The organism is Xanthomonas hortorum pv. cynarae, assembly GCF_002939985.1.
Classification (GTDB): domain Bacteria; phylum Pseudomonadota; class Gammaproteobacteria; order Xanthomonadales; family Xanthomonadaceae; genus Xanthomonas; species Xanthomonas hortorum_D.
This window is the reverse complement of the sequence record NZ_MDFM01000008.1, coordinates 1-57,225: the sequence shown is the minus strand read 5'-3', so window position 1 is coordinate 57,225 and position 57,225 is coordinate 1. Positions and strand designations below refer to the sequence as shown.

The window sequence follows — 57,225 nt, the reverse complement described above, 5'->3', positions numbered from 1 at the left end:
CCTTCACCCACATGGGCGGCGAAGGCGTGACTTGGTCGGGGCAGGCACCGTTTACCGACACGCCGCACGTGTTCCAGAACCTGGGCGATGGCACGTATTTCCATAGCGGCTCATTGGCGATCCGCCAGTCGGTCGCCACCGGCGTCAACATCACCTACAAGATCCTCTACAACGATGCGGTCGCCATGACCGGCGGCCAGCCGGTGGACGGCACCCTCACCGTGCCGGACATCGCGCATCAACTGCGCGCCGAAGGCATCCACGCCATTGCGGTGGTCAGCGACGACATCGGCAAGTGGACGCGGCGGCGCGATCTGTTCCCCGCCGATGTCGCCTTTCATGACCGTGGCGAACTGGATGCGGTTCAGCAGCAGTTGCGCATGGTCAAGGGTGTGTCGATCCTGATCTTCGATCAGACCTGCGCTACCGAAAAGCGCCGCCGTCGCAAGCGCGGCAAGTTGGTCGACCCACCCAAGCGCGTCATGATCAATTCGCTGGTCTGCGAAGGTTGCGGCGATTGCGGCGAAAAGAGCTTCTGCGTGTCGGTGCTGCCTAAGGAAACCGAATTCGGGCGCAAGCGGCAGATCGATCAATCCAACTGCAACAAGGATTATTCCTGCGTGTCGGGCTTTTGCCCGAGCTTTGTCACCGTGCATGGCGGCAAGCCGCGCAAGGGCAAAAAACGCGATGCCACCGCGCTGTTCGACACGCTGCCCGCGCCGCCACAACGCACCACACTGGAACAACCGTGGAATATCCTGATCACCGGCGTCGGCGGCACCGGCGTGGTGACCATCGGTGCGTTGCTTGGCATGGCCGGGCATCTGGAAGGCAAGGGCGCCACGGTGCTGGATCAGACCGGCCTGGCACAGAAGGGCGGCGCGGTGACCACACATATCCGCATTGCGCGCCAGCCCGGCGATATCCACGCGGTACGCATCGCTGCCGGCGAAGCGGATCTGGTGCTGGGCTGCGACATGGTGGTGGTCAACGATTACTGGGCCTTGTCCAAGGTGCGCGATGGCCGTACCCAGGTGGTGCTCAATACCTACGAAGCCATGCCGGGCAACTTCACCACCCAGCCGGATCTGCAATTCCCCGCCGCCGAGATCATCGCCGGCGTGCGTACCGCATTGGGCGGCCAGGAGCCGTTACTGCTGGATGCCACGCAACTGGCCACCGCGCTGCTGGGCGATGCGATCGCCAGCAACCTGTTCGTGCTCGGCTACGCTTGGCAACACGGGCTGGTGCCGGTGTCGCATGCGGCGCTGATGCGCGCGATCGAGCTCAACGGTGCGGCTGTGGCGATGAATCAGCAGGCGTTCGCGTGGGGGCGATTGGCCGCGGTCGATCTGCCGGCAGTGCGGCGCGCTGCGGGTTTGCCGAGCATGGGCGACTCGGCCATCGCGCATGGCGAGGTGCCGCAAGCGCGTGCGCCCGGCAGTTGGGAAGAGCACGATCTCAGCGGTCAGAGCGCGCCACGTGCGTTGGCGCAAAGCACGGGCAATACGCTGCATGGCGATGTCGATGCGCCGACGCATCCGCTTGACGACGAGCAGCTGGCGCAGTCGCTGGATGAAGCCATCGCGCGCCGCGTCGGCTTTCTGACCGATTATCAGGATGCCGCCTACGCGCAGCGCTATCGCGCCCTGGTCGAACGCGTACGCACGCACGAGGCGCAACGTGCGCCCGGCAGCAGCGCATTGAGCGAAGCGGTCGCGCGTTATGCCTTCAAGCTGATGGCCTACAAGGACGAATACGAAGTGGCGCGGCTGTACACGCGCGGCGACTTCCAGCGCCGGCTGCAACAACAATTCGAAGGCGACTACACGCTGCGCTTCCATCTGGCGCCGCCGTTGCTGGCAAAGAAGGACGCGCACGGCAACCTGATCAAGCGCGAGTACGGGCCGTGGATGTTCAACGCCTTCAAGCTGCTGGCGCGGTTGAAGTTCCTGCGTGGCGGCACGTTCGATGTGTTCGGCTACAGCGCCGAGCGGCGTGGCGAACGCCAACTGATCACCGATTACGTTGCAACGGTAGAGACGCTGCTGGAACGCCTGGATGCCGACAACGTCGGCCTGGCCGCACAGATCGCCAGCATCCCCGAGCACATCCGCGGCTATGGTCATATCAAGCACGCGCATCTACACGAGGCCAAGGCACGCGAAGCCGCGCTGCTGGCGCAGTGGCGCAATCCCAAGGCGCTGCATGTGGTGCAGGCGGCTTGATGTCGCCGAACGGTTACATCGCGAATATGTAACCGAACGAACTTATTCGCCATCACAGCGCGCTCCAGGGGCTTAAGGTGTTGCAAATCCCAAGCCGAATGTAAGCGAACGGCGACATTGAATCCATGTCGCCGATCGCTTACATTCAGACCATGGACACTGTGCGTACCCCTGCCGACATCGGCAATGTTATCCGCGCCACTCGCAAGAGCCGGGGCTGGGATCAGGCACGTCTGGCCAATGAAATCGGCGCGAGTCGGCAGTGGATCGTCGATATCGAGAAAGGCAAGCCACGCGCCGAGCTGCAACTAATCCTGCGCGCGCTGCAGGTGCTGGGCCTTGAGCTGCTGCTTGCCCCGGGTGGCGCCGATGCTCGACATCGTCTTCCACCCGAGCGCGCAGCCATGCCATCGATCAACCTGGATGACATCGTCGAACGCAATCGCACCCAGCGTCCGCTCAGTTCGCTTTACGCGTTGAAGAACGTGGGCAAGCCGAATGCATTCCATGTCCTGGAACCTTCGCAAAGCGCTGGGCTGGTAACTCGTTCTGCCGCGCACGCCGCGCAGCTGGAAGTGCATCCAGCGCGCGATGCCGTGTCGCGCAAATCGCAGCAGCCGTCTGCAGAGGCAGCAGAGACTGATGCGGCGAATTCACAAAACGCTCGTGCACCAGACATCGGTAGCAAGATCACACCTGCCACACCAAAAGCGCAATCAATCAGCAAGAAGAAGACCAAGTGAAGCTGATTGCACTGATGGGCAGCCAAGTGCTCGGCCAGTTGGATGCCGACGCTACTGGCCGTGCGCGATTTGCTTACGACCCTGCCTGGCGAGCGTCGGCGAATGCGATACCGCTTTCGTTGAACCTTCCGCTCAGCCGGGAGCATCACCCAACCGATGCGGTCAACGCGGTGGTCTGGGGCTTGCTGCCCGACAATGAAACCACCTTGCAACGCTGGGCATCCAGATTTCAGGTCTCGCCGCGCAACCCGTTGGCGCTGTTGTCGCATGTTGGCGAGGACTGTGCCGGTGCGGTGCAATTCGTCACTCCAGCCCGGCTTGAGGACGTCATGTCCGGCGCCAACGACAGCATCGAGCCTCTCACCGAGAGCGCGTTGGAAATGCGCCTGCGCAGGCTGCGCCAGGATGTCGGTGCAGCACGCCAGATCGACGACGTCGGTCAATTCAGCCTGGCCGGCGCGCAGGCCAAGATTGCCTTGCTGCACGACGGACAGCAGTGGGCCATCCCGGCCGGACGCATTCCAACCACGCATATCCTCAAACCGCCCAGCGGCGAATACGACGGCTTCGTCGAGAACGAACTGTTTTGCCTGCGCCTTGCGCGCAAGATCGGCCTGTCGACTGCAGCGGGCCAGGCGCTGAGGTTTGGCGATGAGACGGCCATCTGTGTCGAGCGCTATGACCGCATCGCAACCCAGGGCACGCTGCTGCGCATCCATCAGGAAGACTTCTGCCAGGCATTGGGAGTGATGCCGCAGATCAAGTATCAACACCAGGGTGGCCCGGGACCAACCGAGATCGCGCAGCTGCTGTGGATGCATTCCTCGCACGCGCGGCAAGACGTCGAAAGCCTGTTTCAGGCCTTGATCTTCAATTACCTGATCGGCGGCACCGATGCGCATGCGAAGAACTATTCGTTGTTGCTTGGCCAGGCGGGACAAGTGCGACTGGCGCCGCTGTACGACATCTCCAGTGCCCTGCCTTATCCGCATCTGCAACAGCGCAAGATCAAGCTGGCGATGAAGATCGGCGGCCACTATCGCTGGTGGGATGTCCGTTCAAGCGATTGGCAACAGCTTGCGCTGCAGATGCGCCTGGAGGCATCGGCTTGCCTCGCCTGGATGCGCCTGGCTGCCAATCAGCTGCCGGACCACGCGCAGGATCTTGCTGCCGAACTTCGAAGCGAAGGCATCGAGCATCCAATTCTGGACACGCTGGTGGACGCAATCCACGCCGCATGTCAGCGGGCGCTCAAACTGCTGCAATCAGTTTGAGGCACCGACACGGCCACCACGTCGCCAAGCACCGATAACATTCGAGAAAGCAGCCGGTTACAACGGACGCAACAAGCGCAGCCCAAACCAGTCCTTCGCATCGTTCCAGCCGTGCGTGACTTTTAACCCGGCGGCGGCGGCAAGCTCGGCGAAACGGGCGTCGGTGTATTTATAGCTGTATTCGACCTGCATCGCCTCGCCTTCGGCAAAGTTGAAGTCCTTGCCGCCCACGTGCACCTGCTGGGCGCGTTGACTGATCAGAAACGTCTCGATGCGACCGCGTTCGCGTGCATACACCGCATGGTGACGGAAGCCCTCCAGATCGAAATCGCTGCCAATCTCGCGGTTGAGCCGCGCCAGCAGATTCAAGGTGAATTCGGCAGTGACGCCAGCGGCATCGTTATAGGCAGCCTCGATCAGCCCGGCATCCTTGTCGAGATCGATCCCGATCAATGCGCAACCATCGCTGCCCATGGTCTGGCGCATCGCATCCATCAACTCGATGGCGGCGGCGTCGGTGAAATTGCCCAGCGTGGAACCGGGGAAGAACACCAGATGCCGACGCGCCGGACGCTGCGCATCGGGCAACCGCAGCGGTTTGGTGAAGTCGGTGCACACCGGCAGCATCTGGATCTGCGGAAATTGCTGGGCCAGCCGCGCGGTGCTGTCGAGCAAGGCGCTGCGCGAGATTTCCAGCGGGGTATAGGCCACCACATCGCGCAGGCCCTGCAGCAGCAACTCGGTCTTGCGGCCACTGCCGCTGCCGTATTCGACCACATGCACCTCCGGGCCGATCGCCTGCGCGATCGCCGGCATGCTGGCTTCCAGCAGACGCAATTCGGTGCCGGTGAGGTAGTACTCCGGCTGCTGGGTGATGGCTTCGAACAACTGCGAACCGCGCGCGTCGTAAAAGTACTTGGACGGCAGCGTCTTGGGCGTCTGGGCCAGACCCGCCAGCGCATCGGCGGTGATGTCGTCCGGTTGCGGTTGCAGATCGGTCAGCGCGGCGTGGGCGCGTTGGGTGGCGTGAGCGGCGGCGTTCAAGGCAGATCCTTGGCAAGGCGCACGCCGGCAAACTGCCAACGCGCATCGGATGGGAAAAAGTTGCGGTAACTGGCGCGGATATGGCTGGCAGGTGTGGCACAACTGCCACCGCGCAGCACCCATTGCGCATTCATGAATTTGCCGTTGTATTCGCCCAGCGATCCGGGCCACGGCGTAAAGCCTGGATACGGCAAATACGCGCTGCCGGTCCATTCCCAGACATCGCCGAACAACTGCTGCAGGCCGGTATCCACCGCTTCGGCGCCGCGTGGATGCAGCGCGTCGGTATCGACAAAGTTGCCTTGCACCGGCACACCGGTCGCGGCTTGCTCCCACTCGGTTTCGGTGGGCAGACGCGCGCCGGCCCAACGTGCGAAGGCATCGGCTTCGAAGAGACTCAGATGACACACCGGTGCATGCGCATCGCGCACACGCCAGCCATCAAGCGTGAACTCGCGTCCATCTGCATCCCAGTACAACGGACGCTGCCAGCCCTGCGCCTGCACCATCGCCCAGCCATCGCTGAGCCAGGCGCCGACGCTGCGGTAACCACCGGCGTCGATGAATTCCTGAAATTCGGCATTGCTGACCACGCGATGCGCCAGCGCATGCGCGCCGACCAGAACACGGTGACGCGGCGATTCGTTGTCGTAGGCAAACGCTTCGGATTGCGGCCACGCGGCTGCACCGATCTCCACGATCTGCTCGTCGCGCGCATGCCAGCGCAGCGTGCTGGCAATGGCGGCGGGCGGTGTGGGCGCATCGCGATAGGCCGGCTGCAACGGATTGCTCCACAGCGCATGCTTGATGTCGGTGAGCAGCAACTCCTGATGCTGCTGCTCATGCTGGATCCCGAGTTGCACGATGGTGCAGGCCTGGGCGTCTAATTGCCCGTCGCGCAAGCGCTGCTGCATCTGTGCATCGACCGCAGCGCGGTAGTCGCGCACCTGTTGCAACGAGGGCCGCGACAACACACCGCGACGCGCGCGCGCATGCATCGGGCCGACGCTTTGGTAGTAGCTGTTGAACAAGAAATCCCAGGCCGGATCGAACACGCGATACGCAGGATCTGTCTGCAACACGAAGCGTTCGAAGAACCAGGTGGTATGCGCCAGATGCCATTTGCTGGGGCTGGCGTCGGGCATGCTCTGCACCATCGCGTCTTCGGCGCTCAGCGGTGCGGCGAGGCGATCGCTCAACGCGCGGGTCTGCGCGAAGCGTTCCAGCAGGGTCAGCTGCTGTTGCTGGTGGTCGACCAGCACGGGGGAGAGTGCAGACATGGGCATATGCTTGAGGAGCGGCCGTGAACGCGCCGTGTCGGCAGCGTGGCAGCCAGCGGTAAGCTGTGATCATGTCCACGTCTTCCCTGTCCAGCCTGCTCCCCGCCCCCATCGACTGGGCACATCGGCAGCAGGCATTCGCGTTACCTATCGACATCACGTATCTGGATGCCGCCTCGCGCGGACCGCTGTTGCGCGCCGTGCAAACGGTGGCACATCAGGCCCTCGACGCGATGGCCACACCCTGGCAGCTGCCGTTCGATGCGTGGCTGCACGACATCGAATGTTTGCGCGCGCTTGCCGCTGGCTTGTTCGACCACGACACCGATGGCGTGGCGATGCTGCCCTCGGCCGCGCATGGGCTGGCCACTGCCGCACGCAACCTGCCGCTGCAACGCGGCGAAGCGGTGTTGCTGCTGGAGGGACAATTCCCGTCCAACTTGCTGATCTGGCAACGGCGCTGTGTGGAAGTCGGTGCGCATATCGTGGCGGTGCCGACGACCAGCGGCGACGCACTCACCGATGCGGTATTGCAGGCGATTGCCGACACCCCTGCGTTACGCATCGTGACGCTGCCGCATGCGTACTGGCTGGATGGTCGGCAACTGGACCTGGACCGGATCAGCGCAGCGGTGCATGCACGCGGGGCGGCGCTGGTGCTGGATCTGAGCCAGAGCCTGGGCGTGCTGCCGACCGATCTGCCGCGCTGGCAACCGGATTTTGTGGTCAGCGTCGGCCACAAATGGCTGCTCGGGCCGATGGGACTGGCTTGGCTGTGGGTGGCACCGCATTGGCGTGCGCACGGCGTGCCGATCGAAGAACACTGGATCGGCCGCGATGCCGGCAGTAGTTGGGAATTTCCGGTTGCAGAGGCGCCGGACTATCGCAGCGGTGCACGACGGTTCGATGCCGGCGGCGTTGCCGATCCCTTGCGGATCGCGATGGCGACGGTGGCAGTGCAGCAAGTCACCGCATGGCAACCGGCACGCATTGGGCAGGCGCTTGATGCGCTCACTGCGCAGTGGGATGCGGCCTTGCACGCACGTGGTCTGGGCGGCTGGTCCACGCCTGGGCATGCACCGCATCTCACGGCCTTGCAGCCGCCAGCAGATCAGCTGGATGCAGTGGCGGCAACGTTCAGCAAATTTGGGGCGATCTGCACCCGGCGGCACGGGCGTTTGCGTATCGCACCGCACATGAGCGTCACCGAGGATGCGCTTTCACGCTTGATTGCAGCGCTGCCAGATGGATGAGGCGGTACGCCAGCGCTCCTACGCGCTCAACCGCGCTGGCTGAGCCGCAACCCACGCGGCGTGACCCAGCGCTCCAGGCCTTCGAACGCCGCCTGCACCAGCAGTGCAAGCACCGCCGCGGGAATCGCGCCTTCCAGAATCAAGCCGATGTCGTCCAGGCGAATACCGGTGAGGATCGGCTGGCCGTAACCGCCAGCACCGATCAATGCGCCCAGCGTGGCGGTGCCGACATTGATCACCGCTGCGGTCTGGATGCCGGCCACGATCGTGCGACGCGCCAACGGCAACTCCACGCGCCATAAGCGCGTCCACGCCGGCAACCCGATCGCCTGAGCGGTCTGGCGCAGCTCGCGCGGGATCGAGGTCAGCCCGGCGTGGGTGTTGCGCACGATCGGCAGCAGGCTGTAGAGAAACAACGCGGCAATCGCCGGTTTGGCGCCGATGCCGAACAGCGGAATCATGAAGACGAACACCGCCAGCGATGGCAGCGTCTGCAACACGCCGGTCAACGACAGCACCACCTGACCGAGCCGTGGCCGCCGCGCCGCCAGCACACCCAGCGGCAACGCAATCACCAACGCAAAGCCCAACGAGATGCCGACCAGGGCCAGATGTTCGCGCGTGTGCCGCAGCAGGCGCTTAATAAGCGAATCGGCTTCGGATGCAGGCGTGACACCCAGCCATTGCGCGGCCACCGCCGCCTCGGACTGACGCTCCAGCTTCACCTGCGCGTTGAGCCGCTGCATGGTCGCCTCGTCGATGCGGCCTTGCAGCCCCTGCAATGTCTTCAGCATCGCCGGTGCGCGTTGCGCCAGGTCCTTGCGATACAGAAACACGGCCTGGTACTCGGGGAAATACCGGCGGTCGTCGCGCAGCACCTGCAACTGGTAATACGGAATTTCCGCATCGGTGCTGTACAGATCGGTGACTTCGATCGCCCCGCTCTGCAGCGCGCGATAGGCCAGATCGTGATCCAGCCCGGTCGCGGTCTGCGGCAATGCATACGCGGCGCGTATGCCAGGCCAGCCATCGGCGCGTTGCATGAATTCGTTGCTCAGACCGATGGTGAGCGAAGGATGCCGGGCCAGATCCGACATCGTCGCGATACCGAGCGCCTGCGCGCGTTCGGCACGCATGCCGAAGGCATAGGTGTTCTGGAAGCCGAGCGAGTCGGTCATCGCCAGTCCGCGTGCGTCCAGTGCGGCGCGCAGTTCGGCCTGGCTGGCCTTGGGCAACTGCAGCAGCTCCTGCGCCAACGTGCCGGTGTATTCGGCATAGGCATCGATCTGCCCGGTCTCCAGCGCGCGCCACAGGATGCGCGTGCCACCGAGCTGCGCGCGGTGCTGCACGTCCACACCATCGCGCTGGCCGGCCGCAGTGGCAATCTCGCCCAGGATCACTGCCTCGGTGAAGTTCTTCGAGCCGATCGTCACCTGCGCGGCCTGCGCGCCGGCACTGCAGACCAGCAGACACAGTGCGAGTAACACGCGCGCAATCATGCGGCCTCGCCGATGCTGCGTTGCGCAGTGAGAAAGCGTTGCACGAACGGATCGGCCGGATGTTCGAGCAAGCTGCGTGCACTGCCCTGCTGCACCACGCGGCCGGCGCGCATCAGCACCAGGGTGTCGGCCAGATACGCCGCTTCGGCCACGTCATGCGTCACCAGCACCACGGTCTTGCCGAGCTGGGCGAACAGTTCACGCATCTGCGCTTGCAGGTCGTAGCGCACGATGGGGTCGAGTGCGCCGAGCGGTTCGTCCAGCAGCAAGGCAGGTGGATCCAGCATCAAGGCGCGGATCAAGCCCACGCGCTGGCGCTGTCCGCCGGACAGCTCGGCCGGGTAGCGCTTCAATAATTCAGGCGGCAACTGGCACAGCGCGCACAAGATCTCCAGGCGCTCATCGATGCGTTGCCGCGTCCAGCCCAGCGTCTGCGCCAGCAACACCACATTGCTGCGCGCATCCAGATGCGGAAACAACCCGCCTTCCTGGATCACATAACCGATGCGTTGCCGCTGCGCCTGCAGGCTGGCGCGTTGCAGCGGCGTGCCGTCGAAGGCCACCATGCCGCTGTCGGGCCATTCCAGCCCCACCAGCATGCGCAGCACGGTGGACTTGCCCGCGCCACTGGGGCCGATCAAGGCGGTGGTGATCCCGCTGGCGAATGTCAGCGTGACTGCATCGAGGGCAATGGCCTGGCCGTAGCGGCGGCTGACCTGGTCGAGAGTGAACATGTGCGCGAGCTTGCCGGGCCTGGCGTCAGGCGAGCGCGAAGGCAAGCGTGCCGGCGCACATCACCGCGGCGGCGCCAGCAAATCGCGCGCGCTCAGAGAGCCATCGCCGTTGGCATCCTGCCGCGCGAAGCGCTCGATCAGCGTGGCGCGATGGGCCGCGCGGGTGATCGGCTTGCCGCGACGACCCGGCAGTTCATCGCCCTGCAGCACGCCGTCGTGATCCAGGTCGCGCTGATCGAAGGCGTAGCTCATCCAGGCCAGATATTCGTCACGGCTGACACGTCCGTCGCCGTCGGTATCCATGCGCTGCAGATATTGCTGGCTGTCCTGCACCTGGGCCTGCGCCACAACCGCCGGAATGCACACACCACACGCCATCAGCATGCTGCGCACGATCGAACCATGCGATCCACGCGCGCGCGCATCAGCACGCATACCACCGCGCTTAAGAGCCACTCAGCGCATAACCCTTCAGCCGCGCCGCATACGCCTGCAAGGCGGCATTGCCGCTGGCTTCGGCCTCATGACACCACTGCTGCAAGTGCTTGAGCCGTTCGGATGCATCATGGCTGCGCGCTTCCAGCACGGCGGTCAAACGCGCGCGGTACTCGACCAGCGTGCGCATGCGCGGGCGCTCGGCCACCCAGCGCTGCAACTGTTCGCGCGCTTCGGGCTTGAGCCAGCGCCCGTCGTCGACCAGGCCCTTGCGCAGGCGCCGCGGCAGCAACTGCCGCAACTTGGCGCCGGTGGCGGCAGCTTCTTCGCGCAATGCCGGCTTGAGCACGTTGCGATGGTAGTCGGTCTTGGCCTGAAAGCGATGCGACAGCAATGCCTTGAGTGTGTCGGCATCGGGCACGGCGATGTTGGGGCGGATATCCAGCGACGGCGCCACGCGCAGCACCTTGGCCAGGCCCAAGGCCTGCAAACCGCGAATGGCGACCCAGCCGATATCCAGCTCCCAGCGCCGCATCGAAAACCGCGCCGAGCTCGGGAACGCATGATGATTGTTGTGCAGTTCTTCGCCACCGATCCACAGCGCCCACGGCGTGAGGTTGGTGGAAGTGTCGGCGGATTCGAAATTGCGATAGCCCCACCAATGGCCAAGGCCGTTGACCACACCGGCGGCCCAGAACGGGATCCACGCCATCTGGATCGCCCACAACGCAATGCCCGGCAGACCGAACAACACCGCGTTGATGACCAGCAACGCGATCGGGCCGGCATTGGCATGCGGGGTGTACAGGTGACGCTCGATCCAGTCGGTGGGTGCGCCCTTGCCGTACTGCTCGATATCGGCACGCTGCGCGCGCGCTTCGCGGTACAGCTCCACGCCGCGCCAGAACACCTGGCGGATGCCCTTGGTCTGCGGGCTGTGCGGGTCTTCTTCGGTCTCCACCTTGGCGTGATGCTTGCGATGGATCGCCACCCATTCACGGGTGATCATCGAGGTGGTCAGCCAGGTCCAGAAACGGAAGACGTGCGCAACGAGCGGATGAAAATCCACACCCCGGTGCGCCTGGCTGCGATGCAGGTACAAGGTCACCGCAAAGATGGTGAGCTGGGTGAACACCAGCAGCACCGCCAGCATGCCCCACACGCCCAACCCGGCCACGCCGGAGGTCAGGAAGTCGATGATCGGATCGGACAACATCGGCAGTTCCACAGCGGCGCCATCTCTTTGGTCGATGCAGACATGATGGGGGCGATGGCGGCAAACTTCACCCTTCGGATGCGTAGGGTGCGCCCTGCATTCCTAAAGCGGTTCACACGTCTCCTTTCCTCACCTGGTTGATGTCATCCGTATGACTGTTGCTGCCGATTCTGCCGTTGAACATGCCGTCCCGTTAATCGAACTCGACCAGGCCAGCGTGATGCGCGGGCAGGTGCGCGTGCTGCATGCCTTGAGCCTGCGCATCGCGCTCGGGCAGCACACCGCCATCTTGGGGCCCAATGGCTGCGGCAAATCCTCCTTCATCAAACTGATCACGCGCGAGCTGTATCCGCTGGTGCGTGCCGACGGCCAGCCGGCGATGAAAGTGCTGGGCCAGACGCGCTGGCAAGTGGATCGTTTGCGCTCGCAGCTGGGCATCGTCACCGGCGATCTGAGCGTCAACCTGGCCGACATGCCGGGGCTGGATGTGGAAAGCGCGGTGCTGTCCGGCTTCTTCGCCAGCTACGTGGTGCCGCCGCATCGCGACGTCAGCGACGACATGCGTGCGCGGGCACGTGAGGCGCTTGCATTGGCGCGCGCACTGCCGCTGCTGGATCGGCAATTTGCCGAGTTGTCGGCCGGCGAAACCCGCCGCGTGCTGATCGCCCGTGCGCTGGTCAACCGGCCGCAAGCGCTGCTGCTGGACGAGCCGTCCACCGGTCTGGATCTGGTCGCGCGGCAACACCTGCTCGACACCATGCGTCACCTCGCCCAGCAAGGCATCACACTAGTGCTGGTGACCCACCACATCGAAGAAATCGTGCCGGAGATCGCGCGGGTGATCCTGCTACGCGCCGGCAGCGTGGTGGCCGATGGCACGCGCGATGCGCTGCTCGCCGACGCCAGCCTGTCGGCGGTGTTCGACGGCCCGGTGCGGGTGCAGCGCGACGGCGAGCGTTATTGGGCGACGGTTGGGGAAGGCTGAGTTGCGGGCACGTGTGGGCTTGGCTAGGGACATGTATCGGGGAGACGTGCTCGAATCTTCATGAGATCAAGCCCCTCTCCTTGCGGGAGAGGGGTTGGGGAGAGGGTACGGGGCGAAGCCACACTTGGAACGAGATGACACGAGCTTCGCACGTACCCTCATCCGCCCCTGCGGGGCACCTTCTCCCGTGGGGAGAAGGAACAGTCAAGCCCCTCTCCCGTCGGGAGAGGGGTTGGGGTGAGGGTACGGGGCGAAGCCGCACTTGGAACGAGATGGCACGAGGCTTCGCACGTACCCTCATCCGCTCCTGCGGAGCACCTTCTCCCGTCGGGAGAAGGAACAGCGGTTGATCGCGCGACGCGTGTATTCTCCCTCGCCATCCATCCAACATCCCGTCGCCATGACCGCGCTCCGCCGCCCACGCTTTCTCGCCCTGATGTCGTTGCTCGGCCTGCTTTCGGCCTGCGGCGGTGAACCGCGTCCTGCCATGCCGGCACCTGTCGTGCAGGCGCCCTCTGCCAGCACTGCCAAGCCGGTGAAGATCGGCGTGGCGCTCGGTGGCGGTGCGGCCAAGGGCTTTGCGCATATCGGCGTGATCAAGATGCTCGAGGCCAACGGCTTTGCGCCGGTGGTGGTGTCGGGCACCAGCGCCGGCAGCGTGGTCGGCGCGTTGTATGCCAGCGGCATGGATGCGTTCCAGATGCAGGAAAAAGCCGTTGCGCTCGACCAGACCAGCATCCGCGATGTGCGGATCTTCTCCGGCGGCCTGGTGCAGGGCCAGAAGCTGCAGGACTACGTCAACGAGCAGCTCGGCGGCAAGCCGATCGACAAGTTGCGCAAGCCGTTCGCGGCGGTCGCCACGCGGCTGGAAGACGGCGAACGCACCGTGTTCGTGCGCGGCAATGCCGGCCAGGCAGTGCGCGCGTCCAGCAGCATTCCCGGCGTGTTCGAGCCGGTGACCATCGGGCAATACCACTATGTGGACGGCGGCGTGGTCAGCCCGGTGCCGGTGGATGCCGCGCGCCAGCTCGGCGCCGAATTCGTGGTGGCGGTGGACATCTCCAGCAAGGCCAGCGGCAAAAATCCTGGCGATCTGCTGGGCACCGTCAACCAGTCGATCTCGATCATGGGCCAGCGCCTGGGCGAGGCCGAACTCAAGCGTGCCGATGTGGTGATCCGCCCCAAGGTCAGCGACATCGGCTCGGCCGATTTCAACCAGCGTGGCGCGGCCATCCTGGAAGGCGAGCGCGCCGCGATGGCGGCGATGCCGCAGATCCGCGCCAAGATCGCGCAGTTGCAGGCGCAGCGCAGCAGCGCTACCCGGACGGCTGCCGATCAGGCTGCCGCAGCGAAAGCGGAAGCGTATCGGCGTTGTCTGGAAGAGCGCTCGCGTTGGGAGAAATTGCGCGGCAAGGAAGAGGCCTGCGTGGCGCCGTGATGTGGCTGCAGTGAGGCGCGCTGTCGCGTCTGATGTGCGCGCAACCGCGCGTTTTTCGATGCGCGCGTTTCAAAGCTGATGCGTTGGGCGTCTGCGTTGTTAGATGCCTTGTGTTGACGCACTGAGCATGTCCCGGAACGGGGTCGCGGCCGAGGCAGCTCCTACAGCTGCGCAGTGGTTTGGAGAATGCGCTGAAGGCGTGCCGGAGGGGGGCGCAGCCAGGGTCGCTCCTACCACAGCGCGGTGGTTGCGCGGGCGCGCTGAAGGCGTATCAGGACGGCTTCGCGGCCGGGGCCGCTCCTACGACAGCGGGCTGGTTTTCGGGGGCAATGACCAATATCGACAGCTTGGGCAGCCAAGCCGTCCCCCCGTAGGAGCGGCCTTGGCCGCGATGCCGTGTCGATAACAGTGCTGCCGTCCTGGCGCTGTTATCGGAACGCACTTCGCCGCTACCTCAATACCGCCAACGCAACGACACGCTGACAAACCGCGGCTCGCCGTAATTCTGGTAATCCAGATTGGCCCAATAGGTCTTGTCGAAGGCGTTGCGCACCGCCAGCGTGGCGGTCCATTGCTCGCTGATGCGGTAGTTGGCGTTGAAGTGCACCAAGGCGTATGCGTTCTGCACCACGGTGACCGGTGTGGTGGCACCGCTGCCGTCGCCGGTGGGGCGCTCGATATTGAAACCGCGTACCGCGCTCTGCCAGCTGACGCCGCCGCCGATGCTCAGGCGCTCCCAGGCGCCGGGCAGGCGCAACTGCGTGGACAGCTGCAGATAATCCTCGGGCAGGTTGGCGTAGATCGCATCGGTGGGCGGGCGCGTCACCTTGACGTGGGTAAAGCCGGCATTGACGGTCCAGCCGGGCAGGATCTCGCCGTTGATATCCATTTCCCAACCACGGCTCTTGGTGCCGTTGATGCCGATGTAGGCCGAATTGCCGTCCGGCAGCGAGGATTCCGGCTGGGTCATGTCGCGCACGGCGAAGTTGTCCTGCTTGGCCTCGAATACGGCGGCGGTGGCCATCGCATGGCCGTCGAGCAATTGCGCCTTGATGCCGGCTTCCAGGTTGGAGCCTTCCACCGGCGCGAGCAGGTTGTTGTCCTTGTCGCGGTAGTTCTGCGGATTGAAGATTTCGGTGTAGCTGGCGTACACCGACACGTCCGGCATGATGTCGTAGACCAGGCCCACGTACGGGGTGACTTCGTCGCTTACTTCATAGCGGCCACTGGTGCCGGTGTAGGTGCCGCTGGTGTCGAAGGCCTGGGTGCGGGTTTCCCAGGAACTCAGGCGTGCGCCGGCGATCAACGACAGCGGATCGGCCAGACGAAACCGTGTGGAGGCATACACGCCGCGCTGGGTGGTGCGCGCTTCGCTGCGCCGGCCGGTGCGCGCATAGGTCACTTCGGACGCATTGCCATCCCAGTTGCGGATGTTGGGAATGAAATAGCAGCGCTCGGGTGGGCCAAAGTCGTTGGGGCAGGTCGCCCAGTCGTCGGGATAGGTCTGCGCCACGTCATACGAGGTCGATTGCAGATCCTGCCAGCTGCCGCCGACCACCACGTCGTGCTGCCGGCCGAACAGCGAGAAACCACCGGACAGATACACATCCACGCTGTCGCGGGTGTCTTCGGTCTCGCCGGCAGCGGTGCGTAGAAACATGCCGCTGCCATCGGCGGCCGGATAGCCGGTGCCGTACACGCGCAGGCTCTGCACATTGCCCTTGGTGTGCGCGGTGTTGACGCGCAACAGCCAGTCCTCGCCGAAGCGTTGTTCCAGGTTGGCGAACGCGGTGCTGGTTTCGCGCTGCCAGCGGGTCCACTCCGGCGCCAGGTTGGTGGAGCGCGACAGGTTGGCCAGCGAGCCATCGGCAGCGAAGAACGGCACCGTGCCCCAGGTCGAACCGACCGGGCTGTTGTCCTGGCGCTGGTAACCGACGGTGAGCGTGGTGCTGCCGGTCAGATCGCCTTCCAGCACCGCCATGCCCGACATCTTGTTGTCGTGGTAACGGTCGTAGTAGTAATCGCGGTCCTGCCAGGCCGCCACCACGCGGCTGCGCCAGCGCCCGTCTTCGGTCAGCGGTGCGTTGACGTCGGCCTGCATGCGGCGGAAATCCCAGGTGCCCGCGCTCACCGCGAACGAGGCATCGAACTCCTTGCCGGGCCGCTTGCGCAGCAGATTGACCGTGGCCGAGGGAATGCCCGCGCCGGTGAGCAGGCCATTGGCGCCGCGGATCACTTCGATGCGGTCGTAAAAGACCGTGTCGTATTCCTGGTTGGTGGAACCGCTGTAGGTGGGCAAGCCATCGACCTGGAAGTCGGTGATCTGGAAGCCGCGCGCGAAATACAGCGGCCGCTGGGTGTCGTAGAACGACACGTTGACGCCGGTGACATTGCGCATCACATCGTCGATGCTGAAAAGCGATTCGTCTTCCAGCCGCTGCAGCCCGATCACGCTCACCGACTGCGGCGTTTCCTGCAAGGTCAGCGGCAGCCGCGTGGTGGTGGCCGGCTGCGCGCGGCTCACCGTGCCGTTGACGCTGACCCGGTCCAGCGTCTTGGCGCTGGTGGCATCGGCAGCGTGGGCAGTGGACGTCGTCATCGCCAGCGCGCACAGCAAGGCGGCGGACAGCGTGGCCAGAGGGGCGGAAATCGCGGGCATTGGAGGTCTCGTCGATCGGTGCGGGCAGCAAAGGTCCGCGTGAGAAAGCTGCAGGCACGCGTCAGCGTCCAACTCGGGCGACGGGCTGGCTGGCCCTATCGGGCTGGCGGATCGACGGAAGAAGACATGGCCGGACGCGGCCTGATGTTGCGCAAATGTAAATCGTTATCATTTGTTGATCAAGCGCACAGTGCGACGCGTGGCTTAACGGTGGGGGGTGGAACGCCCCGGGTTGAACAACACACCCTCAGTCTGCCGATACCCCGTTGCTCTACGGAGTGGTCCTGCAAGGTCCGCAACCGGCTCAAGCCAGATGCGACAACGGCAGGCCCTCCGGTGCCTTCACCGTACGCAATACGAAACTGGAATTGACGTCGGACACGCCGGTGGCATTGAGCAGGCGGTCGAGCAGAAACCGTGAGAAATGCTCCAGGTCGCGCACCTGGACCTGCAGCAGGTAATCCATGTCGCCGGTGAGCGCCCAGCAGGCCACCACCTCGTCCCAGCCGCGCACGCCATCGGCGAAATGCTCAATATCGGCCTGGCCGTGCTGCTCCAACTGCACGCGCACAAACGCCTGCAATCCCAGTCCCAACGCCCTGGCATCCAGGCGCGCGCCGTAGCCGGCGATGATGCCGGCCGCCTCCAACCGTTGGGTACGGCGCAGGCAGGCCGATGCCGACAGATTGACCTGCACCGCCAACTCCGTATTGCTGCTGCGCCCCTGCGTCTGCAGCAGGGCGAGCAGGCGCAGATCGGTGCGGTCCAGGGCGATGGGCTGATCCATATATTGCGCAGCAGCAGAAGATGACGCACGAATCTTGCGCTTTGAAGGGTTGATCGCGCAAGATTCGCAATCCCGTTGCGCGACCATCGGGCTAAGGTGAGCGCTGATCATCGGGAATTGCCGCCGCATGAACATCGCACCGCAACGCGTCGAGAATCAGCTCACCGACAAGGGCTATGTGCCGGTCTACACCACCGCCGTGGTCGAGCAGCCGTGGGACGGCTACAGTGCCGACGACCACGCCACCTGGGGCACCCTGTATCGCCGCCAGCGCGCGCTGCTGGTCGGGCGCGCCTGCGACGAATTCCTGCAGGCGCAGGATGCGATGGGCATGGGCGATACCCACATCCCGCGGTTCGATGCGCTCAACGCCGTGCTGCAGGCGGCTACCGGCTGGACCCTGGTCGGCGTGCAAGGCCTGCTGCCGGAGCTCGACTTTTTCGAACATCTTGCTAATAAGCGCTTCCCGGTGACGTGGTGGATCCGCCGCCCCGAGCAGATCGATTACATCGCCGAACCGGATTTGTTCCATGACCTGTTCGGGCACGTGCCGCTGCTGATGAACCCGCTGTTTGCCGACTTCATGCAGGCCTACGGCCGTGGCGGAGTCAAGGCGCACGGCATCGGCGCGGACGCGCTGCAGAACCTCACACGGTTGTATTGGTACACGGTGGAATTCGGCCTGATCGCCACACCGCAGGGGTTGCGTATCTTTGGGGCCGGCATCGTGTCGTCGAAGGGCGAATCGCTGCATTCGCTGGAATCGTCGGCACCCAACCGGATCGGCTTCGACCTGCAACGCATCATGCGCACGCGCTACCGCATCGACAGCTTTCAAAAGACCTATTTCGTCATCGACAGCTTCGCGCAGTTGATGGACGCTACCGCGCCGGACTTCACCCCGATCTATGCCGATCTTGCGCAGCAAGCGCAGGTGCCGGCCGGCGATGTACTGGTCACAGATCGGGTGCTTCAGCGCGGCACTGGCGAGGGTTGGAGTTGCGAGGGCGATGTGTGAGCGGTGCCGGGGTGGCGCGAGATCGCTGCACCGACTCGACAGCACTGCCCACGCGGACTAAGGTCAAACCTCCCCACACCGCCTTCGCTCAATGGACCTGACGCAGCTACGCATCCGGCGCTTGGAGCTGGACGACACCCGCCTGCTGTTCACCCTGGCCAATGGCATCCGTATCGATGAGCCCATCAAGGCGCATCGGCTGTTGTTCAAGGCGGCGCCGCCGCAGCGCGCGCAGTGGCAGCTCACCGAAGACGGTTTTGGGGTGAACTGGCCCGCCGTCGCGCCGCCTACCCCGGAGGGCCTGCTCAACATGCCCGAGCTGTTGTGGCGCCGCCGCAGTGCGCGCGCGCAGACCAAACTGACCACGCTGCGTGGCCACCTGGATGCGCTGACCCCCGGCGAGCGCGAGCTGGTTGCACTGGCACGGCTGGACGCGGACATGGTCGAAAGCGGCTACGCGCGCTATTTCGACCGCTGGGACGCCAGCACGCGCACTTACGCGCTGCAGGCGCTGACGGCGATGGGTGCGGCGCAGACACGCCAGGCGATCGAAGGCCTGGGCGCTGTGTTCGAACGCCTGGAAGAAGACCCGAATCTGCTCAGCATCGAAGACATCCTCGACGCCATGAACGAGACCGACCGCCAGCGCGTGGATGGCTGGGAAGAAGTCTATTACCGCCGCTCCGGCGAACTGGCGCGATTGGGGCTGACCCACTACGGGGTGGATAAGGCCTGAGGGGGTGCAGGTACGAGCGCTTACGACAAGGCATAAAACCGTAACAAGCAGACCAGCCGAATACAAAATTAAGTTGCTTTTACGAGGCTAAAGAGTAATTTAATTTGGTATGGCTAAGCGTATTCCTCCTACTATGCCGCGTGCTCAGCGCCAGATCGAGACGCTGGGAGAACGCCTGCGCGCCGCCCGACTGCGTCGCGAGATGACCCAGCGCGAGCTGGCCACCCGCGTGGGCGTCAGCGTGCCAACCCTGGCCAAGCTGGAAAACGGCGATCCATCGACCAGTCTGGCGACCGTTCTCCGTGTACTGACCGTGCTTGGTCTGGACAAGGACATCGATCTGCTGGCGCAGACCGATCCGCTGGGGAGGCAGCTGCAGGACAGCCGGCTGCGTCGCCCGGGGCCCTCCTCCATCAGGAGCGAGCCATGAGTTCGGCTCCCTTGGCGCATGACATCAACAAGGTCGAGGTGTGGCTAGAGGATCAATCATTGGGCGGCAGCTCCCTGGTTGGATATTTGACACGCCAATACAGCCGCCGTAGCGAGACACTGCAGTTCGAGTATGCCGCCGGCTGGCTGGCCAACGAGACACCTGTTCGCGCGTTCGCGCTCGACCCGCAACTGCCGCTCTATGCAGGCGCATCGATTGCACGCGCCGGAGCGTCCGAGTTGACCGGAGCCTTTCTGGATTGTTCGCCGGATCGCTGGGGCAAACTGCTGATGAGGCGCAGAGAAGTGATCATGGCGCGCGAACAAGGCCGAAAGGTTCGTGCACTGCGGCCCTGGGATTATCTGATCGGCGTCAACGATGCGTCCCGCATGGGCGCGCTGAGGTTGCGCGACAGCACGCCCGGCCGATACCTCGACGACCATGCATTGAGCGCACCGCCCATGACGCAATTGCGCGAGTTGGAAGCGATTGCTCGGCGCCTTGAGCGCGATGACATGGATGACAGCGACATGGATCTCACGTGGGTCAAGCAACTGATCGCGCCCGGCGCTTCGCTTGGTGGCGCCAGGCCCAAGGCAAGTGTCCAAGAGTCGGACGATTCTCTCTGGCTGGCGAAATTTCCTTCCGCTGACGACCTCTACGACGTGGGGCGATGGGAATACATCACCTACCGTCTGTCACTGGCTGCGGGCATCAGCATGCCTGCCGCCAAACCACTGGAACTGTCCAATCAAGGCACCACGTTCGCGGTGCAGCGCTTTGATCGCACTGCGCATAGCCGCCGTGCATATGCCTCGGCATTTACGCTGCTGGATGTGGAACACAGCGAAGCGTCGTCTTACGTCGATATTGCGCATGCCATCGAAGTCGTCGGCGCAACACACGCGATTCCATATGACCTGCACCAGTTATTCCGCCGCGTCGCCTTCAACATACTGGTCGGCAATCGCGACGATCACTTACGCAATCATGGATTCCTGCGTGAGCACGACGGCTGGCGTTTGGCACCTGCGTTCGACGTCAATCCAAACCAGGACAAAGACGTGCACGTGCTGGCCATCAGTCTTGACGACACCACACCCGATACGGCGCTATTGATGGAAACGCACGATTATTATCGGCTGACCAGAGCGCAGGCATTGGCCATCATCGAAGAAGTACGCGCGGCGGTTGCGCGGTGGCAACAGGAAGCTGTGCGATGCAACGCCAGCCGCGCCGAGATAGTGGCGATGGAATCGGTGATTGATCCGACGCGATAGGCGCGGTCTTCGAGGTTTGATAGCTGGACTTTTCTAGCTGCCGCAACTCTTCTTGCATCGTTCCTTGCCGAGACAATCGCAGGCAGCATGCGTTGGGGATTACAACCGGGAGATCGATCCTGCGCACGAGCGAGGTGTGGCTTATATCTTGGGAGCCGCTGTATACGCCAGTAACAGCACCAACGGTTCTTCTCCGGTTTGCTGTAATGCGTGCGTACTTCCCGGCCGCGTCAACAGCGCATCGCCCGCGCTGACTTCATATTGCTTGCCATCCAATGCATACACCCCGCGGCCGCTGACGATGTAATAGATCTCGTCCTTGTCGTGCAGGTGCAGGCCGATGCCGGCGCCCTTGTGCAGCACGCGTTTGCGCAGCACGAATTTGAGATCCGGTGCGTCGGCAAAGAAGGGGTACGCCGTGGTGGGTCCGGCGCCGCCGTGCGGGCCGGGTTGCTCGCGGGCGAGGTCGCGTTCGTGCACCACCAGCGAGGGATGCGCCTGCGCGGCGCGGTGTGCGGCGGTGTCGGGGGCTGCGCCGCAGTCGGCGTCGCGACGGAGCTGTGCTTTGAGGTCGGACTGCAGTTGCACCCAGCCATGCACAACCAGGCAGGCGATTGCGGTGGCACCGGCGCGGCTGAAGTGGGTGCCATCGGCTTTACCTTGTTCGGGGACGAACAGGAAATACGGTTTGGCTGCCTGTTCGCCGAGTGCGCGGATCCAGTCGCTGGAGCTGGCGTTGAGATCGATGAGGCCAACGTGTTCTTGCGCTGCGAGTTGCTGCATGGCCAGCGTATCGCGGCCGTGGGTGTCGAGCAGCGCGCCGAAGTCGTAGAGCAAACGCGCGGCGGGCGTGATCAGGATCGCCGTGGCGCCCTTGTCGCGCGCGACGGCGATATAGCGGCGCAGGAACTGCTGATAGTCGCTGTGCGCGTCGGTGTAGCGGGTCGGGTCTTCGTGTTTGGCGTCGTTGTGGCCGAACTGGATCAGCAGGATGTCGCCGCGTTGCAATTGGTTGGCGATGGCCTCCAGGCGCCCTTCTGCGATGAAACTACGCGTGCTGCGGCCGCCCTTGGCGTGGTTGTGGACCTGCCATTGCGCAGGGTCGAACCAGTCTTGCAGCAGTTGGCCCCAGCCGGCTTGCGGCGCGCGCTCCGGACCGTATTCGGCGGCGGTGGAATCACCGGCGATGAAGATGCGGTGTGGTTCGGCGCGGGCGAGGTTTGCGGAGAGCAGCAGCAACGATGCGAAGAAAAGCAGACGCATGGTGGCTCCGGGGAAGAGTGTTTAGGACAGCGCGGTGTCCCTTCTCCCATCGGGAGAAGGTGCCCGAAGGGCGGATGAGGGTGCGGCGGCATCGGAAATGTTGGACGGCCGTACTGTCGTCTCAAGCCTTTCAAGCCTTTTCCGTTTAGGCCAGCTGTCTTCCGCCGTACCCTCACCCCAACCCCTCTCCCGGCGGGAGAGGGGCTAAAACGCATTGGCTAATTACGCAGCTGCGGCAGCAGCGGCTTCCGGCTTGCCCAATACGCCAGCGACGAAGGCGCGGATCTCGGCGTCCTGGGCGTTGTCGAAGAAGCACTGCTGGAAGCGCTCGCCGCCGACGGCCTGCTTGATCAGTTCCGGGTCGATGGCGCGCAGGCCATCGAGATAGGACTTGGCGGTGGCCTGCTTGAGCTGGGTCAGGATGCCGGCGTTGGCGGCCTGCGATTCGCGACGCTCGGCCGGGTAGCCCAGGCCACGCTCGCCGCTGAAGGCCTTTTCGAAGATGTAGCGCACGTTGATTTCCGCGCCCCAGCCGTAACCCTTGGCGAATGCCAGCGACAGCGCGTTGCCGTTGTTGACCTGGGCGAACAGGTAGGCGTCGGTCGGCTCGATGCAATAGCCGCAGAACACGCCCGGGTGTGCGTTGAGCGACATCATCGCGCCCTGGCCGGTGCCGCAACCGGCGACGACGAAGTCCACGGCCTTGGAGTTCAACAGCAGGCTGGCGACGATGCCCAGGTGGATGTAGGTCAGGCGGTGGTCGTTGTCGCCGTCCATGCCGACGTTGAACACGCTGTGGCCCTGCTCGCTGGCGACGTCATTGAGCTGCTGCAGGATCACCGGGTTCCTGCCGGCCTGACTGAACTCATTCATGAGTGCGATTTTCATGGGATGCTCCGATTGGGTTTGGGGAAGTTGTTTGGATGTGGAATGTGTGCGCTTTGGTGCTGTGTCTTGATCCGCTTTTCCGGTGCCTTGTCCGTGCAGGATTAAGGCTCTGATCGAGAACGGAAGAGGTATGCCGGCATGCAGCGCGCGTCTGGTTGATGTACGTGCATGCCGGCCCTCATCCGCCCTTCGGGCACGTTCTCCCGGAGGGAGAAGGAAACGACGCGGTTTTCTCAGCGTGCCAGCCAGCCGCCGTCGACCGGGATGATGGCGCCGTTGACGTAATCCGAGGCGCTGCTGGCCAGGAATACCGCCGTGCCACCGAGGTCGGCCGGTACGCCCCAGCGCGCGGCCGGGATGCGGTCCAGGATGGACTTGTTGCGGTCCTGGTCGGCACGCAGCTGGGCGGTGTTGTCGGTGGCCATGTAGCCGGGCGCGATGGCGTTGGTGGTCACGCCCTTGCTGCCCCACTCGTTGGCCAGCAAACGGGTGATGCCGGCAATACCAGACTTGCTGGCGGTGTACGACGGCACGCGGATGCCGCCCTGGAACGACAGCATCGAGGCGATGTTGATGATCTTGCCGCTGCCCTGGGCGATGAAATGGCGGCCGGCCGCCTGGGCCATGAAGAAGGCCGATTTCAGATTGACGTTCATCACGTCGTCCCAATCCTGCTCGCTGAAATCCACCGCGTCGGTGCGGCGGATCAGGCCGGCGTTGTTGACCAGGATGTCCAGGCGGCCCAGGCCGTCCAGGGTTTCCTTGAGGATGCGCTCGACTGGCTCGAGGCTGATCAGGTTGGCCTGGATGGCGATGAAGCGGCGGCCCAGGCCCTTGACCAGTTCTTCGGTCTCGGTCGGCGCCTGGATGCCGGCGGCGGCGATGTCGGCGCCGGCCTGCGCCAGTGCCAACGCGATGCCCTGGCCCAGGCCAGTGTTGGCACCGGTGACCAGTGCGACCTTGCCTTCGAGACTGAACGGATTGCTCATTACCTTATCGCTCCTGCTGGGTGATGCCACGTTGGATGAGTGAAGTGCGTCCGCGCGCTGCGCGGCCACGCATTGATGGAGCCATCGCATTAACTTGGCTGGTGAATCGCATTAACCGAGTTATTGCGTGGATTAAGTATTGCCTTGCAAGCGCCAGCGTCATTTGAGCTGGCAGATGTCCAACACGTGCATGTCGGTGTAATCCAGGTTTTCTCCGCCCATCGCCCAGATGAAGGCGTAATTGCTGGTGCCGGCGCCCATGTGGATCGACCACGGCGGCGACACCACCGCTTCGTTGTTCTGGATCACGATGTGGCGCTGCGCGTCCGGCTCGCCCATGAAGTGATAGACGCGGTCGTTGGCGCCAAGATCGAAGTAGAAATACACCTCGCTGCGGCGGTCGTGCAGATGCGGTGGCATGGTGTTCCAGACGCTGCCCGGCTTGAGCACGGTCAGGCCCAGCAGCAACTGCGAGGACTGGCAGGTGGCCGGCACGATGTACTGGTAGATGGTGCGCTCGTTGCTGGTTTCCAGCGCGCCACGCTCCAGTGCCACCGCGTCCTTGATCGAGAGTTGCTTGGTCTCGAAGCGCGCGTGCGCCGGCGTGGAGGCCAGGTAGAACTTGGCCGGATTGGCAGCGTCTGCGGACGCGAAGGTGACCTCGGTGCTGCCCATCGCCACGTACAGGCCGTCCTTTGGCCCGAGCGTGTAGGCGGTGCCGTCCACTGTGACGGTGCCAGGACCGGCGCCGACGTTGAGGATGCCCAGCTCACGGCGCTCCAGGAACGGATGGCCGGCAGCGGAAGCAGGTTCGGTCTGCCTGGGCAGCTCCAGCGTTTTACCAAGCGGTGCCGCGCCACCGAGCACAAAGCGCTCGTAGTGGGTGTATTTGAGGGTCACCGCATCGTCGATAAACAAGCCATCGAGCAGATAAAGCTCGCGCAGGTCGTCGTTGCTGGCGCCCTTGATGGCATCGGGATGGGTGGCGTAGTGGGTCTTGCAGTACAGGGACATGCGCGATCTCCGGTGCCAAGCGCGGGGGATTGGCTTGTACCAGGCCATTCTACCGGCACTGGTTAACCGGTGTCATTGCGCAGTGCACGATAGTGCCATCGGTAGGCCGGCGGACAAAGCATCGGGCAGGACTGTCGGGGCGCTGTATCCAAACCCGACAAGGTGGGATGCCACCCCGCGCGGGGCTCAGCGCAGCGCGATCAGCTCCAGCGTCGCGCTGATGATCCTGTGCGCCTGGGCCGTGCTTTCGGGAACGGCAACACCGAACTCGGTAGCGATCCGTTTGGCCCGGGCAAGCAGGTCGGCGTTGGCTGTCAATGTGAGCCTTGCGCGAACGCGGGCGGCAAAGGCGTCGCTGAGCACGGGTTGTTCGGACCAATGACCTCCAAGACCTAATGGCAGCAGCGCATCATCAATGACAGCGGCAAGACGTGCGGTCCAGGTCGTACTCTGCCGGACACGTCGCTGGGTTTCGGCGGGTCCCTTAGCGCGCAACTCCAAGATGAGATCGTTGGTTGCGACGCGGGCCTCGCGTCCGGTGGCCGCATCGAGTTGCACCTGACTCTCCACCTGCCCGCGGTTGGCTGCGAAACGCGAATCGGGCGCCAACACGGCCGGGCCCTTGGCCCACCCGTCCATCACGATGGTGCTTGCGCCGCTGACATCGTCGGCCGGTACACGCGCCTCTGCCCAGGCATGGCCATGGCCGGCGCTGGTTACGTAATGCACCGTCTCCCCGGCATCCAGCCTGCTGCTATGGCGGATGCTCGTGACGGACGTATATTCGCCGCAATTGCCCGAGCCAAGGACCGTGGCCGCTGTGGTCGAATGCTGCATCTGCTCCGCATACGCCACGAACCGCCCGCCACCGCGCATGTAGAGCTCGGCCTTTAACTGGCGAGCGGCTTTGGTCCGGAAACGGCTTTCGTTGCCCGTTGCGCGCAGATCGGTGCCGACATTTCCACGCCCGAACTTCAGCACACGCCGTGTATTGCCGACGCTCTCGTTGGCCTTGCGCAGGCGGTCCATCTCCGGCTGGAACACGCGTCGCCCATCGATGTCGCGCGCCAGCAGATACGCCGCAAGCGCGAGATCGTCGCTGCTGAGCGATGGGTGAGGTGCGGCAACGGCCGATGTCGACGAAGAACGCGTCCGTCTCGGGCGAGACTGGCGCAACGCGTCCGGCAGGCTTGAACCGACGGCATCTGCCGGCCGCTCTTGGTGATCGCTGCGTTGCGCAGCTGACTGACTCGATGGTTCCGGTGTCGCTGCCGGGGCGATACCCGGCGTGCCGGCAATCAGTTTGGGGAGCATACATAACTCCGGTTTGAAGACGCGCGTTGCGACGCGCTCAACGCTGCCAAGCGCGATTCCGCGCAGGAGTGCGACGGATGCATCGCAGAAGCCAACGACCTCGGCTGGGCCGACAATGGCGCTTTGCCTCGTCTGTATGACGATGCCCGCAATTAATTATCGGCGCGCGATCTTTCCCGCGGCGCTGCAATACGAACATCGTGCGCGCGCTTGCGAAGCAGCGCTGCGGCGAGCAGGCCTTGCACACTCTGCCGATGGCACGCGAGGCACGGCGGGCGGCAGACGCGCGATGCCGCGATCAATCTTCCGGCGGTTGGCAGGAATCGCGCACGATCAGGTGCGGGCGCACGCTGGCGGTGGGGAGTTGCGGGGCGTTGTCGGGCTGGATCAGCATCGCGGCGGCGGTGCGGCCGGTGTCGCGGGTGTGGCGGCGCACCGAGGTCAGCGGCGGCCATAGCCGCGAGGCCAGCGAGCTGTCGTCGTAGCCGATCACCGAAAGCTGGCGCGGGATGTTGATGCCGGCGCGCAGCGCGACCTTGTAGATACCGGCAGCCATTTCGTCGTTACCGGTGAAGATGGCGGTGGGGCGCTTCTTGCCCAGCAGCAGCTTTTCGGCGGCGGCCACGCCCGATTCGAAGGTATAGCCGGCTTCCACAATCCGCTCGGGCCGCAGTTCGATGCCGCGCCGGGTCAGCGCGTCGGCAAAGCCCGAGGTGCGCTCCACCGAGGAGCGGTAGGCGCTGGGGCCGGTGACCAGGGCGATGTCGCGGTGGCCGAGCGAGAGCAGGTAGTCGGCGGCCTCGGCGGCGCCGTCGCGGTCGTGGGTGATCACCGTCTGCGAGGTGGCGTCCAGCGCGACCGAGGCGATGCGGGTGTAGCGGCAGCCGATCTCGGCCAGCATGTCGGCCAGCGCCTGGTCCTCGGAGGCGCGTGGCACCAGGATCACCCCGTGCAGCTTCTGCGCCTGGGCAAAGCGGCGCACGCCTTCGATATAGCCGGGGCTGCGGCTGTCGCAGGGGTGCACCACCAGCTCGAAACTGGAGCCGCGTAGCGCGTCCAGCGCGCCGTACTGCATGTCCACGATGTACTGCGCGGTGGGGTTGTCGTAGACCATGCCGATCAGAAACGAACGCCGGAACGCCAGCCCGCGCGCGAGCGGGTCGGGCGAGTAGCCGACCTCGCGCATCAGTGCTTCGACCTTCTCGCGGGTGTCCTGGCGGACCAGCGGCGAATTGTTGATGATCCGCGAGACGGTCTTCTTGGACACCCCGGACATCCGGGCGATGTCGTTGATCGTGGCTACCTTGCCCTTCGGCAGGCCGGGCATTCCCTCTTCAGGCATCTTGCGGGCGGGCATAGCGGTCAACCATTGAAGTTGATTGGATTCTACCGGCCAGCGGGCCGGCAAGCCTTCGCAGACTTGCCGATGTCCCGAATCCGCCATGACCGGAGCGCCGTTGCGTGATGCGCGACGGCATGCCCGGCAGTGCAGAACGGTCAGTCCAGGGCGCGGTAGCGGAAGTTGCGGAATTCCACCTGGCCTTGGCCGGACGCATACAGCGCCGGTTTCAGTGCCAGGAACTTGCCGGCCACGTTGTGGTGGTAGCCGGACACTTCCATCTGCACCGGGTACTTGGTCCAGGTGGTGCCGTCGGTGCTGCTGTGGATGGTGACGATGTGGCGGTTGTTGGTGACGCGCAGCCATAGCGCGCCGCCCTTGCCGCTGGGCGCCAGCTTGGCCGGGCGTTCTTCGCCATAGCGGTGCATGACGAAGTTCTCGCCGTTGCTCCCCACCCCGGCGTAGAGCTTGTCGCTGTAGAACAGCAGCGCCCCGCCCTGCCCGCCCGGTGCCACGGTCATCTGCACCTCGAACTGATAGGCCTGGTCGGGCGCGATCAGGGTCAGCGGCGAGGCGTCGCGCGGGGCGCTGCCCTTGCCCTGCAGGCGCAACACGCCATCGCCTACTTGCAGACGCTTGGCTTCGTCGGCGGCCGGGTTGAAGAACGACCACTGCGGGCCGAGCGTGTTGGCGCGGAAGTCGTCCGACAACCTCAGGCCATGCGGCAAGGCCTGCCCGCTGGGCTTTTTCAACGGCGTGCCCAGGTCGCCACCCTTGGCGACGAACCAGCCGTCCGCGGTCCACTCGATCGGGTCGAGCAAGGCCTGCCGGCCCAGCGTCCAGTAGCCGTGTTCGTAACCGTGGTAGAGCATCCACCAGCGCTGGTCGGTGCCTTCTACCAAGGTGGCGTGGCCGCGCGACCACCATGGCTCGTCGGCGCTCTTGGTGCGGGTGATCGGGTTGTTGGGCGCGTTCTGCCAGGGGCCGTGGATCGAACGCGAGCGCGCGGTGATCACCATGTGCCCGGTCGGCGGGCCGGCGGTGCCGCCCACGGCGGTGGTCATGTAGTACCAGCCGTTGTGGCGGGTGATCTTGGGGCCTTCCTGGGCGTAGCCTTCCACGTCCCAGCTTTCCGGGTACTTCCAGCCGTCGTAGACGTGCTTGGGCGTGCCCACCACCTTGAAGCCGTCGTCGGAGAGTTGCACGTAATCGCCGCCGCTCAGAAACAGATAGCGCTTGCCGTCTTCGCCCACTGCATGGCCAGGGTCGATGTACTTGCCCAGGCCGATGTCGATCGGCGCGCTCCACGGGCCCTTGATGTCGTCGGCCCACACCACGAAGTTGCTGCGCTCGCCCTGGTCGCCGCGACGCGCGGGGAAATAGATGTAATAGCGCTTGCCGTGCTTGATCAGATCCGGCGCCCAGATCGCGCCGACGTTCTGCGTGATCGCATGGCCCAGTGGTTGCCAGTTGACCAGATCGCGCGAATGCCAGATCGGCAGACCCGGATACGCATCAAACGAGGACAGCGTGAGGTAGTAGTCGTCGCCGTCCTTGAGCACCGACGGGTCGGGGTGATCGCCGGCCAGCACCGGATTGAGGAAGGTGCCGTTGCCCTGGTCGGCAATGCGCTGGTGTTCGATGCCGCGCTTCCAGTCGGCCGCAGCGCTTAGCCCGGCACACAGCAGCAGGCCGCTGGCCAGCAGCCAACGCAAACAGGGTGAAGTGTTACGCATACGCATGCTCTCTCCTTGACCCCCAACCTGCGGGGCGATGCGGCGGCCGACGCCTTAGATCGTCGGCCGCGGGGATGACGGCGGAAACTCCCGCCAGCAGCGGCGCTGCGAAGTGCTCATGCAGCGTCGCCAAGCGACTGTCGGATGGGGTGGCCGGGGCGGTTGAATCGCACGTGGTAGACGCCGATTCGTTCGCCCCGACCGCGCCCTGCCGACGGATACGCAGTGGATGGAGTGGCGCCCTTACGCGCGCAGTGCCCTCGGCAACCACAGCGACAGTTCGGGGAAAAACGCCACGATCAGCAGCACGCATAACGCCGCCAACCAGAATGGCCAAATGGTGCGCATGCTCTGGGCGATGGTGATCTGGCCGATCGAGGTGCCGATAAACAACACCGAGCCGATCGGCGGGGTGATCAAGCCGATGCCGCCGGCCAGCACCATCACCAGACCGAAGTGGATCGGGTCGATGCCGTAAGCCTTGACCACCGGCAGGAAGATCGGCGTGCAGATCAGGATCTTTGGTGCCAGGTCCATGAACATGCCCAGCAGCAACAGCATCACCACGATCATCAGCAGCACGGTGTTCTTGCTGTCGGCGATGGCCTGCAGGAACTTCACTGCGGCCGCCGGCACCTGCAAGTACGCAAGCAACCAACCGAACACCGCAGCCGTGGCGATCACGAACAGGATCACGCCAGTGGTGCGCGCGGCATGCGTGACCGCCGCGAAGAACTCGGCCCAACGCAACTGGCGATACAGCAGCGCGGTGACGATCAACGCATACACCACTGCAATCGCGGCGCTCTCCACTGCGGTGAAGATGCCGGCGCGAATACCGATGAAGATCAGCGCCACCAACCCCAGGCCCGGCAATGCGCCGAATAGGCGCAGCGCCACCGCGCGCCAGCCGGGGAACGGCTCGGTGCCGTAGCCGCGATGGCGCGCCACCGCATAGCCGGTGACCATCATCGCTGCGGTCATCAGCAGCGCGGGGAAGATGCCGGCGGCGAACAGATCGGCGATCGAGATACCGCCGCCCGCCGCTGCGGAGAACAGGATCAGGTTATGCGAGGGCGGCACCAGCAAAGCCACCAGCGCGGCGGTCATGCTCACATTCACCGCGTAATCGCGGTCGTAACCGCGCTTGATCATCTGCGGAATCATGGTGCCGCCGACCGCCGAGACGTCGGCAATCGCCGAGCCGGACACGCCGCCGAAGAACAGCGACGACAGCACGCTGACCTGGCCCAGGCCGCCACGCACGCGCCCCACCAGCGACGAGGCCAAGGCGATCAAGCGTTCGGAAATACCACCGCGCAGCATCAACTCGCCAGCGAAGATAAACAGCGGAATGGCGATCAACGAGGCCGAGCCGCTACCGGCGGAAATCTGCTGCACCAGCACCACCGTGGGCAGGTCCAGATACAGCAGCGTGGCCAGTGCGGCCGCGCCCAGCGCATAGGCCACCGGCACGCCGATCAGCAGCAGCACCACGAAGGTTCCCAACAACATGGCGATGCCCATCAGCGCACTCCTCCGGTGTGGATCGGGCGCAGCACACGCCACAGCTTGTACAAGGCGAACACCACCATCAGCGCACCGCCGATCGACAGCGGCAGATAGTTGATGCTCTGCGGCATCTGCGCGCCGGCCATCTTGATGTCCAGCCCATCCAGCAGCAGCGCCGCACTCCAGCGTGCCAGCACCGCGCCAATGGCGATGATCATCAGCGGGCGGATCAGATCGAACACCTTGCGCACCAGCGGCGGCACGTGTTCGCCCAGCAGATAGAAGCCGAAATGGCGGTTGGTGTGCACGCCGGCGGCCGCGCCCAGGCTCAGCGCGGTGCTCAGCAACAGCAGCGTCACCGGCTCGGTCCAGCTGGGCGAGTCGTTGAGCACGTAGCGGGTGAACACCTGCCAGCCCTGCACGACCACCAGGCCCAGCAAGGCCAGCGATGCCACGCCAACGGCAGTGTCGGAAACGCGGTCCAGCGCGCGCTGCAACGGCGCGACCGGGACGGCGAGAGTCTCGGGTTCGGTCATTGGATTACCTCTATGCGAAATCGCGGATGCGGCGGTACAACGCTTCGATCTCCGGCTGCTTGCGGTATTCGGCCAGCAGCGGGGCGGAGGCGGCGCGGAACGCCGGCATGTCGACCTGATTGAGCTTGACGCCGTAGTCGATCACCTGCTTGCGCGCGATCACTTCCGAGGCATCCCACAGGTTGCGCATCACCGGCACCGAGGCGCGCGCCAGTTCCACCACCAGGCCGCGGTCGGCCGGGCTCAGCGATTCGAAACTCTTGCGCGACATCACCAGGATGTCCGGCGCGTAGGAATGCTCGCTCTGCGACCAGTAACGCGCGGCTTCGAAATGGCGGCTGGACTGGAAGCTGCGCATGTTGTTTTCCGCACCGTCGATCATGTGCGTTTCCATCGCCGAGAACGTCTCGCCCAGCGACATCGGGGTGGGATTGGCGCCCAGCATGCGCATCAGCTTGAGGAAGATGTCCGACGAGGCCACGCGCAATTTCAGGCCCTTGAGATCTTCCGGGCGGTGCAGCGGGTGCTTGGTGTTGTAGAAGCAACGCGCGCCCGAATCGTAGATCGCCAGGCCCACCAGATCGCGCTGCTCGAAGCTGCGCAGCACGCTGTCGCCGACATGCCCGTCGATGGCGCGGCGCAGATGCGGCACCGAATCGAACACGTACGGCAGGCACAGCGCCTGAGTAAGCGGAAAAGTGTTGTTCAACGCGCCCGAATACACCCGGGTGATGTCGATGGCACCGAAGCGCGCCATATCGATCGCCTCCGACTCGCGGCCCAGCTGGCCGGAGTGGTACTGGCGCAGCTTGAGCCGGCCATTGGTGCGTGCTTCGAGCTGCTTGCCGAACCACCGCACCGCTTCCACGGTGGGGTAGTCGCCGATATGCACATCGGTGGCGGTCAACAACTGCCCGCCGGGGATCGGCGTGGTGGCACCGGCGCCCAACCAGGGGCCGGCCGCGGCGGCACCGAGTCCGGCACCGAGGAAATGTCTGCGTGTGATCATTGGCGCCCTCCCAAGCGTCTGGTCACTGGGTCCGCATCAGCTAGCGGACACAGCCGTACAGGAAATGTCGCCGATGCCGGCGAAACGAATCAGCGCACGCTGTCCCACTTCGATGTCATGGATACCGGTGGCATTGCCCGTGGCAATGAGATCACCGCGCTTGAGCGGACGCCCGCGCTGGGCCGAACGACTGAGCGCAAAGGCGTAGGCGGCGCGCAATCCACCCGGCAACGTGGTGGCTCCACCGGTACCGACAACCTGGTCGTCGATCAGCGTTTCGGCAGTCAGCGCGGACTCGTCGCGTGCCAGCCAGTCGGTCACTTCCGGGCCTAAAATCAGGCCGTTATTGTTGCCGAAGTCGGAAATCACCACGCGCGGGCCCAGCTTGTTGATGGTCGCCAACGGGCTGCTGGCGATCTCCACGCCGATGAACAACGTGGCCGGCAGCTGCGCGGCCTGCTCCGGGGTGAAATGGGTCTGCTCGGCGGGAGCGTCCGCTTCCAGGCGCAGTACATACTCGGCCTCTACCGCACCGAAGCCGCCCTGGTAGATCGGGAACTGCGTTGTTCCACCGGTAGCATTCCAGAGTTTGTGCGAGAAGATCGGGCCCAGCAGGCGGTCGTCGCCGGAGGCGTCGCGGCGCTCGGCGGCGATATAACCCACCTTCCAGCCGACCACCTGGTCGTCCCACTGGCTGATGGCGATGTCCTGCACCTGATAAGCAGTGACCAGATCCTCAGGGATTTGCCCGGGAAAGTCGGGCAGCGATGCCCCTGCACGGCGTGCCTCCACAAACTGCTGGGCGATCTGCGACAGCATGGATGTGGACGATGGCGGGGTGGCGGCGTCGTTGCTCAAGGGTGTCTCCCTGCTAGTGTTTTTGTTGCACTGCCAATCGACAGTGGCACGGTGTGCTGTATATGGTAAACCGGTGTCATTGGCAATGTGCAGTGCGGCAAAACTGGCCGCAGCAACGAAGCGACCCTGGGAGGGGCGGATGGAAAAGAAACGCCAAACACGCGGTTTTGCTGCGTTTTCGGGTGCTGCGCGGCGATGCCTGCCGCTGGTGGTGTTGGCGACCTCGCTGCTGATCGGGCCGCCGGTGGTTGCGGCTGAAGTGTCCAGTGCCGATACAGCCGCCGAACAGGCCAGCCGGATCGGGCTATGGCCCAAGCGATTGGCACCGGGAGACAAGACGTTGCCGCAGTCGCAGCGCATTGTCGAGCGCAGCGCCGACCCTGCCCTGCCTGATCGCTACATCCAGCAGATCAGTACGCCGTACCTGGTGGTCTACCGACCCAAGCGACCCAACGGCACCGCCCTGCTGGTCACCCCCGGCGGCGGCTACCAGCGCATCGTGCTGGACAACGAAGGCAGCGCGCTGGTACCCAGCTTCGTCGACCAGGCCGGGATCACGCTGTTCGTGTTGCGCTACCGCCTGCCCGGCGAAGGCCATCCGAACGGTGCCGACGTGCCGCTGGCCGATGCGCAGCGCGCGCTGCGCCTGATCCGCGCCAATGCCGCCCGCTACGGAATCGATGCGCAGCGCGTCGGGGTGATGGGGTTCTCGGCCGGCGGGCACGTCGCCGCCAGCCTGGGCACCCGCTATGCCGCACAGGTCTACCCAAAGGTGGATGCCGCCGATGCACTGAGCGCGCGGCCGGATTTCGAGCTGCTGATCTACCCGGTCATCGACATGGACAGCGCCAACGCGCACGCGGGCTCGCGCGAGCGCCTGCTCGGCAGCAGTCCGAGCGATGCGCAGGTGCGTGCGTATTCGCCGCAACTGCATGTGGATGCGCGCACCCCGCCCAGCTTTCTGCTGCATGCGCAGGACGACACGGTGGTGTCGGTGCGTAACAGTCTGTTGATGCATGACGCGCTGCTGCGTGCCGACGTGCCGAGCGAGCTGCATGTGTTTCCGCAGGGCGGCCATGGTTTTGGTACGGCCAGCGGCACCGGGCTGACCGTGGCGGCGTGGCCGCAGCTGGCGCAGGCCTGGATTGCGCATGTCAGCAAGGCGCAAACGCCCTCGACTGCGACGACTGCGAATGCATCTGTCGCTGCACCTGCACCCACCTCTGTACCCACCTCTGTACCGGCGCAGGACGCCGCGCAATGACGTCACCATCCACGCCCGACGCGCGGCGGCGCACGCTGCTGCGTGGTGGCTTGTTAGCGACCGCTGCAGCCGCGCTGCCGAGCTTCGCAGGTGCGGTCGCAACAGCGCCTGCACCTGCGCGCGACGACAGTACGCCGCTGGCACAGGTGCGTGGCGGCGCACTGCGCGGTTATCGCGACCAGGGCATCTGCGTGTTCAAGGGCATCCCCTACGGCGGCGACACCGCAATGCGGCGCTTCCAGCCGCCGGTGCATGAAACGCCGTGGCAGGACGTGCGCGATGCCAGCGCGTTCGGTGCTTCCGCGCCACAGCCCAAAGCCAGCGAACCCACCAGCGAGGAGTGCCTGTTCCTCAACGTGTGGACGCCGGGCCTGCGTGATGGCAGCAAGCGGCCGATCCTGTTCTATATCCACGGCGGCGGCTACACCACCGGTTCCGGCAGCGACCCGCTCTACGACGGCGTGCGTCTGTGCAAGCGCGGCGATGTGGTGGTGATCACCGTCAATCACCGGCTCAACCTGTTCGGCTATCTGTCGCTGGCGCAGCTGGGCGATGCGCGTTTTGCCGACTCCGGCAATGCCGGGCAGCTGGATCTGATCCAGGCACTGCAGTGGGTGCGCCAGCACGCGGCAGAATTCGGCGGCGATGCCGGCAATGTCACCGTGTTCGGCCAGTCCGGTGGCGGCGCCAAGATCGCCACCTTGATGGCGATGCCCGCCGCACGCGGCCTGTTCCAGCGCGCATGGACCATGAGCGGGCAGCAGGTCACCGTGGCCGGCCCGCGTGCGGCCACCCAGCGCGCGCAACTGCTGCTGGATGCATTGAAACTTGCGCCCGGCGCGCTTGCGCGCATCCGCACGCTACCAAGTGAGCAGCTGCTGGCTGCCGCGCAAGTGCGCGATCCCTCGCGGGTGGAAAACAGCGCGTTGTATTTCGGCCCGGTGCTGGATGCGCGCAATGTGCCGGTGCATCCATTCTGGCCGACCGCCCCGCTGCAATCGGCAAAGATTCCGCTGGTGATCGGCAATACCCGCGATGAAACGCGCGCGTTTCTCGGCAACGATGCGAAGAACTTCGCGCTGAGCTGGGACGAGCTGCCGGCCAGGCTGGAAACCCAGCAATACGTGGATCTGCTGCCGCAGATGGTGATTGCCGAATACCGCCGGCTGTATCCGCAGTATTCGCCATCGGACGTGTTCTTCGCAGCCACCACCGCAGGGCGCTCGTGGCGCGGCGCGGTCGAAGAAGCCGAGGCACGCGCACGTCAAGGCGCACCCACCTGGGTCTATCAACTGGATTGGGGCTCGCCACTGGATGGCGGCAAGTTCGGCGCCTTCCACACACTGGATATTCCGCTGGTCTTCGACACCATTGCGCAACCGGGTTCGCGCACCGGCGATGGCGCCGATGCGCAGCGCATGGCCGAGCAGATGAGCGAGGCGTTGATTGCATTTGCGCGCAGCGGCGACCCGAATCATCGTGGTCTGCCGCGTTGGCGACAGTATTCGTTGCAGCAGCGCGAGACGCTGCTGTTCGATACACCCAGCCGGCTCGGCCACGATCCGCGCGGTGGCGAGCGCAAGCTGTATCAGCAAGCGCCTTTCATTCAACGCGGTACGTTTTGACTGACTTTCGTGGTCAAGGTCGACGTCGAGCGTGGTCGGATTGCACTCCGCGGCGGCACGGCGTGGCGTGCGTGTAGGCGCCCATCAGCGCGCGGCTCGGATCATCGTGCTTGCGCTCTTCTGCCTGCCTGCGGTCTTCTGATCACCTTTCGCCTTCTGACTACCTTGCGTTTTCCGATTGCTTTTCCTCATTGGTGATTCATGCGTTTTTCGTCTCTTGTACCGTTGGTTTTGCTGGCAGCAATTGCTGCACCTGTTGCGTACGCTGCAGATGCCTCACCGGTTGATGCGTCAACTGCAAGCGTCCCAGCGTCTAACGTGGCCGCTTGCGGCAAGCACTTTGCCGCCAGCAAGATCGTGCTGGTCGGCGACTCCACCACGGCTGTGCAAGGTGGCTGGGGGCCGAGCTTTTGCGCGCAGCATGTGACCTCGTTCCTGAGCTGCCTCAATCTGGCGCGCGGTGGCCGCAGCACCTCCAACTATCGCGCCGAAGGCTCGTGGGAGATCGCACTGAAGGAGCTGCGCAGCGGCGGCTATCGACAGGTGGTTGTGTTGATCCAGTTCGGGCACAACGATCAACCCGGCAAACCGGGGCGTTCCACCGAGTTGGCGAACGAATTCCCGGCGAATCTTCGCCGTTATGTCGCCGACGCACGTGCCGCCGGTGCGATCCCCGTGTTGGTCACGCCATTGACGCGGCGGCAATTCGAACGCGGCCAATTAATCGACGACTTGGCGCCGTGGGCGGAGACAACACGCGCAGTTGCGCGCGAGTTACAGGTGCCGTTGATCGACCTGCATGCGCGCAGCCGTGCGATGGTGCAGGGCATGGGCCCAGTGTTGGCGATGCGGCTGGCGCAGCGGCCTGCCGATCCGGAACAAGTGATTGCCGCGCAATCGGGCACGACGATTGGCAAGACACCGGCGCAGGCATTGCATGTGCCGGTGTCGGCGTCGTCAAAGATCGCGGCAGCGGGCAGCGTGCCCGCCGCTGCACAGGACAATGCCAGCGCCGAGCCGATGGGCCAGGCCAAACTCGCATTCGACTACACGCATCTTGGTGCGGACGGCGCGGATCTGTTCGCGGCGATTGTCGCCGACGAGTTGGCAAAGCAGGTGCCTGCGTTGCGGCCGCTGTTGATTCCTTGATGCGTCACTCTATTTGATCAACTAGAGCGGCTAACAAAACTACTTCACGTCAGGCTACTGCAGGCCGGCTGATCTGCGGCTTGGCTGCAGGGTCCTTGCCCGCCCACCATCGCGGGACACGCTGCAAGTACGTCCTTGTAAGCTCTTACGCGGCATCCATGCCGCGTAAGGTCCCGCGACGGTGGGCGGGCAAGGACCAGTGGAGATGATCGGTGTGCATGGTGCAAGCAATGTCTTACGTGGGTTGCTTAGATAACGGCACGCCTGATTCATCTTCTCAATGCAAGCCGAGCGATGGACAAGCTTTAAGAAAGCAACCGACAAACTCTCCGGTGCGGCGTCCTCACCGCTTGCGGGACCGTGTGGCGGCATGGATGCCGCCACCGAGCCTACATGGACGTACTTGCGGCGTGCCCCGCGAGCGGTGAGGGCACCGCGCATTCAACCACCTCAGTGTCTGATCTGGACTTCTGACTGCATCCATCAAGATGCGGCCGGCAAAACCACTGCACTCACTGACAGGCGCTCGCTCGCTAGGTTTTGTCAGCCGCTCTTAGCTGCATCAGCTCACAACAGGCACTGGCGCATCCGATTCGATCACTTGCTCGCGCTTAAGTTCATCCCACACAGCTGCCGGAATCGCCACGCGCATCGAGGCCGCATTCGCGTGCGCCTGCTCGGCCGTACGCGCGCCCGGGATTACCGCCGACACCACTTGCGGTGCAGAGGCAAACTGCAGCGAGACGGTGCGCAGATCCACGCCGTGGCGGTCACAGATGGCCAGCGCTTTCTGTCGCATGGCCGGCGCCCATTCCGGCACGCTACCGTCATAGAGATAACGCTTTCGCCCGGCCAGATAACCCGCCAACAGCGGCGCGCCAACGACGACCGAGGCGCCATGCTTGGCGATCTTCGGGAAGGTGTCATGCAGTGCACGCGCGTGATCGAGCAGCGAGTATTGGCAGGCCAGCAAGAAGATGTCGGGGTCGGCTTCTTCGATCGCACGCAAGGCCGGTTCCGGGCGATTGACGCCGAAGCCCCAGGCCTTGATCAGGCCTTCCTTGCGCATCTTGGTCAGCTCGGGCATGGCGCCTTTCACCGCTTCGGCGAAGCGCTGTTCCCATGGCATGCCGAGATCTTTTTCGTTCTCCGGCGACAGATCGTGGATGTAGGCGATATCGATCTGCGACACACCCAGGCGCTGCAGGCTGTCTTCGATCGAGCGGCGCACGCCGGAGGCGCTGTAGTCGTAGCGATAGTCGAAGGGCGAGGGCTGCTGCCACATCGTCTGGGGCGGTTTGTCGGTCGCGGTGAGCAGGCGCCCGACCTTGGTCGACAGCACGTATTCGTCTGCGGCGTGATTGTGCAGATGATGACCGGTGCGACGCTCCGACAACCCCAACCCGTACCACGGCGAGGTATCGAAATAGCGCACGCCCGACTCCCACACCGCCGCCAGGGTCGCTTCGCTCTGCGCATCGCTGGTGGCTGCGAAGCCATTGCCGATCGCCACGCCACCAAAGCCCAGACGGCTCGCAGGGCGATACCGCGCACCCTTGGTCGCTGCGTTGGCAGGCAGCTTCGATACGGTGGTTTTGCCGCGCGTCGGCATCACGCTGCCAGGCGCGGACGACTGGGCCAACAACGGCGCAGCGGCCAACGCAGCGGTGCCGGCAGCGGCGGCGGAGAGGAATTGGCGACGTGTATTCATGAGGACTCCTTTGCGACGACTTGAGGCACAAGGGTGGCCCCACATGCGTGCAGACAGGGTCAGCGCATGGGTTTCAAACGTGCACAAGCGTTCAACAGATAGCCCGGGCGCGTGCCTATATGCCGCGTAAGTTCGGCGAACTCATGCGTTGCCAATAGCTTCCGCTCGTGACGTCAGTGCAAGCTGGATCGAGCGTATTGAAGTCAGATGCACGTCGTCGAACCGCGTCACCTGGATCGTGGCTCACCGCGTATTGCAGGCATCTGCCCTGGATCAACGCAGCTGTAGCACTTGCAGTTCCGCACGCGGCGGGCCATCGCCCAACCACAAGGTGCCCACACTGATCGGCAAGCTGAAGCGACGTGGGCCGGCGCTGCCCGGATTGACGTACAGCACGCCGTCGCGCATGTGCACCAATGGCTTGTGCGAATGACCGCTGACGATCACATCTGCAGCGACCTCCGGCGCCAGTGTTTTCAGATCGTGCAACACATGGATGCGTACGCCTGCGATCAGCAGATCCAGGGTCTCGGGTAGCTTGGCTGCCCATGGCGTGTTGTCGATGTTTCCGGCAATCACGTGCAAGGGTGCCAGCGCCTGCAGCGCGGTGAGGATCTCCGGCTTGCCCACATCGCCGGCATGGATGATTGCAGCACACCCCTGCAACGCGACGACCGCCTCCGGCCGCAGCAGGCCGTGCGTGTCGGAGATCAGGCCAATGCGTAGTGGTGTGGACATTTCAACGCACACAAACGAACGTCAGCAGCGATCAGAGGCCAAGGATCGTACGTGACATGCATGTCGTCACACGTGAGTTGAGCTCAACCGAGCCCAGATCCTCGGTCCGCAACACGCGCGTTGTACAGGCAGCGCTGCAATGCACTACAGCGCGCAGGCACAGCGACCGCTCACGGAGCGGCGCGATCTCCCCACGCCCAGACGCTGTTCGGATCGCCCTGCACTCCGCGCCGTTTGCTCGCGCGTGCCAGCTGCCAGTACGTCCATGCCAAGGCCAGCGCAATCAGGTCGACACCGAGCACCGTTGCGTCCTGCCACGGCAGCACCACACCGCGCGCGGAAAAACAGCTGGCAACCGGAATCAACGCCGTCAGTACCGCGCACGCCAGCAACACCTCGTAGGCGCCGCGTGCAGTGGGACGCAGCAAGGCCCACATCACCATGAGCGCGAAGACCGCGTAGTAGACATAACGCTCCTGTCCCTGTGGCAGAAACCGCGCCGCGATAAACAACGCCGAGATGCCGGCGACGCTGCCCAGGCACACACCCACCGTGAGGCGCGCCATGGCATGCGTGCGGCGCGGTTGGTCGACCAGGCGGCGCTTGCGGCGTGTTTCGATCCATAACAGGTTGCCGCTGTAGAACAGGAACGCACCGCCCAGCCCCAGCAGGAAGTACAGCCACTGCAACGGCGCATGCCCGAAATTGCCGAAATGCAGCCCCTGCAACCCGCGCAGTGCAGCGGTGCCGGCCGACATCGTCCTGGGCTCTAGCACCCGCAAGACATTGCCGGTTGCCGCTTCCAGTGCCACGCCGCCGAGCGTGTTGAGCTGACGCTGATCGTGGTGGCCATAGACTTCCGCACGCGCATTGGCATCGCCGGCATCGTGAAACCCGATGTTTTCCGGCACAAACCCCGGGCTGGCTGCGCGCGCCTTGTCCAGCAACACCGCGACCGGCAGTAACGGGGCGGCACGCTTGGCCGGTGCCACATGCGGGGTGAGCTCGAACTCCGGCTCCAGGATCTGCATCAACTTGCCGTCGAACACCAGAAACTGAAACGGCGCCAGCAACAGCACGCCCAGGCACAACACCGCACCGGACCAGGCGAAGATCACATGGAACGGCAGCGACAACATGCCGACCACGTTGTGCGCGTCCTGCCACAGGCGCTTGAGGTTGTGGCCCAGCCGCAGCGCGAACAGATCCTTGAAGAACACCGGCGCGTACAGCACTACCCCGCTGACCAGGGCCAGCCCGTACAGCACGCTCACCACGCCGAACAGATAGGTGCCGAACACGCGCGGCAGGCCCGCGGTGAAATGCAGGTCGTAGAGAAAATCGGCAAAGCCCACGCGCTGCGGCAACTCCTGCAGCGTGCCATCGGCGGCGTGTTGGTATTGGCGCATGCCGCCACTGGCATCGGCCTGCGCGCCATACCAGTACAGCCGTGGAATCGGCCCATGTTCGCCGGGCAGCAGCACCAGAAACGATTCGGCCACCTGCGGATGCTTGGCGATCACCCCGTCCAGCAAGGCCTGCGCTGCGGCGACCGGATCGGCTGGCGCCTTTTGCGTGACCTGTGGCGTGGCCTGCCAGTCGCTCAACGCATGCGTAAACACGGTGAGGGCACCGGCATAGAAGGCGATAAACAAGGCCATGCCGGCCAGCAAACCCATCCAGCTATGCACGGAGAGAAACGCGCGCAAGGTCGATGCTTTCATGCGCTCAACTCCGTCCAGCCCAATACCTTGATGCCCGCAAGCACGACATAGCACAGCACGGTCAGCCCGCCGAGAACCACCCAGGCGCGTACTGCGCTACGAAACACGAACGGCAGCGCCATTGCACCGATCCACACCGGAAACATCAGCAACAGCCACGCCAGCGTGTAGCTTTGCTGCGGCCCCGGCAGCAACAACGCGCACAAGCCGACCATGCCAACCGCAAGCGGCAGGCCCAGCACCACGGCAGCCAACCATCTAGCCCACATGACGCACCTGCCTGCGTTGCGCACGCGCCTGTTGCCAGACATCCAGATACGGCAGCGCCACCGCCGCCAGCATCAGCGCAGTCACTGCGGCGAAGACGCCCGCCCACACACCCAGCGCACGGATGGCGCAGGCCAGCGACAACACCAACAACACGCTGCCACCGCTGCGCAACAGGCGCGCAGACAATCGGCGCCGCAGCACAAGACGTTGATGCGTGGTTGCCAGATAAAACGCAAAAGCCGAGGCGGCAGCGGTGAGCAGATACAAAAGCGTCATCAGGCTACTCATGCGCAAGCCTGCGTCGAGGTGGGCTCAGGCAGCGCACCAAACCGGGCAGGACATCGGTAGCCACGTAGCGCGGTCGCACGCAGTGGCTGTGCCCTGCACACCGCTGCATGCGCGCAGCCACTGTTGCGCGCAGCGCAGAAAGCGGCCTCAACAAGCCAAACAACACTCACAGCAATCAAAACGCCCACGCACAACGCTCCCGCAAAGACGGTCGACGGAAGGCATGGCGGCGGCTGTGCCCGGCAGCCCTCCCCGGGCTGCCTAAGAAGCGGCTGACAAAACTGCCGCGCGCCAGTGAAGGCGTTCGCGGTGTTTCGTTTACCACTCTACGGCGCGCAATCTAACAGGTGCCGCACCGCCGGACCAGCTGCCCGGCGGTGTATGCGATGCATCAGCCGTGCGGCGTCAGCACGATGACGCCCAGCGGCGGCAACAGCAGCGGCAGCGATTGTGTCTGGCCGTGCATGGACTGCTGCTCTGCAGTGACCACACCGCCATTGCCCAGATTGGCACCGCCGTAGATGCCGGCGTCGCTATTGAACACTTCGCGCCACTGACCGCTCTGCGGCACGCCGATGCGATAGCCGTGCTGCACCAGCGGGGTGAAGTTGATCACCACCAGCACCGGTGCATCGCCGCGTTTGCCCTTGCGCAGGAACGCAACCACGCTATTGGCCGCATCATCGCCCACCACCCACGCAAACCCGGACGGATCGTCGTCGTAGGCGTGCAGCGCGGGATATTCGACATACAGTCGATTCAGATCGCGCACCAGGGTCTGCACACCACGATGGCGTGGGTCGTCGAGCAGGTGCCAGGGGATGCCACCGTCGTGGTTCCACTCGGTCGGTTGGCCGAACTCGCAGCCCATGAACAGCAACTTGCGCCCGGGGTGGGTGAACATGAAACCCAGGTACGCACGCAAATTGGCGAAGCGCTGCCAATCGTCGCCAGGCATACGGCCCAGCAGCGAGCCCTTGCCGTGCACCACTTCGTCGTGCGAGATCGGCAGCACGAAGCGCTCCGAATACGCATAGACCATGCTGAAGGTCAGCTCGCCATGGTGATAACGGCGGTAGATCGGATCGAGCGCGGCGTAGTGCAAGGTGTCGTGCATCCAGCCCATGTTCCACTTGTAGTGGAAGCCCAACCCGCCATGCGCCACATCGGCGGTCACACCGGGGAACGCGGTGGATTCCTCGGCGATCATCACCGCACCGGGCGCATGCTCACGCACCACCTCGTTGAGCCGGCGCAGGAACGCGATGGTTTCGTAGTTCTCGCGCCCACCGTGGATGTTGGGCACCCACTCGCCGGCATTGCGGCTGTAATCGCGGTACAGCATCGAGGCCACCGCATCCACGCGCAGGCCGTCGACGTGGAAGCGCTGCAGGAACTCCAGCGCGCTGGCGATCAAAAACCCGGACACCTCGCGGCGCCCGTGGTTGTAGATCAGCGTATTCCAGTCGCGGTGGAAGCCTTCGCGCGGGTCTGCATGCTCGTACAGCGCCGTGCCGTCGAAATGCGCCAACCCATGTGCATCGGTGGGGAAATGCGCCGGCACCCAATCGACGATCACACCGATCCCGTCGCGATGGCAGCGCTCGACGAAGCGGGCGAAGCCATCCGGCGAGCCGAAGCGCGCGGTGGGCGCAAACAGCCCCAACGGTTGATAGCCCCACGAGCCACCGAACGGATGTTCGGTCACCGGCATCAGCTCGACGTGCGTGAAGCCCATATCGGCCACATACGGAATCAGGCGATCGGCAAGCCCGTCCCAGTCCAGGTCCACGCCTTCTTCGCGCAGCCAGGAGCCGGCGTGGATCTCGTAGATGCTCATCGGTGCGTCGTGCGCCTGACGGCGTGCGCGTGTGGCCATCCAGCCGTCGTCGTTCCACTGGTGCGGCGTGGGGTCGGCCACGATCGAAGCGGTGCCCGGAGCAAGCTCCGCACGCCGCGCTACCGGGTCGGCCTTGGCCGGCAATTCGTTTCCATGCGGGCCGCGCAGCTGGTACTTGTAATGCGCCCCAGGGCCGACATCGGGCACGAACAACTCCCACACGCCGGACTGATGCCGCAGCCGCATCGGATGCCGGCGCGCGTCCCAGCTATTGAAGTCGCCCACCACCGCCACACGTGTGGCATTGGGCGCCCACACCGCGAAACGCGTGCCGCGCACGCCATCGACCTCGATCGCATTGGCGCCGAGTGCATCGGCCAACTGCAGATGATGGCCTTCGCTGATCAGGTGCAGATCGAAGTCGCTGAGTTGCGGGCCGAACGCAAACGGGTCGGCGGTGTCCTGCTCGCCGCCGGGCCAACCGATGCGCAGGCGATAAGCGCCTTGCGCCGGCAACTCGCCAGCAAACAGGCCCGGCTCCGGGCCTGCCTCCAGTGCGATGACCTGCCCGTCGTCGAGCACTGCGTTGACGTAGTTGGCGCCCGGTTGGTAAGTGCGCAGCACCCGTCCGCTGTCGGTCGGGTGCGCGCCAAGGATGGCGAATGCATCGCCATGGCGTGCCTCGGCCAGGGCGCGGGTCGCGCCGGGGTCCCATCGATTGGTCACTGCTGTCATCACTCCACTCATCATGTGTCTCCTGCATCAGCGCGCGCGCGTTGCAGGATGCGTCGCAAGCCTTCTACCGGCACCATCAACCAGCCCGGCCGGTTGGCGGCTTCGTAGCGCACTTCGTAGCAGGCCTTTTCCACCAGGAACAACAAGGTTGCTGCATTGAACGCTGCCGGCGCGATCCACGGATGCGTACTGGCATCGAGCACGGCATGGTACGCGTCCAGAAATGCCTGCGTGGAGCGGCGACGGAACTGCACCAGGAATTCATCCAGATGCGTATCCACCCCCACGCCCGCACGTGCGGCAGCGCCCTCTTCGCCACGTGCAGAGACTTCGCTGGCGTAATCGAGCGAGCGCAGGAAACCGGCCACATCGCGTAGCGGGCTGGCCTTGGCGCGGCGCTCGGACAGTGGCTTGGCCGGCTCGCCTTCGAAGTCGATCAGGATCACATCGTCGAACGCCACCAGGATCTGGCCCAGATGGAAGTCGCCGTGCACGCGGGTCAACAACGACTCGGCGAGCACGCCCGGTGCCTTGGCCAGCAAGGCCTCCAGCTGCGAGCGTTCGGCCAGCACCGCTTCCAGTGCGTCGCGTTCGATCGCATCGTCGCTGCTGGCCAGGCGTGCGTTGACTGTGTCCCACATCTGTTCGACCTGGCGCGCGACGCCAGCCACCACATCATTGGCAGCGGGCAGATCGATCCGCTGCGGGACGAAATCGGCATCGTCGGTGTCGCGCGACAAGGCTTCGTGCAGCTCGGCCAGGCGCTTGCCGACCACGGCAGCGAACGCGTCGTAACCGGCCACGGCTTCGGCGCGCGATTCGTCGGTCTGCGCGGTGGCGTACTCGTCGAAACTGCGTGCCAGATGGTCCAGCGTCCAACGCCAGGCATCGCCCTGATTGCGGATAAAGCCCTGCAGCAACGCAATGGTGGTGATGGTGCCCTGCGCGTCGATGCGACTGACGCTGCCCAGCAGGGGCGCGGCGTTGGCATAGCCCATCTCGGTCAGGCGACGGCCGATCTCGATCTCCGGATTGGCGCCATTGGCCACATGCCGCAGCAGCTTGAACACCGCCTTGTCGGCGACCACCAGCGAGCTGTTGCTTTGTTCGGCCGACAACCAACGGATGTCCGGATCCTGCGGAATATCCAGCTTGGCCAACGCCGGCGTCGCTTCGAAACGCACCTGTCCCTGCTGCGAGGCATCGTCGCCATCGCGGAACTCCAGCGTGGAATTCTCGCGCAGCGCGTCGATCACTCCGCGCACCATCGGCTTGAGGGCGAACGCATCGGTGAGGTAACCCACCTCGCGGCCCTGACGCACACGCGCCAGTGCCAACTGCTCGGCCAGGGTGCTGGGGTGGTCGCGCTCCCACACGATGCCGATCGGCAGCATGTAGCTCTCGTGGCGGCCATCTTCCAGCTCCACTTCCAGCTCCAGCAGGCTCATCGGCTCATCGCCGGGCAACGGCGTGCGACGCGAGATACGCACGTGTTTCAGCACCTGATCCTTGGCCGAGAACCAGCGCCGCGCCGACAGCCAGGCCGGCAGGATTTCGCTTTCCAATGTGGAAAGATGCGGCAGCAGCGCGTTGCCTTCGTCGGTATCGCTACGCAACACCAGCGTACGGTAATCCGGCAGCGGCACCGGAGTGGGCACATGCCAATCCGGCAAGGTCCCCTCGCTGACCAGCTGGAACGCATAGAAGCCGAACGGCGGCACCGTGAGCAGATAAGTCAGGCGGCCGACCGGCGGGAAGCTGCCGCCACCGATGATGTCCACCGGCACGCGGCCTTCGAACTCGGATAGATCCAGTTCCACCGCCTGCAGCGTATGCGACAGATTGGCAACGCACAGCACCGTCTCGTCCTGATAGCAACGCAGGTAGGCCAGCATGCGGCGGTTACCGGGATACAAAAAGCGCAGCGTGCCGCGGCCGAAGGCCTGGTAGCGCTTGCGCACGCTGAGCACACGGCGGGTCCAGGTCAGCAGCGAATGCTGGTCGCGGATCTGCGCTTCCACATTCACTGCCTGGAAGCCGTACAGCGGGTCCATCACCGGCGGCAACACCAGCTGCGCCGGGTCGGCACGCGAGAAACCGCCATTGCGGTCGATCGACCACTGCATCGGCGTACGCACACCATCGCGGTCGCCCAGATGGATGTTGTCGCCCATGCCGATCTCATCGCCGTAATACAGCACCGGCGTGCCGGGCATGGTCAGCAACAGGGAGGTCATCAATTCGATGCGGCGGCGGTCGCGCTCCAGCAGCGGCGCCAGACGGCGACGGATGCCTAAGTTGATGCGCGCGCGGCGATCGGAGGCGTAGGTCTGCCATAGATAATCGCGCTCCGAATCGGTGACCATTTCCAGCGTCAACTCGTCGTGGTTGCGCAGGAAGATCGCCCACTGGCAGCTCTCCGGAATCTCCGGGGTCTGGCGCATGATGTCGGTGATGGGGAAGCGGTCTTCGCGCGCGATCGCCATGTACATGCGCGGCATCAGCGGGAAGTGGAACGCCATATGGCATTCGTCGGCGTTCTGGCCGAAGTATTGCTGGGTGTCTTCCGGCCACATGTTGGCTTCGGCCAGCAGCATGCGGTCCGGGTATTCGGCATCCAGCGTGGCGCGGATCTTGCGCAGGATCGCGTGGGTTTCCGGCAGATTTTCGTTGGAGGTGCCGGAGCGCTCGATCAGGTACGGCACCGCATCCAGACGCAAGCCATCCACGCCGCGATCCAGCCAGAAGCGCATTACTTCCAACACCGCTTCCAGCACGGCGGGGTTGTCGAAGTTGAGGTCCGGCTGATGCGAATAGAAGCGGTGCCAGAAGTACTGCCCGGCCACCGGGTCCCAGGTCCAGTTGGACTTTTCGGTATCGCAGAAGATGATCCGCGTGCCTTCGTATTCCTGGTCGGTGTCCGACCATACATAGAAGTCGCGCTCCGGCGAGCCAGCCGGCGCATTGCGCGCACGCTGAAACCAGGAATGCTGATCGGAGGTGTGGTTGATCACCAGCTCGGTCACGACGCGGATGCCGCGCGCATGCGCCTGCGCCACCAGCTGCTCGAAGTCGGCAATGGTGCCGTAGTCCGGATGCACCGCCATGTATTCGGCAATGTCGTAGCCGTCGTCGCGGCGCGGGCTGGGGTAGAACGGCAGCAGCCAGATGGTGTCCACGCCGAGTTCGGCGATGTAATCCAGTTTGGAAATCAGGCCGGGAAAATCGCCGATGCCATCGTCGTTGGAGTCGAAGAACGACTTGACGTGCACTTGATAAATGATCGCGTCTTTGTACCAAAGCTGATCTGCAACCACCGCAGATTGTTCTGCGTCGGCTTGTAACGATGGGACTGCATTCATGCGACCTCTCCTGCGCGGATGCGCCATAAAGCGAACGGCCGCGTCGCCTCTAACCGGATGTGTTGTTGCTTGCCTTGCCATGTGAAGCGATGGCCGTCCCACAGATCGTCCACTGCCACGCTGGCGTGATCGGGCAGGCCCAACTCCCACAATGGAATTTCGATAGCGGCATCCTGTGCGGCGTTGGGGTCCAGATTGATTGCCACCAACACCATGCTGCGGCTGCGCGAGAGGTAACCGGCATCCAGGAACTTGCCGAAATACAGCACCTGCTCGTTGTGCGCCTGATAGAACCGCGTGCCCAGGTGCGATTGCAGCTCGGGGTGCATGCGGCGCAGCTGGTTGAAGCGGGTGATCTCATCGACGATGTCGCCGGGCGCACGTTCGGGCCAGGCGCGCAGCTGGAATTTCTCCGAGTCCAGATACTCTTCCTTGCCCGGCGCCAGTGGCGTGGCTTCGCACAACTCGAAGCCCTGATACATGCCCCACAGCCCCGACAAGGTCGTGGCCAACGCGGTGCGGATCAAATGCCCATTGCGCCCACTGGTCTGCAGGAACTGCGGATTGATGTCCGGCGTATTGACGAAGAAATGCGGGCGGAAGCATTCGCGCGGCACGCCTTCGTTCAACTCTTCCACGTACTCCTGCAGCTCGTGCTTGTGGTTGCGCCAGGTGAAGTAGGTGTAGGACTGCGAGAAGCCGCACTTGGCCAGGCGATACATCATCTTCGGGCGAGTGAAGGCCTCGGACAGGAACACCACGTCCGGGCGGCGCCCACGCACATCGGCAATCAACCACTCCCAGAACGGGAACGGCTTGGTATGCGGGTTGTCCACGCGGAACAGCGTGACGCCCTCGTCGACCCAGAACAGCACCGCATCGCGCAGCGTGTTCCACAGATCCGGCACCGCACCGCTGGCGTAGAAATCGACGTTGACGATGTCCTGGTATTTCTTCGGCGGGTTCTCCGCGTATGGAATCGAGCCATCCGCGCGCCAGGTGAACCAGTCCTTGTGATCCTTCAACCATGGGTGATCCGGCGCGCACTGGATGGCGAAGTCCAGCGCCACTTCCAGCCCGTGCGCACGTGCGGCCTGGATCAGGCGGCGGAAGCCATCGAGCCCGCCGAGTTCGGCGTGCACTTCGGTATGCCCGCCATCGCTGGCGCCGATCGCATACGGGCTACCCGGCTCGCCGTCGACCGCAGTGACCGTGTTGTTGCGGCCCTTGCGGTTCTTCGCGCCGATGGGATGGATCGGCGGCATGTACAACACGTCGAAGTTCATCGCACGGATATGCGCCAACCGCTCGATCACATCGTCGAAGGTGCCGTGGCGCTGCGCATCGCCGCTCTGCGAGCGCGGGAACAATTCGTACCAACTGGCAAAGTGCGCCGCGCGGCGCTCCGACTCCACCCGGAAGGTCACCGGCGTCTCGGAGCGGAACGGCTTGTCGTCGGCCAACGCCATCGCCTGTGCGGTGTCCGGCTCCAGCACGATGGCCAGCTGCTGCAATGGCTCGCTCTGCGCACCGATGCGGGTGAGGACGGCCTGCAAACGCTCGGCCAATGCACCTTTGCTGCGCGCGTGCGCGGCCTGCACCACCGCCACCGCCTCCTGCACATCCACCGGCAGCACCGTGTTGGCGGCGCGCTTCTTTTCCAGATCCGCATGCAAGGTGGCGAACACATCGCGCCAGCCTTCCACACGGAACTCATAGGTACCGATGCGCTCCAGCGGAAACTCCGCACGCCAACGGTCGTTGCCCAAGGCGCGCATCGGCGCGCTGGCCCAGGTCTTTGCATCGGCCGGGCGCCACAGCACGGCGACTGCAATGCGGTCGTGCCCATCGCAGAACGCATCGGCCTCCACGCAAATGCGGTCGCCCACCGTGCGCTTGACCGGGAAGCGGCCGTTATCCACCGAGGGTGTCACCGACTCGATACACACGCGTGGCCACGCGGCCGCCGTCTGCGCACGCGGGCGCATCCGCGGCACTGCCAGCACATGCCGCGCCGGCACACTGCGATACACGCGCACCTCGCCCGGCTCCAGCGCCTCCAGCGTCGCACCGGACAAGGTGCTGCCGTCTTCGCCCACCAACGCTTCGGCATCGCCTAACAGACGCAGAAGGTCCGGTGCCGGCACCGGCACTACATGTGCGGCATCGCCATTGATCAACAGCAACGACGGCAAGCCACCGAGCGGCTCCACCGCCACGGCAGTGAGCCCGGTGGCTTCGCGCAATAGCGGGCGCAGCCGCAGGCCGGCATTGCCGGTCGGCGCACCATCAGCGGCACGTGTGCTCGATGGCACTGCGTTCAACTGCGCCGCGTCCAACAACCACGCACCGCCCAAGGCCTGCGCAAGTTGCCAATGCTGCTCGGGACTTGCCGCACGTTTGCCATCGGGCGCATCGAGTACCGCAACCACCTGGGTAGCGAGTGCGCGCAACGCGGTGTCTTCATCGAAGAACCAACTGCTGCGCCCATCCCACCACGCGAGCGAAGAGAACGCCGCATCGAACCCGGCACCGGCCAACTGCTGCAAGGCTTCAGTGCCCAGGCCTGGCGTCCACGCTGCAAACACCACTTCCGGCGCCTGCGCATGGACGCGTGCGATCAACTCGCGCCAGCGCTGCGCCGGCACCTGTTGCGGCTGCAGCAAGCGAAAGCCGGCCACGCCTTGCGATACCCAGTCAAGCAAACGCGCGCTCCACCACTCCACCAGCGCCGCACCTTCCTGCGCATAGGCAAAACGTGCCTCGGCCACTTCCGGCGTCGTGCGCGGCTGGCGCGGGTCCGGCACCGCCGTGCTGCGTGCACGAAACCACTGCGGGTTCTCGCGCACCACCGCGCTGGCGCCGCCTACTTCGTCCAGGCGCACGTCGAGCAGCAGCTTCACGCCAGCGCGCTGCGCCGCCTGCACAAGCTCACCCAGGCGCGCTGCGTCGGCCTCGCTGCCGCTGGCGACTTCGCTGAGCCGGCCTTCTGCATCGCGCTCGAACGGCGGCGGCGCCACCACGTAGTCGCAGCCCGCCTCGCGCGCAGACACGCAACGCTGCTCCAGCCCGGCTTGCTCATTGGTTGTTTCGTTGAGTACACAAATCCGCATGGCGCCTCCTCAGCAGGACGCGGCGCAAACACGCGCCGTGACGACAATGGGAGCAACGCGGCGCGAACCACCCAGCAGATCCACAGGCGCTCGCTCACGACGCACCAGTCCAACTCCCGTCCAGATCGCCCCTTGGCTGACCGCCTCGCCGACCTTTCCACCTGTGACTGCACTCATGCGCAACTCCGCAACGATTCTTGACCCATGCAGTCAAACACCCTCACTGCGAATTTCATGTGTCGGTCGAATTGACGAAAATCAAACAAGCGCGGCTGTGGTGCGGGCTCAGGCAGCATTGGCCAACTCCCCAAGCGTTGTAAGGCTATGAACTTAAGCTGCAGGGAGAGCAAGGATGCGGAGCTACGTCATGGCGGCACTGCTCACCATCGCCACAGTTGCAGCGGCAAAGGATCAGAGGCTGAGCCCGAGCCGTGCCGGAGAGCAGGATGCGACGCTTGAGTTAAGCCCACCTGCCAAGCGCAAGCTGCCTGGACGAATTGTCAGGCACCCGTGGACCGGGAGAAAGGAATGTCCAGCTGATGTTCGCCCAGTACTGAGGTGTAATGGGCCAGCATACCGAGCAGCTTGCTGTGCACATCTTGTAGCTCATCAGAAGAGTCGGGACCACCAGCTAGCGCGTCGGCGACCTGGGCACATAGCGCATGGAGTGTATCTCCTTGCAGCAAAACTCCTGGAGACTTTCGCCCAGCCATTGCAACGTTGCGATGACACTGGGTACTGACGCAATCACGTTCAATGCATGCGCAAGAGGAGATCACGTTGATAAAGCACCCCAGCTGGGGCAACATTCCAGATCGTAGCGATGTGAAGGTATGAGCATTCAAACAAGAACCAATAATGCATTCGCAATCCGCTCTTTCCTATCGCTTGTTGGTGGAGTGGTCTTGTTTCAAGCCGGAAATGCGCTGGGCAAGGGCTCCTTCTATCAGATCAACTGGTACTTCATTGCCCTTTGTGCTGTTTATGCATTAGGTCCGATCGCCATTCTTCGAGCCATTCAGCGTCGCCCCAGTTTTCCCAGGCGTCTGTATTCTATAATTCTTAGCGTGTTGGCGCTGTTGGGGGTTGTGGGAGGAATCGCCTTTTCCCTGATCCCCCTTCCAGGTCCCTAAGCTCGAAAACGACGACGTCGCGCTCACCCGCCGCTTGCAGACCAGGCGTGGCAGACCGGCGATCTGCCACACCCACGCTCACATCGTCTTCTTGATCTCTTCCGCCTTCGCCAGGTGCTGCTCGACGTGCGTCTTGGTCTCGGTCAGGTGCTGCTTGACCGGCTCGGTCGACGCCACTGTCATCATCTGCGTCTCGATCAACTGCAGCGCGTCCTTGTGCCCGGCGATCATTGCATCGATGTAGGCCGCTGCGTAGTCGTTGCCGGACGTCTGCCCCAGCGTGGACAGGTCCTGCTCGCCCTTGCTCTCCAGCTTCTTGACGTCCGGGGTTTCGGCCAGCGTCCCCAGCGCCTTGGTCTTTTCCAGGTTCTCGGTGTGCTCTTTCTCCATCATCTTCGCGTACTCCAGCACCGCGCCGGTGACCTTCTTGTCCTGCGCCTGCTTCGCTGCGGCGATCTCGTGGTTATCCACCGCCCCGAGCAAGCCCAGGGCGATATCGTCTCCGGAACTCGCGCGCGCCGCGCCTTCCGGCGCCGGGCTGGCTTCGCCGACAGGCGGTGTGGTCGGGGTCGCCGCGCCACCGGTCGGCGTCGGCTCGGTGGACGCGGCAGGCGCTGCGGCCTCCTTGTCGGCATCCGGCTTGCAGCCAGCGAGCGCCAGCGCCGCGACGATGGACAGGACCAACAGTGATTGTTTCATGCTCCACTCCCTCTCGATTGGAGACAGCAGCATCGCCCTCCCCAGGTGAAGAGAGCTCATACACTTCCACTGAGTTAATCAGACACAAGCATGGGCTGCGGAGCGAAGACACAACGCCGCACCATGCACGCACCGCACGCGGCGGCGCGCGCTTGCGCGCGGGCGTGGAACTGGACGTGGGTCAGCACGGCTGTGGTACGCATGGCGTGTGGTGACACTTTCCTGCTGAAAGACGGCCCGGTTTGCCGCACAGTACCGCGCCACATTTGGAGTGATTGCCATGCATAAGGCCTGGATGCTTGCCCTGTTGGGCGTTTCGCCGTTGGTCCACGCCGCGCCAGCCACCGACGATGCCACCTGCCGCAATGGGTTGTTCACCAGCGCGCAGGTGGCGTTCTCCCTCGGCAAGGTCATCCCGCCGCGCCTGCATCTGCTCAAGGACACCGATGGCTGTCCGGACAAGGGCGGGGCCGCATGCCAGGGACGCGCCTACGTGGTCAAGAACGATATCGTCCTGACGGCGCAGCGCCGCAATGCGTATGTCTGCGTGCTCTATCCCAACAAGGGAGGCGGCAATGCTGGTTGGGTCGCACAGTCCAGCCTGCAGATGCAACCAAGCGCGGCCACGCCCACACCGCAGGCGTGGAACGGCCACTGGCACTACGGCGACAACATGCTGCAATTGACCCCCAACGCAGACGGCAGCATCACCGTCAACGGCGATGCGTACTGGCCCAGCGCCTATCCCGACCCGGAACAGACGCCGGGCGGTCCGCACACCGGCTCGGTCACCGCGCGCGGCTATCCAGAAGGCAACCGCGTCGAGGTCAACGAGAACACGTGCAAGGTGCGCCTGCAATTGCTGGGCGACATGCTGCTGGTCGACGACAACCTGGAATGCGGCGGAATGAACGTTTCCTTCGGTGGTGTGTATCGAAAGAAGCAATAGCAAGCGCAGGCACCCTGTGCGCAGCACTCCTGCAGAGGAAGGCGCACACGTGGTTGCGCGACCTCCAATCACTGGCCCATCCCAACGCAGCCCCCACATGCGCCCGCCCAACGGAAGCAGGCACGCCATCAGCCACCGCGCGGCATGAAAGCAGATGCGAAGCGGCGCAGTGCGGTTTCCGGTGGCCTGCACCGACCAGAACGGATTCGGCTCGCTCGATCCCGCAATCGGCCCAATGGACGGTAGCAGCAGGACGCGCCAGATCACCTGGCCATGGGTGACGCACCACGTGGACCGACGTCATTTATCATGGCCGATTGCTGTTTTGAAGGAATTGCGTTGAGACGTTCCGCCCCACGCCCGATGCGCGCACTACTGTGGTTTTCCGTTGCGTTGCTTGCCGCTTGCAGCACCACCAACACCACTCACAAGCCGCTGCCGCCATCGGCGGACACTACTGGCAACACAAGTTACTGCATCGGGCGGCTTGCCGTTACGGGCAATATGCCCTTGCATTTTCTGGGGAGTTCCGCGCAGTTTTATTGGGGCGATGTCGATACCTACCGCGAAGACGCAGCCAGCTATGCGCAGCGCTTGCTGGCCGCGCAAGCATCGGCCAGTGATGGCCGGGTGCGCCAACTGGTCAAGCCAGTAGAAATGCTGGCGCAGGACGATGGCAGGGTGATCGTCGCACGCGAGGAAGAAGCATTGCCGCTCGATCCAAATGTGGTACAGGTCACCGGCTTCGTCCATCGCGATGGCACGACCTTCCGCTTCCAGAAGAGTGCCATCAGCCGCCTGCAGGACATCACCGAGCGGCGCACCAAGGAAATCCTGGCCCCCATCACCAGCAGCGCATCGCCCTTCCCGCCGGCGGCGCAGTCGCAGCAGGGATTCTGCGTCATGCACGGCACTGTCAATTTGGCACCCGGACATGACTGGCACGAAGCATCCAGGGTCGAGGGAGAATTCAGCCTGCAGGAAACGCGCTACCGTTTCAGTCTGCGTTCGCGCTACCTGCGCTCGCTGTCGTTGAACGAACAGGAAGTGACAAACCAGCGCGACCTGCTGCTGGCACTTGCGGGTGCCATACCGGATTCCCGCCTGGTGCCGATCAGTGAACTACCGGTCGCCGCCAGCACCCCATCGCAAGCCAGTGCCAGCCTGCTCGAGATGACGACAGCCGACGGCAAGCAACAGGTCTATGAGTGGCACATGCCAGCTGCCAGTACAGCGCCCGGTACGCCGGCAACTTTTCTGTATATCTGGCCAGCGTTCGGGCAAGCCTCAGCCCAGGACCAAGCCAATTTCACGCGCTGGATTGTTGCCCATCCGCAGCAGGCGACACCGCTGTTGCAGATAAAGCACATGGCCAGCGGCGGCGGACAGCAACAGGCAACGCCGGCAGCGGAAGAGAGCAGGCTCGTCTACCGGATGCAGCTGCATTACCCGGGCAACCAGTCTGCCGGCGGGCGCCATTATGTGATCTACAAGGATGGCCAGAAAGTCGATGAGGGATTCAGCGATGCCCATGGATTTACCAAGGCGCACAATGCCGATTACGACCAGATCTGGGGAACCACGGTGCTCAACAAATGAACATCTGCCTCAAACCGGCGCACCTAGTTTTTTACAGGATTCAGGCTGGAGAAGTTCGGTAAGCATCCAGGCAATCTGTCTTCCCGAGGCCGTTGCTTAGGTAGGCGTCTAGTCAAGATTCCCAGCCTCAACACATCCACACGAGACAGGCAATGAAGTTAATCGCTGCGCAAATCCCTTCTATACCTGGCGAGATCGGAAAAAACATCAGTAAGCACCTCGATGTCATCCGCCTGGCTGCGAGCAAAGATGCCGACGTACTGGTCTTTCCCGAGCTTTCCCTTACCGGTTATGAACCAGGTCTGGCGGAGTCTCTGGCGGTGCACCCGACTGATCGGCGCTTTGATGAGTTTCAGGCATTAAGCGACCGATATGGCATGCTCATCGCCGTTGGTGCGCCGACGAAGGGGACGAAAGGCACCGAAATCAGCATGATTTGCTTCCAACCAGGGCTGGCGCGCAGTACCTATTCCAAGCAGCATCTACACGTCGACGAATACCCTTTTTTCACCCTCGGCACTGAACAGCTCGTGCTCAGACAGGCAGACCATATCCTGGCACCCGCCATTTGCTACGAGTCACTGCAGGCAAGCCATGCAGAACACGCCGCAAAGTTAGGCGCTCATGTATATCTGGCAAGCGTGGCCAAGTCTGAGAGAGGCGTCGCATCGGCCTACAGTCATTATCCGATGATGGCAAAACCCCATTCCATGACTGTGATGATGGCGAACTGTATCGGCGCCGCCGATAATTTTATAGGAGCAGGTCTGTCCGCTATCTGGAGCAGTGCCGGTGAACTCGTTTGCAGCGCTGACGCCTTTCGAGAGGCATTAGTGGTGTACGACATACGGACTGGAGAAGCGGGCGTCTTCAGATTGGATTGAGGTCAGGCCAAGGCCAAATGAAACGCGGACACAATCACCCCTATCGGCCAGGATCGCAAGGCATGTACGCCGGCCCCTCAAGAAGATCATGAAGATCCTCGGGCCCAGGCGAGATAATTGAGGTTGAACCATTGCATGTGGCCGTCAGTCTGAACTCAGACTTGGCTGGCTGATCTTCAATAACGCGTACACCGTCGATAACGCATAAAACGCCGAACAGTGTTGCATCGGCCGCTATTCGCAATGCGGCGGCAACGTGAGCTTGGTCTGCAGGATCAAGACCACGATACCAAACTGACAAACTGACCAGAGATTGAGCGGGCCTGCGGCCCGGTGGAGCTTTTAGAAGTTCCAAGCAATCATGAACTGCGGCATCCGCGCATTCGGTCTTTAGCGCATTAACAAAGTCGTTTTGAGTCATCTTTAGTCCTTGCCGTTGAAGAGCTCGCCATCTTCCATTTTAGAGCGTGTTATGAACTTTGCCCTTGTCACGACCTGATTAGCCCCGACTCTCAGCCATGAAAATTGCTCGCTGCACGTAAAACCGGCTCTGGGCATAGTGTGGATTGCATCATGGCCGTGGCAAGTCGTGGCAGCATCTCGCGCAAGCGGAATCGACGATTAAAACGATAGGCCGCTTCTCCC

46 protein-coding genes and 1 pseudogene (1 of these 47 only partly in view) are annotated in these 57,225 nt (G+C 64.1%); 17 read left to right on the top strand and 30 right to left on the bottom strand.

Going from position 1 to position 57,225, the window contains the following annotated elements; all coding sequences use genetic code 11:
- The 3 genes from XcyCFBP4188_RS07420 to XcyCFBP4188_RS07410 form a co-directional block, all read left to right on the top strand.
- On the top strand, positions 1-2,228 hold the 3' portion of the coding sequence (locus tag XcyCFBP4188_RS07420) for an indolepyruvate ferredoxin oxidoreductase family protein (protein WP_104591869.1). The gene continues 1,480 nt to the left of window position 1, outside the view; only the last 2,228 of its 3,708 coding nucleotides appear in the window; the start codon falls outside the window, past its left edge; it ends in the stop codon at positions 2,226-2,228.
- A gap of 125 nt (positions 2,229-2,353) precedes the next feature.
- Positions 2,354-2,971: a type II toxin-antitoxin system Y4mF family antitoxin gene (locus XcyCFBP4188_RS07415; RefSeq protein WP_052303540.1), complete on the top strand. Its 618-nt coding sequence runs from the start codon at positions 2,354-2,356 to the stop codon at positions 2,969-2,971.
- A 14-nt stretch (positions 2,972-2,985) separates the two neighbouring features.
- Positions 2,986-4,245, top strand: a complete 1,260-nt coding sequence (locus tag XcyCFBP4188_RS07410) for a type II toxin-antitoxin system HipA family toxin (RefSeq protein WP_233397276.1) — start codon at positions 2,986-2,988, stop codon at positions 4,243-4,245.
- Between the two features lie 57 nt (positions 4,246-4,302).
- On the opposite strand, the gene egtD is transcribed toward XcyCFBP4188_RS07410, so the two are convergent.
- Entirely contained in the window at positions 4,303-5,289 is a 987-nt protein-coding gene (gene egtD / locus XcyCFBP4188_RS07405; protein WP_104591867.1) for an L-histidine N(alpha)-methyltransferase, read from the bottom strand.
- A complete protein-coding gene (egtB, locus tag XcyCFBP4188_RS07400) occupies positions 5,286-6,575 on the bottom strand; it encodes an ergothioneine biosynthesis protein EgtB (RefSeq protein ID WP_167393512.1) in 1,290 nt (429 codons plus the stop codon). Before egtB ends, egtD begins: the two co-directional genes overlap by 4 nt.
- Positions 6,576-6,640: 65 nt before the next feature.
- Between egtB and XcyCFBP4188_RS07395 the strand changes: the two genes are divergently transcribed.
- Positions 6,641-7,822 (top strand): aminotransferase class V-fold PLP-dependent enzyme, encoded by a 1,182-nt coding sequence (locus XcyCFBP4188_RS07395; RefSeq protein WP_006453192.1) that lies wholly within the window; start codon positions 6,641-6,643, stop codon positions 7,820-7,822.
- 26 nt (positions 7,823-7,848) lie between these two features.
- Here XcyCFBP4188_RS07395 and XcyCFBP4188_RS07390 read toward each other — a convergent pair whose 3' ends face one another.
- The 4 genes from XcyCFBP4188_RS07390 to XcyCFBP4188_RS07375 all read right to left on the bottom strand — a co-directional run bounded on the left by XcyCFBP4188_RS07390 (position 7,849) and on the right by XcyCFBP4188_RS07375 (position 11,706).
- Positions 7,849-9,321, bottom strand: coding sequence for an ABC transporter permease/substrate-binding protein (locus XcyCFBP4188_RS07390; protein ID WP_046932428.1), 1,473 nt, complete (start codon positions 9,319-9,321; stop codon positions 7,849-7,851).
- On the bottom strand, positions 9,318-10,055 hold the full coding sequence (locus XcyCFBP4188_RS07385; protein WP_006453190.1) for an ATP-binding cassette domain-containing protein: 738 nt from the start codon (positions 10,053-10,055) through the stop codon (positions 9,318-9,320). Before XcyCFBP4188_RS07385 ends, XcyCFBP4188_RS07390 begins: the two co-directional genes overlap by 4 nt.
- Before the next feature lie 60 nt (positions 10,056-10,115).
- Entirely contained in the window at positions 10,116-10,439 is a 324-nt protein-coding gene (locus XcyCFBP4188_RS07380; RefSeq protein ID WP_233397275.1) for an EF-hand domain-containing protein, read from the bottom strand.
- Between the two features lie 61 nt (positions 10,440-10,500).
- Positions 10,501-11,706, bottom strand: a complete 1,206-nt coding sequence (locus XcyCFBP4188_RS07375) for a DesA family fatty acid desaturase (RefSeq protein WP_104591896.1) — start codon at positions 11,704-11,706, stop codon at positions 10,501-10,503.
- Between the two features lie 151 nt (positions 11,707-11,857).
- Here XcyCFBP4188_RS07375 and XcyCFBP4188_RS07370 point away from each other — a divergent pair, with 151 nt between their 5' ends.
- Together XcyCFBP4188_RS07370 and XcyCFBP4188_RS07365 are read left to right on the top strand one after the other, a co-directional pair.
- On the top strand, positions 11,858-12,691 hold the full coding sequence (locus tag XcyCFBP4188_RS07370; RefSeq protein ID WP_006453187.1) for an ABC transporter ATP-binding protein: 834 nt from the start codon (positions 11,858-11,860) through the stop codon (positions 12,689-12,691).
- 400 nt (positions 12,692-13,091) lie between these two features.
- Positions 13,092-14,129, top strand: coding sequence for a patatin-like phospholipase family protein (locus XcyCFBP4188_RS07365; protein WP_006449047.1), 1,038 nt, complete (start codon positions 13,092-13,094; stop codon positions 14,127-14,129).
- Between the two features lie 454 nt (positions 14,130-14,583).
- Here the strand turns inward: XcyCFBP4188_RS07365 and XcyCFBP4188_RS07360 are convergent, their stop codons facing one another.
- The gene (locus XcyCFBP4188_RS07360) at positions 14,584-16,788 is read right to left on the bottom strand and encodes a TonB-dependent siderophore receptor (protein ID WP_104591864.1); all 2,205 of its coding nucleotides are present in this window, start codon (positions 16,786-16,788) and stop codon (positions 14,584-14,586) included.
- 304 nt (positions 16,789-17,092) lie between these two features.
- Positions 17,093-17,575 (bottom strand): Lrp/AsnC family transcriptional regulator, encoded by a 483-nt coding sequence (locus XcyCFBP4188_RS07355; protein ID WP_006452140.1) that lies wholly within the window; start codon positions 17,573-17,575, stop codon positions 17,093-17,095.
- Positions 17,576-17,702: 127 nt separating this feature from the next.
- Between XcyCFBP4188_RS07355 and phhA the strand changes: the two genes are divergently transcribed.
- The 4 genes from phhA to XcyCFBP4188_RS07335 all read left to right on the top strand — a co-directional run bounded on the left by phhA (position 17,703) and on the right by XcyCFBP4188_RS07335 (position 21,039).
- A complete protein-coding gene (gene phhA / locus XcyCFBP4188_RS07350; RefSeq protein WP_104591863.1) occupies positions 17,703-18,593 on the top strand; it encodes a phenylalanine 4-monooxygenase in 891 nt (296 codons plus the stop codon).
- Positions 18,594-18,684: 91 nt separating this feature from the next.
- Complete coding sequence (locus XcyCFBP4188_RS07345; protein WP_006452142.1) at positions 18,685-19,329, top strand: DMP19 family protein; 645 nt, start codon at positions 18,685-18,687, stop codon at positions 19,327-19,329.
- Between the two features lie 133 nt (positions 19,330-19,462).
- Positions 19,463-19,759 (top strand): helix-turn-helix domain-containing protein, encoded by a 297-nt coding sequence (locus XcyCFBP4188_RS07340; protein WP_006452143.1) that lies wholly within the window; start codon positions 19,463-19,465, stop codon positions 19,757-19,759.
- Positions 19,756-21,039: a type II toxin-antitoxin system HipA family toxin gene (locus tag XcyCFBP4188_RS07335; protein ID WP_006452144.1), complete on the top strand. Its 1,284-nt coding sequence runs from the start codon at positions 19,756-19,758 to the stop codon at positions 21,037-21,039. The genes XcyCFBP4188_RS07340 and XcyCFBP4188_RS07335 overlap by 4 nt, the downstream gene beginning before the upstream one ends.
- A 141-nt stretch (positions 21,040-21,180) precedes the next feature.
- Here the strand turns inward: XcyCFBP4188_RS07335 and XcyCFBP4188_RS07330 are convergent, their stop codons facing one another.
- The 11 genes from XcyCFBP4188_RS07330 to XcyCFBP4188_RS07280 all read right to left on the bottom strand — a co-directional run bounded on the left by XcyCFBP4188_RS07330 (position 21,181) and on the right by XcyCFBP4188_RS07280 (position 33,497).
- Complete coding sequence (locus XcyCFBP4188_RS07330; RefSeq protein ID WP_104591862.1) at positions 21,181-22,302, bottom strand: cupin domain-containing protein; 1,122 nt, start codon at positions 22,300-22,302, stop codon at positions 21,181-21,183.
- 222 nt (positions 22,303-22,524) lie between these two features.
- The gene (locus tag XcyCFBP4188_RS07325) at positions 22,525-23,190 is read right to left on the bottom strand and encodes an RpiB/LacA/LacB family sugar-phosphate isomerase (protein ID WP_104591861.1); all 666 of its coding nucleotides are present in this window, start codon (positions 23,188-23,190) and stop codon (positions 22,525-22,527) included.
- A gap of 233 nt (positions 23,191-23,423) precedes the next feature.
- Entirely contained in the window at positions 23,424-24,179 is a 756-nt protein-coding gene (gene kduD / locus XcyCFBP4188_RS07320) for a 2-dehydro-3-deoxy-D-gluconate 5-dehydrogenase KduD (RefSeq protein ID WP_006452147.1), read from the bottom strand.
- A gap of 159 nt (positions 24,180-24,338) precedes the next feature.
- Positions 24,339-25,193 carry a 5-dehydro-4-deoxy-D-glucuronate isomerase gene (kduI, locus tag XcyCFBP4188_RS07315; protein ID WP_006452148.1) on the bottom strand — a complete coding sequence of 285 codons (855 nt, stop codon included), beginning with the start codon at positions 25,191-25,193 and terminating at the stop codon, positions 24,339-24,341.
- A gap of 186 nt (positions 25,194-25,379) precedes the next feature.
- Entirely contained in the window at positions 25,380-26,507 is a 1,128-nt protein-coding gene (locus XcyCFBP4188_RS07310; RefSeq protein ID WP_043910268.1) for a hypothetical protein, read from the bottom strand.
- Positions 26,508-26,805: 298 nt separating this feature from the next.
- Positions 26,806-27,864, bottom strand: a complete 1,059-nt coding sequence (locus tag XcyCFBP4188_RS07305; RefSeq protein WP_174705832.1) for a LacI family DNA-binding transcriptional regulator — start codon at positions 27,862-27,864, stop codon at positions 26,806-26,808.
- Between the two features lie 140 nt (positions 27,865-28,004).
- Positions 28,005-29,588, bottom strand: a complete 1,584-nt coding sequence (locus XcyCFBP4188_RS07300) for a family 43 glycosylhydrolase (RefSeq protein ID WP_043910270.1) — start codon at positions 29,586-29,588, stop codon at positions 28,005-28,007.
- 237 nt (positions 29,589-29,825) lie between these two features.
- Complete coding sequence (locus XcyCFBP4188_RS07295; RefSeq protein ID WP_006452152.1) at positions 29,826-31,109, bottom strand: TRAP transporter large permease; 1,284 nt, start codon at positions 31,107-31,109, stop codon at positions 29,826-29,828.
- Entirely contained in the window at positions 31,109-31,630 is a 522-nt protein-coding gene (locus tag XcyCFBP4188_RS07290) for a TRAP transporter small permease (protein ID WP_006452153.1), read from the bottom strand. The genes XcyCFBP4188_RS07295 and XcyCFBP4188_RS07290 overlap by 1 nt, the downstream gene beginning before the upstream one ends.
- 10 nt (positions 31,631-31,640) lie before the next feature.
- Positions 31,641-32,639 carry a TRAP transporter substrate-binding protein gene (locus XcyCFBP4188_RS07285; protein ID WP_104591859.1) on the bottom strand — a complete coding sequence of 333 codons (999 nt, stop codon included), beginning with the start codon at positions 32,637-32,639 and terminating at the stop codon, positions 31,641-31,643.
- Between the two features lie 36 nt (positions 32,640-32,675).
- Positions 32,676-33,497 (bottom strand): 2-keto-4-pentenoate hydratase, encoded by an 822-nt coding sequence (locus XcyCFBP4188_RS07280; RefSeq protein WP_043910273.1) that lies wholly within the window; start codon positions 33,495-33,497, stop codon positions 32,676-32,678.
- Between the two features lie 139 nt (positions 33,498-33,636).
- On the opposite strand from XcyCFBP4188_RS07280, the gene XcyCFBP4188_RS07275 reads away from it, so the two are divergent.
- From XcyCFBP4188_RS07275 to XcyCFBP4188_RS07265, 3 genes are all read left to right on the top strand, one after another.
- Positions 33,637-34,761 carry an alpha/beta hydrolase gene (locus XcyCFBP4188_RS07275; protein ID WP_233397273.1) on the top strand — a complete coding sequence of 375 codons (1,125 nt, stop codon included), beginning with the start codon at positions 33,637-33,639 and terminating at the stop codon, positions 34,759-34,761.
- A complete protein-coding gene (locus XcyCFBP4188_RS07270) occupies positions 34,758-36,386 on the top strand; it encodes a carboxylesterase/lipase family protein (protein ID WP_104591858.1) in 1,629 nt (542 codons plus the stop codon). The genes XcyCFBP4188_RS07275 and XcyCFBP4188_RS07270 overlap by 4 nt, the downstream gene beginning before the upstream one ends.
- A gap of 201 nt (positions 36,387-36,587) precedes the next feature.
- The gene (locus XcyCFBP4188_RS07265; protein ID WP_043910279.1) at positions 36,588-37,535 is read left to right on the top strand and encodes a rhamnogalacturonan acetylesterase; all 948 of its coding nucleotides are present in this window, start codon (positions 36,588-36,590) and stop codon (positions 37,533-37,535) included.
- 562 nt (positions 37,536-38,097) lie between these two features.
- Here XcyCFBP4188_RS07265 and XcyCFBP4188_RS07260 read toward each other — a convergent pair.
- From XcyCFBP4188_RS07260 to XcyCFBP4188_RS23760, 9 genes are all read right to left on the bottom strand, one after another.
- Entirely contained in the window at positions 38,098-39,246 is a 1,149-nt protein-coding gene (locus XcyCFBP4188_RS07260; RefSeq protein ID WP_104591857.1) for an aldo/keto reductase, read from the bottom strand.
- Positions 39,247-39,519: 273 nt separating this feature from the next.
- A complete protein-coding gene (locus XcyCFBP4188_RS07255; RefSeq protein ID WP_006451148.1) occupies positions 39,520-39,984 on the bottom strand; it encodes a metallophosphoesterase family protein in 465 nt (154 codons plus the stop codon).
- Positions 39,985-40,154: 170 nt separating this feature from the next.
- Positions 40,155-41,708 (bottom strand): PepSY-associated TM helix domain-containing protein, encoded by a 1,554-nt coding sequence (locus XcyCFBP4188_RS07250; protein WP_104591856.1) that lies wholly within the window; start codon positions 41,706-41,708, stop codon positions 40,155-40,157.
- Positions 41,705-41,977 carry a hypothetical protein gene (locus XcyCFBP4188_RS07245; RefSeq protein ID WP_006451146.1) on the bottom strand — a complete coding sequence of 91 codons (273 nt, stop codon included), beginning with the start codon at positions 41,975-41,977 and terminating at the stop codon, positions 41,705-41,707. Before XcyCFBP4188_RS07245 ends, XcyCFBP4188_RS07250 begins: the two co-directional genes overlap by 4 nt.
- Positions 41,967-42,266, bottom strand: coding sequence for a hypothetical protein (locus XcyCFBP4188_RS07240; RefSeq protein ID WP_074058671.1), 300 nt, complete (start codon positions 42,264-42,266; stop codon positions 41,967-41,969). Before XcyCFBP4188_RS07240 ends, XcyCFBP4188_RS07245 begins: the two co-directional genes overlap by 11 nt.
- 391 nt (positions 42,267-42,657) lie before the next feature.
- Complete coding sequence (glgB, locus tag XcyCFBP4188_RS07235; RefSeq protein WP_104591855.1) at positions 42,658-44,841, bottom strand: 1,4-alpha-glucan branching protein GlgB; 2,184 nt, start codon at positions 44,839-44,841, stop codon at positions 42,658-42,660.
- Positions 44,842-44,852: 11 nt separating this feature from the next.
- Positions 44,853-48,203: a maltose alpha-D-glucosyltransferase gene (treS, locus tag XcyCFBP4188_RS07230; protein WP_104591854.1), complete on the bottom strand. Its 3,351-nt coding sequence runs from the start codon at positions 48,201-48,203 to the stop codon at positions 44,853-44,855.
- Positions 48,200-51,316 carry a maltotransferase domain-containing protein gene (locus tag XcyCFBP4188_RS07225; protein WP_006451142.1) on the bottom strand — a complete coding sequence of 1,039 codons (3,117 nt, stop codon included), beginning with the start codon at positions 51,314-51,316 and terminating at the stop codon, positions 48,200-48,202. The genes treS and XcyCFBP4188_RS07225 overlap by 4 nt, the downstream gene beginning before the upstream one ends.
- A gap of 500 nt (positions 51,317-51,816) precedes the next feature.
- Complete coding sequence (locus XcyCFBP4188_RS23760; RefSeq protein ID WP_374730453.1) at positions 51,817-52,029, bottom strand: DUF6959 family protein; 213 nt, start codon at positions 52,027-52,029, stop codon at positions 51,817-51,819.
- A 120-nt stretch (positions 52,030-52,149) separates the two neighbouring features.
- Between XcyCFBP4188_RS23760 and XcyCFBP4188_RS07220 the strand changes: the two genes are divergently transcribed.
- Positions 52,150-52,449: a hypothetical protein gene (locus XcyCFBP4188_RS07220; RefSeq protein WP_074065930.1), complete on the top strand. Its 300-nt coding sequence runs from the start codon at positions 52,150-52,152 to the stop codon at positions 52,447-52,449.
- 78 nt (positions 52,450-52,527) lie between these two features.
- Here XcyCFBP4188_RS07220 and XcyCFBP4188_RS07215 read toward each other — a convergent pair whose 3' ends face one another.
- On the bottom strand, positions 52,528-53,148 hold the full coding sequence (locus tag XcyCFBP4188_RS07215) for a DUF4142 domain-containing protein (protein ID WP_074058675.1): 621 nt from the start codon (positions 53,146-53,148) through the stop codon (positions 52,528-52,530).
- A 280-nt stretch (positions 53,149-53,428) separates the two neighbouring features.
- Here XcyCFBP4188_RS07215 and XcyCFBP4188_RS07210 point away from each other — a divergent pair, with 280 nt between their 5' ends.
- From XcyCFBP4188_RS07210 to XcyCFBP4188_RS07200, 3 genes are all read left to right on the top strand, one after another.
- On the top strand, positions 53,429-54,097 hold the full coding sequence (locus XcyCFBP4188_RS07210) for a hypothetical protein (protein WP_104591853.1): 669 nt from the start codon (positions 53,429-53,431) through the stop codon (positions 54,095-54,097).
- Positions 54,098-54,460: 363 nt separating this feature from the next.
- Positions 54,461-55,696: a hypothetical protein gene (locus XcyCFBP4188_RS07205; RefSeq protein WP_104591852.1), complete on the top strand. Its 1,236-nt coding sequence runs from the start codon at positions 54,461-54,463 to the stop codon at positions 55,694-55,696.
- A 152-nt stretch (positions 55,697-55,848) separates the two neighbouring features.
- Positions 55,849-56,580, top strand: coding sequence for a carbon-nitrogen hydrolase family protein (locus XcyCFBP4188_RS07200; protein WP_174705830.1), 732 nt, complete (start codon positions 55,849-55,851; stop codon positions 56,578-56,580).
- 512 nt (positions 56,581-57,092) lie between these two features.
- Here XcyCFBP4188_RS07200 and XcyCFBP4188_RS07195 read toward each other — a convergent pair.
- Positions 57,093-57,225: pseudogene (locus tag XcyCFBP4188_RS07195) on the bottom strand (IS1595 family transposase); the annotation flags it as partial.

What these genes read in the sequence shown, in the direction of transcription:
- XcyCFBP4188_RS07415 (WP_052303540.1), top strand. Translation starts at nt 2,354, where the DNA reads ATGTCGCCGATCGCTTACATTCAGACCATGGACACTGTGCGTACCCCT.
- XcyCFBP4188_RS07410 (WP_233397276.1), top strand. Translation starts at nt 2,986, where the DNA reads ATGGGCAGCCAAGTGCTCGGCCAGTTGGATGCCGACGCTACTGGCCGT.
- egtB (WP_167393512.1), bottom strand. Translation starts at nt 6,575, where the DNA reads ATGCCCATGTCTGCACTCTCCCCCGTGCTGGTCGACCACCAGCAACAG.
- XcyCFBP4188_RS07395 (WP_006453192.1), top strand. Translation starts at nt 6,641, where the DNA reads ATGTCCACGTCTTCCCTGTCCAGCCTGCTCCCCGCCCCCATCGACTGG.
- XcyCFBP4188_RS07390 (WP_046932428.1), bottom strand. Translation starts at nt 9,321, where the DNA reads ATGATTGCGCGCGTGTTACTCGCACTGTGTCTGCTGGTCTGCAGTGCC.
- XcyCFBP4188_RS07385 (WP_006453190.1), bottom strand. Translation starts at nt 10,055, where the DNA reads ATGTTCACTCTCGACCAGGTCAGCCGCCGCTACGGCCAGGCCATTGCC.
- XcyCFBP4188_RS07380 (WP_233397275.1), bottom strand. Translation starts at nt 10,439, where the DNA reads ATGCTGATGGCGTGTGGTGTGTGCATTCCGGCGGTTGTGGCGCAGGCC.
- XcyCFBP4188_RS07375 (WP_104591896.1), bottom strand. Translation starts at nt 11,706, where the DNA reads ATGTTGTCCGATCCGATCATCGACTTCCTGACCTCCGGCGTGGCCGGG.
- XcyCFBP4188_RS07370 (WP_006453187.1), top strand. Translation starts at nt 11,858, where the DNA reads ATGACTGTTGCTGCCGATTCTGCCGTTGAACATGCCGTCCCGTTAATC.
- XcyCFBP4188_RS07365 (WP_006449047.1), top strand. Translation starts at nt 13,092, where the DNA reads ATGACCGCGCTCCGCCGCCCACGCTTTCTCGCCCTGATGTCGTTGCTC.
- XcyCFBP4188_RS07360 (WP_104591864.1), bottom strand. Translation starts at nt 16,788, where the DNA reads ATGCCCGCGATTTCCGCCCCTCTGGCCACGCTGTCCGCCGCCTTGCTG.
- XcyCFBP4188_RS07355 (WP_006452140.1), bottom strand. Translation starts at nt 17,575, where the DNA reads ATGGATCAGCCCATCGCCCTGGACCGCACCGATCTGCGCCTGCTCGCC.
- phhA (WP_104591863.1), top strand. Translation starts at nt 17,703, where the DNA reads ATGAACATCGCACCGCAACGCGTCGAGAATCAGCTCACCGACAAGGGC.
- XcyCFBP4188_RS07345 (WP_006452142.1), top strand. Translation starts at nt 18,685, where the DNA reads ATGGACCTGACGCAGCTACGCATCCGGCGCTTGGAGCTGGACGACACC.
- XcyCFBP4188_RS07340 (WP_006452143.1), top strand. Translation starts at nt 19,463, where the DNA reads ATGCCGCGTGCTCAGCGCCAGATCGAGACGCTGGGAGAACGCCTGCGC.
- XcyCFBP4188_RS07335 (WP_006452144.1), top strand. Translation starts at nt 19,756, where the DNA reads ATGAGTTCGGCTCCCTTGGCGCATGACATCAACAAGGTCGAGGTGTGG.
- XcyCFBP4188_RS07330 (WP_104591862.1), bottom strand. Translation starts at nt 22,302, where the DNA reads ATGCGTCTGCTTTTCTTCGCATCGTTGCTGCTGCTCTCCGCAAACCTC.
- XcyCFBP4188_RS07325 (WP_104591861.1), bottom strand. Translation starts at nt 23,190, where the DNA reads ATGAAAATCGCACTCATGAATGAGTTCAGTCAGGCCGGCAGGAACCCG.
- kduD (WP_006452147.1), bottom strand. Translation starts at nt 24,179, where the DNA reads ATGAGCAATCCGTTCAGTCTCGAAGGCAAGGTCGCACTGGTCACCGGT.
- kduI (WP_006452148.1), bottom strand. Translation starts at nt 25,193, where the DNA reads ATGTCCCTGTACTGCAAGACCCACTACGCCACCCATCCCGATGCCATC.
- XcyCFBP4188_RS07310 (WP_043910268.1), bottom strand. Translation starts at nt 26,507, where the DNA reads ATGCTCCCCAAACTGATTGCCGGCACGCCGGGTATCGCCCCGGCAGCG.
- XcyCFBP4188_RS07305 (WP_174705832.1), bottom strand. Translation starts at nt 27,864, where the DNA reads ATGCCCGCCCGCAAGATGCCTGAAGAGGGAATGCCCGGCCTGCCGAAG.
- XcyCFBP4188_RS07300 (WP_043910270.1), bottom strand. Translation starts at nt 29,588, where the DNA reads ATGCGTATGCGTAACACTTCACCCTGTTTGCGTTGGCTGCTGGCCAGC.
- XcyCFBP4188_RS07295 (WP_006452152.1), bottom strand. Translation starts at nt 31,109, where the DNA reads ATGGGCATCGCCATGTTGTTGGGAACCTTCGTGGTGCTGCTGCTGATC.
- XcyCFBP4188_RS07290 (WP_006452153.1), bottom strand. Translation starts at nt 31,630, where the DNA reads ATGACCGAACCCGAGACTCTCGCCGTCCCGGTCGCGCCGTTGCAGCGC.
- XcyCFBP4188_RS07285 (WP_104591859.1), bottom strand. Translation starts at nt 32,639, where the DNA reads ATGATCACACGCAGACATTTCCTCGGTGCCGGACTCGGTGCCGCCGCG.
- XcyCFBP4188_RS07275 (WP_233397273.1), top strand. Translation starts at nt 33,637, where the DNA reads ATGGAAAAGAAACGCCAAACACGCGGTTTTGCTGCGTTTTCGGGTGCT.
- XcyCFBP4188_RS07270 (WP_104591858.1), top strand. Translation starts at nt 34,758, where the DNA reads ATGACGTCACCATCCACGCCCGACGCGCGGCGGCGCACGCTGCTGCGT.
- XcyCFBP4188_RS07265 (WP_043910279.1), top strand. Translation starts at nt 36,588, where the DNA reads ATGCGTTTTTCGTCTCTTGTACCGTTGGTTTTGCTGGCAGCAATTGCT.
- XcyCFBP4188_RS07260 (WP_104591857.1), bottom strand. Translation starts at nt 39,246, where the DNA reads ATGAATACACGTCGCCAATTCCTCTCCGCCGCCGCTGCCGGCACCGCT.
- XcyCFBP4188_RS07255 (WP_006451148.1), bottom strand. Translation starts at nt 39,984, where the DNA reads ATGTCCACACCACTACGCATTGGCCTGATCTCCGACACGCACGGCCTG.
- XcyCFBP4188_RS07250 (WP_104591856.1), bottom strand. Translation starts at nt 41,708, where the DNA reads ATGAAAGCATCGACCTTGCGCGCGTTTCTCTCCGTGCATAGCTGGATG.
- XcyCFBP4188_RS07245 (WP_006451146.1), bottom strand. Translation starts at nt 41,977, where the DNA reads ATGTGGGCTAGATGGTTGGCTGCCGTGGTGCTGGGCCTGCCGCTTGCG.
- XcyCFBP4188_RS07240 (WP_074058671.1), bottom strand. Translation starts at nt 42,266, where the DNA reads ATGAGTAGCCTGATGACGCTTTTGTATCTGCTCACCGCTGCCGCCTCG.
- glgB (WP_104591855.1), bottom strand. Translation starts at nt 44,841, where the DNA reads ATGACAGCAGTGACCAATCGATGGGACCCCGGCGCGACCCGCGCCCTG.
- treS (WP_104591854.1), bottom strand. Translation starts at nt 48,203, where the DNA reads ATGAATGCAGTCCCATCGTTACAAGCCGACGCAGAACAATCTGCGGTG.
- XcyCFBP4188_RS07225 (WP_006451142.1), bottom strand. Translation starts at nt 51,316, where the DNA reads ATGCGGATTTGTGTACTCAACGAAACAACCAATGAGCAAGCCGGGCTG.
- XcyCFBP4188_RS23760 (WP_374730453.1), bottom strand. Translation starts at nt 52,029, where the DNA reads ATGGCTGGGCGAAAGTCTCCAGGAGTTTTGCTGCAAGGAGATACACTC.
- XcyCFBP4188_RS07220 (WP_074065930.1), top strand. Translation starts at nt 52,150, where the DNA reads ATGAGCATTCAAACAAGAACCAATAATGCATTCGCAATCCGCTCTTTC.
- XcyCFBP4188_RS07215 (WP_074058675.1), bottom strand. Translation starts at nt 53,148, where the DNA reads ATGAAACAATCACTGTTGGTCCTGTCCATCGTCGCGGCGCTGGCGCTC.
- XcyCFBP4188_RS07210 (WP_104591853.1), top strand. Translation starts at nt 53,429, where the DNA reads ATGCATAAGGCCTGGATGCTTGCCCTGTTGGGCGTTTCGCCGTTGGTC.
- XcyCFBP4188_RS07205 (WP_104591852.1), top strand. Translation starts at nt 54,461, where the DNA reads ATGCGCGCACTACTGTGGTTTTCCGTTGCGTTGCTTGCCGCTTGCAGC.
- XcyCFBP4188_RS07200 (WP_174705830.1), top strand. Translation starts at nt 55,849, where the DNA reads ATGAAGTTAATCGCTGCGCAAATCCCTTCTATACCTGGCGAGATCGGA.